Source organism: Ruegeria haliotis (assembly GCF_013377785.1).
Lineage (GTDB): Bacteria > Pseudomonadota > Alphaproteobacteria > Rhodobacterales > Rhodobacteraceae > Ruegeria > Ruegeria haliotis.
Window position 1 is genome coordinate 115,343 of record NZ_JABXWT010000006.1, and the last position, 53,848, is coordinate 169,190.

Annotated in this window: 59 protein-coding genes (1 of these 59 only partly in view); 35 read left to right on the forward strand and 24 right to left on the reverse strand. The window is 57.0% G+C overall.

Translation table 11 applies throughout. From position 1 onward, the window contains the following. The 11 genes from HW561_RS12905 to HW561_RS12955 form a co-directional block, all read left to right on the forward strand. On the forward strand, nucleotides 1-586 hold the 3' portion of the coding sequence (locus HW561_RS12905; RefSeq protein ID WP_176865369.1) for a DUF58 domain-containing protein. 392 nt of this gene lie to the left of the window's left edge; the window shows 586 of its 978 coding nt (coding positions 393-978); its start codon lies beyond the left edge, outside the window; the stop codon is at nucleotides 584-586. Next, on the forward strand, nucleotides 583-930 hold the full coding sequence (locus tag HW561_RS12910) for a hypothetical protein (protein WP_176865371.1): 348 nt from the start codon (nucleotides 583-585) through the stop codon (nucleotides 928-930). The genes HW561_RS12905 and HW561_RS12910 overlap by 4 nt, the downstream gene beginning before the upstream one ends. After that, entirely contained in the window at nucleotides 923-1,885 is a 963-nt protein-coding gene (locus HW561_RS12915; RefSeq protein WP_176865373.1) for a VWA domain-containing protein, read from the forward strand. Before HW561_RS12910 ends, HW561_RS12915 begins: the two co-directional genes overlap by 8 nt. After that, entirely contained in the window at nucleotides 1,882-2,781 is a 900-nt protein-coding gene (locus HW561_RS12920; RefSeq protein ID WP_176865376.1) for a vWA domain-containing protein, read from the forward strand. The genes HW561_RS12915 and HW561_RS12920 overlap by 4 nt, the downstream gene beginning before the upstream one ends. Next, complete coding sequence (locus HW561_RS12925) at nucleotides 2,778-3,452, forward strand: tetratricopeptide repeat protein (protein ID WP_176865378.1); 675 nt, start codon at nucleotides 2,778-2,780, stop codon at nucleotides 3,450-3,452. The genes HW561_RS12920 and HW561_RS12925 overlap by 4 nt, the downstream gene beginning before the upstream one ends. Beyond that, nucleotides 3,449-4,654 (forward strand): BatD family protein, encoded by a 1,206-nt coding sequence (locus tag HW561_RS12930; RefSeq protein ID WP_176865380.1) that lies wholly within the window; start codon nucleotides 3,449-3,451, stop codon nucleotides 4,652-4,654. The genes HW561_RS12925 and HW561_RS12930 overlap by 4 nt, the downstream gene beginning before the upstream one ends. Before the next feature lie 91 nt (nucleotides 4,655-4,745). After that, entirely contained in the window at nucleotides 4,746-5,465 is a 720-nt protein-coding gene (locus HW561_RS12935; protein ID WP_176865382.1) for a response regulator, read from the forward strand. Nucleotides 5,466-5,510: 45 nt separating this feature from the next. Then, the gene (locus tag HW561_RS12940; RefSeq protein WP_235962890.1) at nucleotides 5,511-6,632 is read left to right on the forward strand and encodes an FIST N-terminal domain-containing protein; all 1,122 of its coding nucleotides are present in this window, start codon (nucleotides 5,511-5,513) and stop codon (nucleotides 6,630-6,632) included. 2 nt (nucleotides 6,633-6,634) lie between these two features. Then, nucleotides 6,635-8,890 (forward strand): hybrid sensor histidine kinase/response regulator, encoded by a 2,256-nt coding sequence (locus HW561_RS12945; protein ID WP_176865386.1) that lies wholly within the window; start codon nucleotides 6,635-6,637, stop codon nucleotides 8,888-8,890. A 47-nt stretch (nucleotides 8,891-8,937) separates the two neighbouring features. Next, complete coding sequence (locus tag HW561_RS12950; RefSeq protein ID WP_176865388.1) at nucleotides 8,938-9,612, forward strand: hypothetical protein; 675 nt, start codon at nucleotides 8,938-8,940, stop codon at nucleotides 9,610-9,612. Further along, on the forward strand, nucleotides 9,609-10,022 hold the full coding sequence (locus HW561_RS12955) for a hypothetical protein (protein ID WP_235962891.1): 414 nt from the start codon (nucleotides 9,609-9,611) through the stop codon (nucleotides 10,020-10,022). Before HW561_RS12950 ends, HW561_RS12955 begins: the two co-directional genes overlap by 4 nt. A 19-nt stretch (nucleotides 10,023-10,041) precedes the next feature. Here HW561_RS12955 and HW561_RS12960 read toward each other — a convergent pair whose 3' ends face one another. Continuing rightward, nucleotides 10,042-10,854, reverse strand: a complete 813-nt coding sequence (locus HW561_RS12960; RefSeq protein ID WP_176865390.1) for a quinoprotein dehydrogenase-associated SoxYZ-like carrier — start codon at nucleotides 10,852-10,854, stop codon at nucleotides 10,042-10,044. Between the two features lie 123 nt (nucleotides 10,855-10,977). Here HW561_RS12960 and HW561_RS12965 point away from each other — a divergent pair, with 123 nt between their 5' ends. Further along, nucleotides 10,978-12,012, forward strand: a complete 1,035-nt coding sequence (locus tag HW561_RS12965; RefSeq protein WP_176865392.1) for a quinoprotein relay system zinc metallohydrolase 2 — start codon at nucleotides 10,978-10,980, stop codon at nucleotides 12,010-12,012. Between the two features lie 4 nt (nucleotides 12,013-12,016). Here HW561_RS12965 and HW561_RS12970 read toward each other — a convergent pair whose 3' ends face one another. Both HW561_RS12970 and HW561_RS12975 read right to left on the reverse strand, forming a co-directional pair. Next, on the reverse strand, nucleotides 12,017-12,808 hold the full coding sequence (locus tag HW561_RS12970) for a pentapeptide repeat-containing protein (protein ID WP_176865394.1): 792 nt from the start codon (nucleotides 12,806-12,808) through the stop codon (nucleotides 12,017-12,019). 29 nt (nucleotides 12,809-12,837) lie between these two features. Then, the gene (locus HW561_RS12975) at nucleotides 12,838-13,461 is read right to left on the reverse strand and encodes a hypothetical protein (protein ID WP_176865396.1); all 624 of its coding nucleotides are present in this window, start codon (nucleotides 13,459-13,461) and stop codon (nucleotides 12,838-12,840) included. A gap of 152 nt (nucleotides 13,462-13,613) precedes the next feature. On the opposite strand from HW561_RS12975, the gene HW561_RS12980 reads away from it, so the two are divergent. The 7 genes from HW561_RS12980 to HW561_RS13010 all read left to right on the forward strand — a co-directional run bounded on the left by HW561_RS12980 (nucleotide 13,614) and on the right by HW561_RS13010 (nucleotide 19,855). Beyond that, on the forward strand, nucleotides 13,614-14,726 hold the full coding sequence (locus tag HW561_RS12980; RefSeq protein WP_176865398.1) for an S-(hydroxymethyl)glutathione dehydrogenase/class III alcohol dehydrogenase: 1,113 nt from the start codon (nucleotides 13,614-13,616) through the stop codon (nucleotides 14,724-14,726). A 1-nt stretch (nucleotide 14,727) separates the two neighbouring features. Next, nucleotides 14,728-15,558, forward strand: a complete 831-nt coding sequence (fghA, locus tag HW561_RS12985) for an S-formylglutathione hydrolase (RefSeq protein WP_211198627.1) — start codon at nucleotides 14,728-14,730, stop codon at nucleotides 15,556-15,558. A 58-nt stretch (nucleotides 15,559-15,616) separates the two neighbouring features. Next, nucleotides 15,617-15,973 (forward strand): c-type cytochrome, encoded by a 357-nt coding sequence (locus HW561_RS12990; protein WP_176865400.1) that lies wholly within the window; start codon nucleotides 15,617-15,619, stop codon nucleotides 15,971-15,973. Between the two features lie 130 nt (nucleotides 15,974-16,103). After that, entirely contained in the window at nucleotides 16,104-17,906 is a 1,803-nt protein-coding gene (locus HW561_RS12995) for a methanol/ethanol family PQQ-dependent dehydrogenase (RefSeq protein ID WP_176865402.1), read from the forward strand. A 68-nt stretch (nucleotides 17,907-17,974) separates the two neighbouring features. Then, nucleotides 17,975-18,478 (forward strand): c-type cytochrome, methanol metabolism-related, encoded by a 504-nt coding sequence (locus tag HW561_RS13000; RefSeq protein WP_176865404.1) that lies wholly within the window; start codon nucleotides 17,975-17,977, stop codon nucleotides 18,476-18,478. Further along, complete coding sequence (locus HW561_RS13005; protein WP_176865406.1) at nucleotides 18,462-19,304, forward strand: substrate-binding domain-containing protein; 843 nt, start codon at nucleotides 18,462-18,464, stop codon at nucleotides 19,302-19,304. Before HW561_RS13000 ends, HW561_RS13005 begins: the two co-directional genes overlap by 17 nt. Further along, entirely contained in the window at nucleotides 19,301-19,855 is a 555-nt protein-coding gene (locus HW561_RS13010) for a PQQ-dependent catabolism-associated CXXCW motif protein (protein WP_176865408.1), read from the forward strand. The genes HW561_RS13005 and HW561_RS13010 overlap by 4 nt, the downstream gene beginning before the upstream one ends. Before the next feature lies 1 nt (nucleotide 19,856). Here HW561_RS13010 and HW561_RS13015 read toward each other — a convergent pair whose 3' ends face one another. From HW561_RS13015 to HW561_RS13025, 3 genes are read right to left on the reverse strand one after another with little or no spacing between them, the layout of a single operon-like run. Then, nucleotides 19,857-20,675, reverse strand: a complete 819-nt coding sequence (locus HW561_RS13015) for a quinoprotein dehydrogenase-associated SoxYZ-like carrier (protein WP_176865410.1) — start codon at nucleotides 20,673-20,675, stop codon at nucleotides 19,857-19,859. Continuing rightward, nucleotides 20,672-21,637 carry a beta-propeller fold lactonase family protein gene (locus HW561_RS13020; protein ID WP_176865412.1) on the reverse strand — a complete coding sequence of 322 codons (966 nt, stop codon included), beginning with the start codon at nucleotides 21,635-21,637 and terminating at the stop codon, nucleotides 20,672-20,674. The genes HW561_RS13015 and HW561_RS13020 overlap by 4 nt, the downstream gene beginning before the upstream one ends. Then, nucleotides 21,603-22,142, reverse strand: a complete 540-nt coding sequence (locus HW561_RS13025) for an SRPBCC family protein (protein ID WP_176865413.1) — start codon at nucleotides 22,140-22,142, stop codon at nucleotides 21,603-21,605. The genes HW561_RS13020 and HW561_RS13025 overlap by 35 nt, the downstream gene beginning before the upstream one ends. Nucleotides 22,143-22,447: 305 nt before the next feature. On the opposite strand from HW561_RS13025, the gene HW561_RS13030 reads away from it, so the two are divergent. Genes HW561_RS13030 through HW561_RS13060 form a run of 7 tightly spaced genes read left to right on the forward strand, consistent with a single transcriptional unit; the run spans nucleotide 22,448 to nucleotide 27,677 of the window. After that, nucleotides 22,448-23,635 (forward strand): ABC transporter substrate-binding protein, encoded by a 1,188-nt coding sequence (locus tag HW561_RS13030; protein WP_408015384.1) that lies wholly within the window; start codon nucleotides 22,448-22,450, stop codon nucleotides 23,633-23,635. 12 nt (nucleotides 23,636-23,647) lie between these two features. After that, entirely contained in the window at nucleotides 23,648-24,619 is a 972-nt protein-coding gene (locus tag HW561_RS13035; protein WP_176865415.1) for a YVTN family beta-propeller repeat protein, read from the forward strand. An 18-nt stretch (nucleotides 24,620-24,637) separates the two neighbouring features. Next, the gene (locus HW561_RS13040; protein ID WP_176865417.1) at nucleotides 24,638-25,075 is read left to right on the forward strand and encodes a cupredoxin domain-containing protein; all 438 of its coding nucleotides are present in this window, start codon (nucleotides 24,638-24,640) and stop codon (nucleotides 25,073-25,075) included. Between the two features lie 14 nt (nucleotides 25,076-25,089). Continuing rightward, complete coding sequence (locus HW561_RS13045) at nucleotides 25,090-25,338, forward strand: PepSY domain-containing protein (RefSeq protein ID WP_176865418.1); 249 nt, start codon at nucleotides 25,090-25,092, stop codon at nucleotides 25,336-25,338. 24 nt (nucleotides 25,339-25,362) lie between these two features. Continuing rightward, nucleotides 25,363-26,328 (forward strand): ABC transporter substrate-binding protein, encoded by a 966-nt coding sequence (locus tag HW561_RS13050; RefSeq protein WP_176865420.1) that lies wholly within the window; start codon nucleotides 25,363-25,365, stop codon nucleotides 26,326-26,328. Nucleotides 26,329-26,334: 6 nt separating this feature from the next. Continuing rightward, a complete protein-coding gene (locus tag HW561_RS13055; RefSeq protein ID WP_176865422.1) occupies nucleotides 26,335-27,084 on the forward strand; it encodes an ABC transporter permease in 750 nt (249 codons plus the stop codon). Continuing rightward, nucleotides 27,081-27,677: an ABC transporter ATP-binding protein gene (locus HW561_RS13060; RefSeq protein ID WP_176865424.1), complete on the forward strand. Its 597-nt coding sequence runs from the start codon at nucleotides 27,081-27,083 to the stop codon at nucleotides 27,675-27,677. Before HW561_RS13055 ends, HW561_RS13060 begins: the two co-directional genes overlap by 4 nt. A gap of 10 nt (nucleotides 27,678-27,687) precedes the next feature. Here the strand turns inward: HW561_RS13060 and pqqE are convergent, their stop codons facing one another. The 9 genes from pqqE to HW561_RS13105 all read right to left on the reverse strand — a co-directional run bounded on the left by pqqE (nucleotide 27,688) and on the right by HW561_RS13105 (nucleotide 34,769). Beyond that, nucleotides 27,688-28,800 carry a pyrroloquinoline quinone biosynthesis protein PqqE gene (pqqE, locus tag HW561_RS13065; RefSeq protein ID WP_176865426.1) on the reverse strand — a complete coding sequence of 371 codons (1,113 nt, stop codon included), beginning with the start codon at nucleotides 28,798-28,800 and terminating at the stop codon, nucleotides 27,688-27,690. Further along, nucleotides 28,800-29,072: a pyrroloquinoline quinone biosynthesis peptide chaperone PqqD gene (pqqD, locus tag HW561_RS13070; RefSeq protein WP_176865428.1), complete on the reverse strand. Its 273-nt coding sequence runs from the start codon at nucleotides 29,070-29,072 to the stop codon at nucleotides 28,800-28,802. The genes pqqE and pqqD overlap by 1 nt, the downstream gene beginning before the upstream one ends. After that, nucleotides 29,072-29,821, reverse strand: a complete 750-nt coding sequence (gene pqqC / locus HW561_RS13075) for a pyrroloquinoline-quinone synthase PqqC (RefSeq protein WP_176865430.1) — start codon at nucleotides 29,819-29,821, stop codon at nucleotides 29,072-29,074. Before pqqC ends, pqqD begins: the two co-directional genes overlap by 1 nt. Next, complete coding sequence (gene pqqB, locus HW561_RS13080; protein ID WP_176865432.1) at nucleotides 29,818-30,714, reverse strand: pyrroloquinoline quinone biosynthesis protein PqqB; 897 nt, start codon at nucleotides 30,712-30,714, stop codon at nucleotides 29,818-29,820. The genes pqqC and pqqB overlap by 4 nt, the downstream gene beginning before the upstream one ends. A gap of 25 nt (nucleotides 30,715-30,739) precedes the next feature. Beyond that, nucleotides 30,740-30,841 (reverse strand): pyrroloquinoline quinone precursor peptide PqqA, encoded by a 102-nt coding sequence (pqqA, locus tag HW561_RS13085; protein WP_120634970.1) that lies wholly within the window; start codon nucleotides 30,839-30,841, stop codon nucleotides 30,740-30,742. Between the two features lie 102 nt (nucleotides 30,842-30,943). Next, on the reverse strand, nucleotides 30,944-31,627 hold the full coding sequence (locus HW561_RS13090; protein WP_176865433.1) for a response regulator transcription factor: 684 nt from the start codon (nucleotides 31,625-31,627) through the stop codon (nucleotides 30,944-30,946). Between the two features lie 9 nt (nucleotides 31,628-31,636). Further along, nucleotides 31,637-33,238 (reverse strand): sensor histidine kinase, encoded by a 1,602-nt coding sequence (locus tag HW561_RS13095; protein ID WP_176865435.1) that lies wholly within the window; start codon nucleotides 33,236-33,238, stop codon nucleotides 31,637-31,639. After that, nucleotides 33,235-34,026, reverse strand: a complete 792-nt coding sequence (locus HW561_RS13100) for an ABC transporter permease (RefSeq protein WP_176865437.1) — start codon at nucleotides 34,024-34,026, stop codon at nucleotides 33,235-33,237. The genes HW561_RS13095 and HW561_RS13100 overlap by 4 nt, the downstream gene beginning before the upstream one ends. After that, a complete protein-coding gene (locus tag HW561_RS13105; protein ID WP_176865439.1) occupies nucleotides 34,023-34,769 on the reverse strand; it encodes an ABC transporter ATP-binding protein in 747 nt (248 codons plus the stop codon). Before HW561_RS13105 ends, HW561_RS13100 begins: the two co-directional genes overlap by 4 nt. A gap of 181 nt (nucleotides 34,770-34,950) precedes the next feature. Between HW561_RS13105 and HW561_RS13110 the strand changes: the two genes are divergently transcribed. From HW561_RS13110 to HW561_RS13125, 4 genes are read left to right on the forward strand one after another with little or no spacing between them, the layout of a single operon-like run. Continuing rightward, nucleotides 34,951-35,388 (forward strand): thiosulfate oxidation carrier protein SoxY, encoded by a 438-nt coding sequence (locus HW561_RS13110; protein ID WP_176865441.1) that lies wholly within the window; start codon nucleotides 34,951-34,953, stop codon nucleotides 35,386-35,388. Nucleotides 35,389-35,403: 15 nt separating this feature from the next. Continuing rightward, nucleotides 35,404-35,733, forward strand: coding sequence for a thiosulfate oxidation carrier complex protein SoxZ (gene soxZ, locus HW561_RS13115; protein ID WP_176865443.1), 330 nt, complete (start codon nucleotides 35,404-35,406; stop codon nucleotides 35,731-35,733). A gap of 3 nt (nucleotides 35,734-35,736) precedes the next feature. After that, nucleotides 35,737-36,153 (forward strand): c-type cytochrome, encoded by a 417-nt coding sequence (locus HW561_RS13120; RefSeq protein ID WP_176865445.1) that lies wholly within the window; start codon nucleotides 35,737-35,739, stop codon nucleotides 36,151-36,153. 24 nt (nucleotides 36,154-36,177) lie between these two features. Further along, a complete protein-coding gene (locus HW561_RS13125) occupies nucleotides 36,178-37,446 on the forward strand; it encodes an NAD(P)/FAD-dependent oxidoreductase (RefSeq protein ID WP_176865447.1) in 1,269 nt (422 codons plus the stop codon). A gap of 89 nt (nucleotides 37,447-37,535) precedes the next feature. On the opposite strand, the gene HW561_RS13130 is transcribed toward HW561_RS13125, so the two are convergent. Then, nucleotides 37,536-40,589 (reverse strand): efflux RND transporter permease subunit, encoded by a 3,054-nt coding sequence (locus tag HW561_RS13130; protein WP_176865449.1) that lies wholly within the window; start codon nucleotides 40,587-40,589, stop codon nucleotides 37,536-37,538. Beyond that, nucleotides 40,582-41,664 (reverse strand): efflux RND transporter periplasmic adaptor subunit, encoded by a 1,083-nt coding sequence (locus HW561_RS13135; RefSeq protein ID WP_176865451.1) that lies wholly within the window; start codon nucleotides 41,662-41,664, stop codon nucleotides 40,582-40,584. Before HW561_RS13135 ends, HW561_RS13130 begins: the two co-directional genes overlap by 8 nt. A 201-nt stretch (nucleotides 41,665-41,865) precedes the next feature. Between HW561_RS13135 and HW561_RS13140 the strand changes: the two genes are divergently transcribed. The 5 genes from HW561_RS13140 (at nucleotide 41,866) to HW561_RS13160 (ending at nucleotide 47,087) form a co-directional block, all read left to right on the forward strand. After that, nucleotides 41,866-42,903 carry a sensor histidine kinase gene (locus HW561_RS13140; RefSeq protein ID WP_176865453.1) on the forward strand — a complete coding sequence of 346 codons (1,038 nt, stop codon included), beginning with the start codon at nucleotides 41,866-41,868 and terminating at the stop codon, nucleotides 42,901-42,903. Further along, entirely contained in the window at nucleotides 42,900-43,562 is a 663-nt protein-coding gene (locus HW561_RS13145) for a LytR/AlgR family response regulator transcription factor (RefSeq protein ID WP_176865455.1), read from the forward strand. Before HW561_RS13140 ends, HW561_RS13145 begins: the two co-directional genes overlap by 4 nt. 417 nt (nucleotides 43,563-43,979) lie before the next feature. Beyond that, nucleotides 43,980-45,500: a Fic family protein gene (locus HW561_RS13150; protein ID WP_176865457.1), complete on the forward strand. Its 1,521-nt coding sequence runs from the start codon at nucleotides 43,980-43,982 to the stop codon at nucleotides 45,498-45,500. Between the two features lie 560 nt (nucleotides 45,501-46,060). Continuing rightward, the gene (locus tag HW561_RS13155) at nucleotides 46,061-46,417 is read left to right on the forward strand and encodes a hypothetical protein (protein ID WP_176865459.1); all 357 of its coding nucleotides are present in this window, start codon (nucleotides 46,061-46,063) and stop codon (nucleotides 46,415-46,417) included. 190 nt (nucleotides 46,418-46,607) lie between these two features. Beyond that, a complete protein-coding gene (locus tag HW561_RS13160; RefSeq protein ID WP_408015386.1) occupies nucleotides 46,608-47,087 on the forward strand; it encodes a MarR family winged helix-turn-helix transcriptional regulator in 480 nt (159 codons plus the stop codon). A gap of 35 nt (nucleotides 47,088-47,122) precedes the next feature. Here HW561_RS13160 and HW561_RS13165 read toward each other — a convergent pair whose 3' ends face one another. From HW561_RS13165 to HW561_RS13195, 7 genes are all read right to left on the reverse strand, one after another. Next, nucleotides 47,123-49,150 carry a TonB-dependent receptor plug domain-containing protein gene (locus HW561_RS13165; protein WP_176865461.1) on the reverse strand — a complete coding sequence of 676 codons (2,028 nt, stop codon included), beginning with the start codon at nucleotides 49,148-49,150 and terminating at the stop codon, nucleotides 47,123-47,125. 133 nt (nucleotides 49,151-49,283) lie between these two features. Continuing rightward, the gene (locus HW561_RS13170; RefSeq protein ID WP_176865463.1) at nucleotides 49,284-50,036 is read right to left on the reverse strand and encodes an iron ABC transporter ATP-binding protein; all 753 of its coding nucleotides are present in this window, start codon (nucleotides 50,034-50,036) and stop codon (nucleotides 49,284-49,286) included. Then, the gene (locus tag HW561_RS13175; protein WP_176865465.1) at nucleotides 50,033-50,971 is read right to left on the reverse strand and encodes an iron chelate uptake ABC transporter family permease subunit; all 939 of its coding nucleotides are present in this window, start codon (nucleotides 50,969-50,971) and stop codon (nucleotides 50,033-50,035) included. Before HW561_RS13175 ends, HW561_RS13170 begins: the two co-directional genes overlap by 4 nt. Next, complete coding sequence (locus tag HW561_RS13180) at nucleotides 50,961-51,902, reverse strand: ABC transporter permease (RefSeq protein ID WP_176865468.1); 942 nt, start codon at nucleotides 51,900-51,902, stop codon at nucleotides 50,961-50,963. The genes HW561_RS13175 and HW561_RS13180 overlap by 11 nt, the downstream gene beginning before the upstream one ends. A 6-nt stretch (nucleotides 51,903-51,908) precedes the next feature. After that, nucleotides 51,909-52,805: a siderophore ABC transporter substrate-binding protein gene (locus HW561_RS13185; RefSeq protein WP_176865470.1), complete on the reverse strand. Its 897-nt coding sequence runs from the start codon at nucleotides 52,803-52,805 to the stop codon at nucleotides 51,909-51,911. 101 nt (nucleotides 52,806-52,906) lie between these two features. Continuing rightward, nucleotides 52,907-53,191, reverse strand: coding sequence for a DUF2218 domain-containing protein (locus HW561_RS13190; protein ID WP_176865471.1), 285 nt, complete (start codon nucleotides 53,189-53,191; stop codon nucleotides 52,907-52,909). Between the two features lie 47 nt (nucleotides 53,192-53,238). Next, on the reverse strand, nucleotides 53,239-53,721 hold the full coding sequence (locus tag HW561_RS13195; RefSeq protein WP_176865474.1) for a TonB-dependent receptor domain-containing protein: 483 nt from the start codon (nucleotides 53,719-53,721) through the stop codon (nucleotides 53,239-53,241). Nucleotides 53,722-53,848: the final 127 nt, after the last annotated feature.

Here is a 53,848-nt window from a genome sequence, read left to right on the forward strand (position 1 = left end):
GTTTTTATCGGTCGCAGCCGCCGAAGCCTTGGTTCTGATCGGATGGCATCTGGTGCAGAACGGCGGACGGGTTGGGCTTTTGGCGATCACGGCAGATGCACCGGTGATCATTCCGCCACGCGGTCGGACCCGGGGCATGCTGGACGTGATTGGCGGATTGGTGCAGGCGCATTCACATAGTTTGTCGGCCCTTCAATCGGGACAGGATGACGGGCTGACTTTAGAACAGGCCCTGACGAGCACTGAACGTCTGACGCCGCCCGGGTCAGAAGTAATCATCGCCTCGGGTTTTGATCAGCCCGGAGACGATCTGGGGGACCGATTGAGCAGGCTTGCGCATCGCCGAACCCCGCGCCTTGTTCTGATCACCGAAAGCAAAACACACGAAATGCCCAGCGGTTGGTACCCGATCCGCCTATCGGATGGCCGTCAAAAGCGTGTGTATTTGTCCGGCTCAGGCTCAGCGACTGACACCATTTACCGACAGGTCGCCAGACACCCTGCGCTGGTCCTGAACGCCAGTGATCCGGTCGAGGATACGGGCCGGCGTATTTCTGTGGCGCTTGCGGAACGGTATGTCGCATGAGCGAGACCGCCCTGTCCGAAGCCGCGATGCTGACCAGCCTGAGGGATATCCGCCTGCCCGTCGAGGCACCCGGAGGGCTGCTGGCCGAGCTTGTGTTGACAGCAGGTATGGCGGCACTGGCTGCAGTATGTGTTGTTGCGGTTCTGCGTTTGCTCAGCACGAAACGCAGCGAGGCGCAAAGTGACAGGCCCGACTGGTCTGATGACCGACGCCGGATCGCCCTGCTACATCTTCTTCGCAAACAGGATGCCAAGCGGTACGCGGCGCTCAAGGGTGATCTGTACCGCCCCGGTGGCGGGCCGGATCTGGCCGAGCTAGAGGAGGAGGTTGCGCGCCGTGTTTGAGCTGGCCGATCCTGCGGTACTGGTTTTGTTGCCTCTGCCCTTGTTGATCGCACGTGTTCTTGTTTCCCGACCTGTGCTGGAACGCGGTTTGCCCGTTCCCGACCATATCGGCGACATATTGATCGCAGCCGAGCCAAAACGCAGTGCGCGTCGTCGTGTTTTCGCAGACAGGGTGTTGCTTTGGGCGATGTGGGGGCTGACTCTGTTCGCGCTGTCCGGCCCGCGTGAGTTGACGCCGGTCAGCGCCCTCAAGGTGTCAGGCCGTGATCTGGCCATTGTGCTGGATTTGTCCGGGTCGATGGTGCGAGATGATTTTTTTCTGGATAACCGCCAGATTACCCGGTTGGAGGCCGTCACCACTGTGGGTGCGGACTTTGCCCGACGCAGGGGCGGGGACCGGGTGGCATTGATCGTGTTCGGGTCCGAGGCGTATTATGCGACCCCCTTCACCTTTGACACCGAGGCGGTCGCCCTCCGGATCGAAGAGGCGAACATTGGCATCTCGGGACGGGCAACAAACATCTCGGACGGTCTTGGTCTTGCGTTGAAACGTATGGCTGACAGTCAGGCGGCGTCGCGCGTCGTGATCCTGCTGTCTGATGGTGTAAACAATGCTGGCGCCACCAATCCGCGCGGCGTTGCCGAGCTTGCCAATGGAATGGGAGTTCGCGTGCACACCATTGCGCTGGGGCCGAAGGACCTGGAAAGCGCAAATTTTGGTGAACGCGGTGTGGTGGATGCGGCCACGCTACGCGCAATTTCCGAGATTTCTGGTGGCGAGAGTTTTCGGGTCAAGACGACCGATGATCTGATCAGCGTGACACAGGCACTGGACCGACTAGAGGCGACAGACAGCGCCGGTCTTTCAGCCGAGATTTATCGCGACTACTGGACCTGGCCTGCCGCGCTTGCCGCTGCGCTGGCCCTCTTCGCGGTCTGGAGGCGGGAGGGATGAGCGAACTGGACTTCACCCTCCTCCGACCCGGTTGGCTGATATTGCTGCCAGGGTTGGCGCTTGCAGGCTGGTGGGTTCTGTCACGCGCCGGGGGTTTTGGTGATTGGGACAGGGTCGCGGACCCGCAACTGATGCGCGCCATGGCGGTCATCAGTCGGATTGAGGCAGCCGCCACACCGCTGCCTCTGATCGCGTTGCTTTCTGTTGTAGGGATATGTGTCATCGCCCTGTCGGGACCGGCGGTCGAGCGGCGGGATGCACAGACCTATCGCAATCTGGATGGAGTTTTCTTTGTCGTTGATGTCTCGGCCAGCGTGACGGAAGACGCACGGTGGCCGCAGATGCTGACGATGGGCCGCTTTGGGGTAGGAGCTTTGGGCTCGCGGCCGGGTGGGATAATCGTCTATGCCGGTGATGCCTATGTCGCCACGGACATGACGACGGATCACAGGCAGTTGGGTCAGACCTTTTCGCTGATCGATGCCGATACGGTGCCGGACAAAGGCTCGCGGCCCGAACGGGCACTGGCCCTTGCCGGGCAGCGGATTCAAGATGCGGGTGTCTTGGCGGGTGATATCGTTCTGTTTTCAGACGGCGCGGGGTTGGGGCCTGCGTCGCTGCAACAGATCGCAGCGCTTGTCGATCACGGTGTGCGGGTTTCTCTGGTGGTTTCGGACGAGACGTCCGCACAGGCGCAGACCCATGCCAGCGTCGGGGGCGGGACGATTTTCACGCTGGATCAGACGGATGATCTGGGCCGATGGCTGTCCGATGATGTCTCGACACGGCTTGAGAAAGCCGAGTACTCGGTTCTGTTCTGGCACGATCTGGGACGATACGTGTTGGTGCTGTCGCTGTTTCCTCTCTTGTTTCTGTTCTGGAGGGGGCAGGCATGAAGTGGCTCGCCATATTGGGCACTGCCCTTGTTATGCTTGCGTTTGCGTTGGGCGGGACTGCACCCTTCGGCCGGGTCGGGCTTGCGCTGGGGTTGAATGCTGTCGCGGCCCGCGCCTTTCAGGATCCTGCGTGGCAGGGTGTGGCACTGTATCGGGCGGGTGATTTCGACGCTGCGGCACAGGCATTCGACGCAGCGGACGATTTCTATAATCTGGGCAATGCCAAAGCGCATAGCGGACGCATCGCCGCCGCGCTTGAGGCCTACGATCAGGCGATCAAGCGCGGCGATCCGGATGCGCAGGCGAATTTTGACGTTGTGGCGGCCTATTATGCCGGTCTGCAGATCGACCCGGCGGCGCTTGGCTTGTTTCCAGAGCGCAAATTCGGACCAAAGGCGGACAGTTTCATTGCGCGCGGCGATGCGCGCGCGGCCGGAACAGGCAGCGAGGTTACCAATTCCAACACCATGCTGGGTCTGGCCGAGCTGGACAGCCGGGGGCGCTTGGGCGTTCGGCGTATCTTTGATGACAAGTTCATGGTGGCGGATGGGCGTTGGCTGAATCAACTGTCGGATGTACCGGGTGAATTCATGGCCGCGCGCATCGCGCAGGAGCATACACGTCGTGCAAAGCTGGGCTTATCTCCGCCAGAGCCGGAGGACCCGCGATGAAATGGTTGATCCTGATCGGTCTGCTGATCCCTGTTCAGGTGATGGCACAATCGAAAACGGTACTGCCGTCCGAGCTGTCGATTGAAGTGTCGATCGACGATAACAGTGTAACGCCGTTCACGCATGAAATGATCCTTGTCACAATCAGGGGCATCTACGGGCGTCACGTTACGCGAGAACAGCTGATACAGCCTGATTTCGACGGTTTCAGCTGGGCGCAACTGGGACCGGACAGTTGGTCGGAAGAACGGATCGATGGTCGGAACTTCAAAGTGTTTACCCGAAGCATGGCGATTTATCCGGTGCGCCCGGGCAAGCTGACGATTGGAAGGTTCACACACAATCTGACCCTGACGGATGAGAACGATAATTGGTTCGGACACGCAATCCAGTCAGAGCCGCTGACCATCGAGGTGGCCGAGGCGCCTGCAACGGCGGGCTGGTGGTTTCCTGTGCGAAATCTGAAAATCTCGGATCAGTGGTCGAATGCTCCGGATCAGCTGTCGCCGGGCGAAGGTGTTTTGCGGATGATCCGGATTGAAGCACTGGGTGCAACGCCGGAAATGATTCCGCCCATGCCAGAGCTGCGCTCACCCTCGGCCATGATCTTCGCCCATCCTGAAAAACGACTGGTTGAGCTGACCCCTGAAGGCCCTGTAACCTATGCGTTCTGGCGGTGGACGATCCGCCCGACCAATGACACGTCAGGCATCGTGGAGCCCTTGCAGTTCAGCTATTTCGACACAATTGAACGCGAGGACAGAGAGGTCACCATTTCCGCACAACGCATTGCCTATGGAACTGTGTCAGGTCAGGATGCTTCACCGCAGACAACACCTCGCCCCCCTGAAGCACTGTTGCCCGGCTGGCCCGCTGCCATGCTGGCCGTTGCAGTGTTTCTGATCGGTGTAGGAGCAGGCATGTCGAAACATCGGCTTATAGGTTGGCGTGCACCGGCGCGTTTCAGCTTTTTTGACCCGCTTGCCTGGCAGTTGCGGCGCTTTGCAAGAACCGGCCAGGTTGCAAGGCTGCGCCAGACCGCAGCGGCGATGGTTCTGCGCGATGTTGTGTCAGAAACGCGTCGTGAACTGATCATGGAATTTGACCGTCGCTACTTTGATCCCAAAGCATCTGGGCTTGATCTGATGGATTTCGCCAGACGGTTTTTGCGGGCTGGTGGATACAGGGCTTCAGGGCGGTGACATTATTTTGAACAAACGCTCCCCCGTCATTTTCAGGTATCAACTTGAAACAATTCGGATTTGCTGTACCTTCCCCCTCGGAGGAGAACTAATGAATACGGTGGGGTACCCCAAAGCGGTGGGCCAGGTTTCCAACGTTTTGATTGTGGATGATCATCCACTCTATAGCGATGCATTGGCCGCTGCGCTGGAGCTGAGTTTTGAGGAATGCCGTATCAAAAAAGCCAAGACGCTCAAGCAGACCTTTGAGGTGCTGAGCGGAGGATTCAGACCAGATTTGATCATGTTTGACCTGAAGCTGCCCGATGTGACCGGCATTTCCGGATTCCAACAACTTCGGGAACGATGGCCCTCGGTGCCCGTTTTGGTGATTTCGTCGCTTGCATCGAGCGAACTGGTGCGATCGCTGATCGAGCATGGCGCGATGGGCTTCCTGCCCAAGGATGCCTCGGCGCAGACGCTGAAACGGGTCATTGGCGAGATTGCAGCCGGACGCAGGTATGTCCCTCCGGAATACAGCCAGGTAGAGGAAACAAAATCGGCTAAAGCCGATGTGTATGAGTCCAGCCCGGAACTTTCGACTCTGACGCCACAGCAGGTTCGTATTCTCAAACTCATTTGCGTCGGCAAATCGAACAAACAGATCGCTTATGAGCTTTCTTTGGCTGAAGCGACGGTCAAGGCACATATCACCGCGCTGTTGCGTCGACTTGGCGTTCGAAACCGGACCCAGGCCGCCGTTCTGGTCGACTCGGTACTGGCACGGCGGGCGCGACATGAACCGGAGGTTAAGTCCTTTCTGCAGCACTGAAGGTCACATATGCAAGAACTGGAGCAAGGACCAAAGTTTATTGGCATGGGACGTTCCCAGGCGTTGGACCCCTACGTCGCTGTCAATGAGGCCTGTGCGGAAATCGACTGCGCCTTATCCTGCTTTGTGCTGGCGTTTATTCCCAACGAACTTGACCCCGCCGAGGTAACGCGTGCTTTGAACTATAAACTGGCCGGTGTGCCGGTGTTCGGGTGCACAACGGCCGGGCAGATAACGGTAAAAGGGTATGAATCGGATGCCCTGCTGTTGTTGGCTTTTCCGAAGGCGAACTTCCGCTGTTCTTCAATACTGTTCGAAAACATCAGGCCGCTGAATTCCACTGAAGTTGCGGCCAAGGCGCAGCGGCAGGTGGAAAAGTTCCGTCATACCGCAGGGTGGAACCGGTTGGCATTGATGTTTTCCGACGGTCTTTCAAAGCAAGAGGATTTGCTTGTTTCCACACTCGAGACCGTTCTTGACGGTTTGCCGATTTTTGGCGGTTCCGCCGGCGACGGTCTGCAATATGAAGAGACATTTGTTCTGCACAATGGTGAAATACACTGCAATGCCTCGGTGCTTCTTCAGATCGAAACCAACCTGCAATTTCAGGGTATCGGGTTCGATCATTTTTTACCCATAGGATCTGAGATCATCATCACGGATGCCGATCCCGAAGAGCGGATGGTGTATGAAATCAATGGGGCGCCTGCGGCATTGGAATATGCGCGGTTGGTCGGATGCGCAGCCGAAGATCTTTCTCCGCAGGTCTTTGCGGAAAACCCGATGTTGTTGCGGCAAAACCTGAATTACTATGTGCGTGCAATCCGCGAAGTGACCGACGGCCAGGCGCTGTCTTTTCTGGCTGCGATTGATGATGGTCTGATCATGACGCTCGGCCGCGGCAAGGAAATCATCGAAACGCTGGAGGCGGGGCTGGATATTCACGACAGTGCCGGGAAATCACCCGACTTCATCCTGGGATTCGATTGCGTTCTGCGCAAACTGGAAATCGAACAAAAGCAGCTTAGCAGGCAAGTCTCGGACGTTTTGCAGACCCGACGTGTGATCGGTTTCAACACATATGGCGAACAGCAATCCGGCGTTCACATGAATCAGACCTTTGTTGGCGTAGCCTTCTTCGAACCTGTCGTGCGAGATTTGAGCTAACCATGCTGGACCCGGATGATCCCCCGGAACTTCAGGTTGCAAAACAGGCAAAGATCATTGACGCGCTTGTGCGTCGGGCCAATCGTCAAAAGGATGTGGGCCCCTCTGCGTTCCGTGCCTTTCAGTCGGCGATTGAACTACGACAGCGGGTCATGGAACAAAGCCGCGATCTGGAGCGGGCAACAACCGAACTGGAAAGCGCCCGGTACGAGCGGGAGCAAACACGCAAAAGTCTGGTCAAGGCCCTGTCTTCCATGGAAGAAGGCTTTGCACTTTTTACTGATGGTCAGTTGAACCTGTGCAACGATCTGTTTCAGGCCATTTTTCCTGATGACGCGGAACTTGTGATGCCCGGGCTTGATCTGGCGCGGTTCTTTACGCTGATCCAGAACAGCAGACAGTTTGTGTCGTCGGATCGGGGTGTATCGAACATGCTCGATACGCTTGAACGTAATTGCTATTCGGGGATGGTGTCCAGCGAGGTTATCGAGCTGGTCGGCGATTGCTGGTACAAGCTGAGCGCCCAGTACACGTCGTCCGAAAATGTCGTCATTTTGCTGACCGATATCACGTCCGTCGTGCGCCGTAATCGCGACGAAAAAGAGACATTGATCGACCGGCAGGAGGATTATCTGCAGGCGGTGTTTCAGAATATGAGTTCGGGCCTTTGCACGTTTTCCGCAAAAGCCGAGATCATGATGCACAACGCGCGTTTTCGCGAAATTCTTGATCTGCCACATCCAATGTTGCACGCGCGTATGCCAGTGCAAGGCCTTCTGGACCTGATGCGCGCGCGTGGGCTGATCAAAGCGGATGATGAGTTGAAGGTTGGCAAATGGCAACATGAGCTGAAAAACAGAGGCTGGTTGCGAAAGCGCGTCCGCGACGGTGCGGATCGCGTACTGGACGTGCAGGCAAACCAGTTGCCGGACGGTGGTTTCCTTGTCGAGCTCAAGGACGTGACGCTTGAGGCACGTGCGACCGAGACACTGGAAAACCGCGTGATGGAACGGACCGCAGAACTGACCCGCGCCAATGAAAAACTGATCCAAGAGTACGAAGAAAAAGCGCGTGTCGAAGAGGCGTTGCGTGTTGCGAAGGAACGCGCCGAAGCAGCGGTTTCATCCAAAACCCGTTTTCTCGCCGCAGCCAGTCATGATCTTTTGCAGCCGATCAATGCGGCGAAACTGATGATCTCTACCTTGATAGAGATTACGCGTGACACTGAACTGCATGTCATGATGGATCGGCTGGATGGCGCCTTTGGCTCGGCCGAACAGTTGTTGCATTCACTGCTTGATATCTCGCGGCTGGAAACGGCCGACCCCGATACTGTTTCCCCGACCAATGTCAGCCTGGCGTCGGTGATCGCGGGCATTCATGGCGATCAAGCGCTGGTTGCCGAGAAAAAGAACGTACGGCTTGACGTTGTGTCCTGCTCTGGATTTGTCCACTCCGATCCGGTCTATCTTTTGCGGTCCATTCAGAATCTCGTTGTGAACGCTATTCAATACACTGATCCCGGCGGCAGGGTGTTGGTGGGCTGCCGTCGGCTCGGTGACAAGGTTGTTGTACAGGTATGGGACACCGGCATCGGCATCGCGCGAAAGGATCAGGCACGCGTGTTCGAGGAGTTTACCCGCGCGGAAAACGTGCCTTTTGGGTCCGGCATGGGGCTGGGCCTGTCTGTTGTGGACAGGGCGTGTCGTTTGCTGGGTCACAAACTGTCCCTGCGGTCCAAACCTGGCGTCGGTTCGGTTTTCAGCATCGAAATGGACCGGGTTGAAGCAGATCGTGGTGCGATGGAACCCCTTGATCTGTTACCGCATTCAGATGACGTACCGATGGACCACATCGTTCTGGTTATCGAAAACGACAAAGATGTGCTGTTCGGGACGACGCTTTGGCTTGAGCAAAACGGGGCGAGTGTTCTGCCTGCACACTCAACCAAGGAAGCAATGCAGTTTGTGACCGATATGGGGATGCCACCGGATATTATTCTGGCGGACTATCAGCTTGATGACGGGGATACCGGGGTCAATGCCATCCGCCAGATACGGGAGATGACTCAAACCCATGTTGCGGCCATTCTGATCACGGCGGATCGCAGCGAAAGCCTGCGTTCTGCCGGGCTGAGGCACGACATTTCGGTAATGACAAAGCCTGTAAAACTATCCCGCCTAAGGCCCTTGATCGTTTGGAAAGTGCGCCGCGGCATGACTGGTCAGAGCATCGACATAGACAAAAGTCGGCGGTGACACAGTCGAATGAAACCATACTCTCTGCTCAGGGAGGGTGATGGCCGATGAGGACGTTAGTATTTGGATTGATCACATCTGTCCTGTTTTTCATCCCGGCTTTTGCAGCGCCGGTTGATGGAGAAGAAACCTATGACCTGTTGTTTCGGGGCGATGTTCTTGACGCAATAGCACGGGAAAAGGAGCTGGTGTATCAGCGCACAGTCACAAATCACCTGAAACCGGAGGCCGCCGCGCGTGACACCGGGGACATCGCGCTGAGCTTTGCTAACGATGGCAGCGGGATGGCGCATCTTGAGTTTCGTCAGGATGAAAAGCACCGGGCCATGGGCAATTTCCCAGCCAGTGTCGGAAACCCCATGATCATGGTGTTTTATGAAAGCACGATCCGCGACATGGCGGAATCCGCCGGAGGCAGCCCGTTTTACATTCGCAACCGCGTTAAGGACGCGTTGATCCAGCCGGCCGAGGTGGAAACGGGTGACGCGGTGGTCAATGGGAAAACTGTTTCCGTAAAGACCATCCGAATGCGCCCATTCGCACAGGACCCGAACCGGGACCGTATGCAGGGCTTTGGCGGTCTGATGCTGAGTGTAACGGTGTCGGAAGATGTGCCGGGCTGGTATCTGCGCCTTGTTGCGGAAACTGTTCCTAACGGTGAAGGTAATTCAATCTATCGGTCGGAAATGCGATTTGAGGGCGTGCAAGAGGGCAAGGAATGACAGGCTTACCCCATTTCGGAAAGGACAAAGGCAGACTGCATTGCGCCGTGCGCCGTGCCTCAGCGACAAGTGCTATTACCGTGCTGTGTCTGGGACTGGCGGGCGTTGGTCACGCGCACAGCGTTGCGGACCGGTTGAACGACTATCCGACTGCGACCCGCGCGGATTATGTGTTTGCTTGTATGGTCACCAATGGGCAATCCCGCGAAATGCTGGATCGGTGTAGTTGTTCCATTGATCTGATTGCTTCGATCCTGCCTTATGAACGATACGAACAGGCGGAAACGGTTCTTTCGATGCGCCGGGTCGGCGGTGAACGCATGGCATTTTTCAAAAGTGCTGTTCTGGCCGAAAATATGGTGGCCGATCTGCGCAGAGCCCAGGCCGAGGCCGAGGTTGTCTGTTTCTGATCCAGTCGGTTACCGATTGTCAGCTGGAAGTCGACTTGGGCAGATCGGTTTGGAACGTGTTACCTTCCGTATCCGTCGCTTTCACTGTCAACGTTGTTGTCCCGTTGTCATTGTACGCAAAGCGGAAAGCCGGGTTTTCAGAGATCGAGATTCCGCCATCCATGGTGAACAGCAATTCTTCGCCCTGCCACACTTCGAGATGGTCGATGAAATGTGCCGGAATGAACAGCTGGGTCACCTGATTGCGCTGAAGGCCTGAGTAGTTGGGGTGCCGGATCATGATCTGTGCCTCACGGCGGGGCGTTGAGACCTGTTCCGTGTCTCCGAAACTGCGCAATTTCATCTTACCCATCGACGCCAGTGCCGCTTCGGGGTTCTTGCTGGCCGGGGCGGAACATCCGCCGGATGCTTTGACAAAACGGCCAGTCATATGCAGCCCGTCGGGCGTTTCGGCAATAACCCGCACGTTAGAATACTGGTTCACTCGCACCCGCATCTCGAAATCCAGCTCGCCCATAGCAGGCGAAAAGGTAAACACACCGGCAATCGGTGCCGGATTTTCATCAATCACAACTGTTGCCGCAGTGATCTGGATATCTGGATCAAGCTGTTTCAGAACAACAGGAACAGTCGCGGCGTCATGCGCACGATACGGCGCGTCCAGCGACAAAAGCGTGTCAGCCTCCCCGATTTCTGTATCCCCCACAACGTCATATTGCAGGTCCTGCCAAGTCTCACTTTCCGTCATCGGGTTGTTGACCGGCTGGTCTGCCCAAACGGGCAGTGACAGCATCAAACAAAGTACGGCGGCAGGTGCAAAAATTCTGTCCATGTTGTCTCCTCCGGCAACCGGCTTTGTGGAACATGCCACAAAACCCCAATAAAATATACGCCGACCAAAGGCTGTGTGGCGTTCACAAACGAGTGTGCGACAGTCCGGATCGGAGGATATGGCATGTTTGAAGCCGTCATCATGATGTGTCTTGAGGTTGCCGAAGGACCGTGTCGCAAGCAGCTTTTGCCGGGGTACGAAGCTGAGACCCACGCGCTGTGCGAGCAGCAGCTTGGAGCAAACCCCCCGGTGGTCGAGCGTGAACGCGCAAAAGGTCCGGCATATTGTCAACCTGTTGGTTCGGTTCTGGATTTTCAGCAAGCAGCGCCGGGTGTTTTTATTCATCGTGGGCGCGTTGCAGAGCCGGATAAGACCAATCTGGGAGATGTCTCGAACATCGGATTTGTCATTGGCGATGACAGTGTGGCGGTGATCGACACTGGCTCAGCGCCGTGGATGGGTGAGGCCATCTGGCGGGCCATTCGCGCAAGGACAGAAAAACCCGTCAGCCATGTGATTTTGACCCATATACACCCCGATCACGTATTGGGAACGACACCGCTGAGGCAGGCAGGTGCACAGGTGGTAGCCCATAGCGGGCTGGAACGGGCGCTGCTTGACCGGCAAGGCAACTACATCGAAAGCCTGAGCACCCTGATCGGGCTGGATGCGGTCGTCGGCGTTGGACCAATACCGGTCGACCACCCGGTTGAAGCGGCGGATGAGATCGATCTGGGAAACCGCCTGCTCACCTTGCGTGCGTGGCCCACGGCGCATACCGGGACTGACCTGACAATCCTGGATCAGACATCAGGGATCCTCTTCACCGGTGATCTGGTTTTTCATCAGCACACACCGGCACTGGATGGCCGGCTACTGGGTTGGCAAGAGGTACTGACCGAGATGTCCGGGATGGATGTAACCCAGATCGTTCCCGGTCACGGCGGACCGGTATTGAGCTGGCCTGATGGAGCGGCGGACATGCTGCGCTATCTCGACGTACTTGAAACGGACACGAGGGCCGCAGTGGAAAGCGGGCAGCGGCTGGGTGACGCAGTGGAAACCATCGCGCAAAGCGAGGCGGATCATTGGGATCTGTTCGAAGCATACAACCCGCGCAACGCAACCGTCGCATTCACCGAGCTGGAATGGGAGTAGCCTGTCAGCGAAGGGCGCGATCCAGATTCTTGGCGGCGTCCAGATTGGTTTCGTTCATGCCTTGCACATTCGTCAACCGCGTGGCGGTCAGATCGGCATCCGTGAAATCCGCTCCGGAAATTGTGGCGCCGGACAGATCTGCGCCGCCCAGTGTGGCCATCGACATGTCGGCGTTGGTAAAGTTTGCGCCGGGCAGTTTTGCGAATTCCAGATCTGCGCGTGACATGCGGGCCCCCGTGAAATCGACATCGGTTCCGTGTGCCGATGTCAGAACACCACGCATTAGCCCCATGGATTGGTTGCGCATATCGGCCGAAAAATCAGCCCCTTTGAACACCGCCCGGGACAGGTCGGCCCTGGTGAAATCGGCGGCGGTTCTGGCATTAGTGAAATTGGCGTCGCTCAGATCAGCCTTACCCAACTGCGTCTGGAAAAGCTCTGCCCCGATCAGGGAAGCACCTGACAGGTTGGCCCCGATCATCCAGGCCTGGCTCAGAATCGCACCGTCCAATTTGGAGCCGGAAAGGTTCGTCCCGTTCAGCGACGACGCACGTAGGACTGAATTGCTGAAATCCAACCCGGACAGGTCCAGATTATTCAGCCAAACTCGCGTGAAATCTGCAGGGTTTTCCGCAGTTGCAGCATCCAGCCTTGCGACAACCTCGGCCCGGGTCAATTGGGCCTGAGTCATTTTGGGCAAGGCCATGTCCACGCCGCTCAACGCGGTCTGGGACAGGGCCCAAGCAGGCATGACAGCCATGGACAGAGCTTGAAGTGCAATCAGTAAGGGTTTCATAACAGCCCCTTCGGTTTTGGCCTGAAGGATCAGCCCTGATCCGACGCAAGTTGCTGCAACATTTGCGAAATAGCGAACAAGCGGCGTTCGATGATTTGCGGTGTCTCGCACAGGTAGGTGATCGAGCGCTGGCGGTCGGAATAGATCAACTGATCCCAATCCAACTGCTCTTCCAGCGCATCGACCTTGTCGTAGTCTGGTTGCTCGGTGGTCAACGCCTGATCCATTTCGGCCCGGGCCAGATCGATTTTTTCGGCCAGATCGATCTGCTTTAGTGAGAATTCTCCGATCCCGCTGAGGATACGCTTACGTCGTTTTGCCAGCGTATCGAATGTGCGCTGAAACACCAGACCGAGCACTGCGGGATCACCACCATGGCGCGTCGCGAAGGCGGCAAGCTGGGGTTGCAATTCGTCCAGCTCGATCCGACGCAAGGCCAGCAAACCCGCAATCTCGTTGATCTCGGACTGAAGGGTGGGGGTCTCGGCGACTGGAGTGTCGTCTATCTGGTGTGGCCACATAAGACCCAGGGACAGATCTTCGACCTTGCGTTGCACGCAGGGCCATGTGGGATCGGAAAAATCCGCAGCGTAGCTGGGCACACTCGCGCTGAACCAAGCCAGCGCCATGACAATATGCTTCGCGGTCGACATCGCAGGTCTCCTCTACGGTGACAGTATGCACGAAGCCCGCGCGAACCCGATACACACCATTGTCTTAATTGTTTGAACAAGGTTCCGGCCCGCATACTCGGTTCAAATTCCCGGATTCTGTTTAAGACCGGGGCATGGGAGGACAGCAAAACATGAGAACACGCGCGGCAGTTGCTGTGGCGGCAGGTCAGCCTCTGGAAATCATGGAGGTTGAACTGGAAGGCCCGAAGGCAGGAGAGGTCCTGATTGAGGTCAAAGCGACCGGGCTTTGTCATACAGACGAGTTCACCCGATCCGGAGATGACCCCGAAGGCATTTTTCCGGCCATCCTGGGCCATGAAGGCGCAGGCATTGTTCTTGAGGTTGGGGACGGTGTCACCAGCTTGGAGGTCGGTGATCACGTTATTCCGCTGTATACCCCCGAATGTCGGGAATGCGAATATTGTCTGAACCCCAAGACAAACCTGTGTCAAAAAGTTAGGGCTACGCAGGGCGCGGGCCTGCTGCCGGATGGAACCACCCGGTTCAGCATGTTGGACGGTACGCCGATCCACCATTACATGGGCTGCTCGACCTTCGCCAATCACACCGTGGTGCCCGAGATTGCGTTGGCCAAGGTGCGCAAGGACGCGCCGTTTGACAAAATCTGCTACATCGGGTGTGGCGTCACAACCGGCATCGGTGCGGTGATCAACACAGCCAAAGTTGAGATCGGTTCGCGCTGCGTGATCTTTGGGCTTGGCGGGATTGGCCTGAACGTCATTCAAGGCTGTCGGATGGCAGGCTGCGATCAGGTTGTTGGTGTCGATCTGAATGATGGAAAAGCGGAGATGGCAACACGTTTCGGCATGACCGATTTCGTGAATCCATCGCATGTGGATGGAGATCTGGTTGCTCATCTGGTGGAACTGACGGGTGGCGGCGCGGACTATACGTTTGACGCGACAGGAAATGTCGGAGTGATGCGCACAGCGCTGGAATGCGCCCATAAAGGGTGGGGTGAAAGCATCATCATCGGGGTTGCACCGGCAGGTGCCGAAATCTCGACCCGCCCATTCCAGCTGGTCACCGGGCGGTCGTGGCGCGGAACCGCCTTTGGCGGTGCGAAGGGCCGGACCGATGTGCCGAAAATCGTGGATTGGTACATGGACGGCAAGATCGAGATCGATCCGATGATCACCCACAAGCTGCATCTTGATGAGATCAACCACGGGTTCGATCTGATGCATCAAGGTAAATCGATCCGCGCGGTCGTGGAGTACTGACATGGATTTGCAGGTCGTCTCACAAAATCGGAGTTTCGGGGGGGAACAGACAGTCTATTCCCACCAGTCGGAAACCTGTGGTTGCGAGATGACCTTTGCGGTCTATCTGCCACCGCAAGCGCACAATGGCCCCGTTCCGGTATTGTGGTATTTGTCCGGTCTGACCTGCACCCACGAAAACGCCATGACCAAAGGTGGGTTTCAGGAAGCAGCGGCGGATTTTGGAGTGGCGGTGATCTTCCCGGACACGTCACCACGCGGCACGGATGTCGCCGATGACGATGCCTATGATCTTGGGCAGGGTGCCGGGTTTTATGTCAATGCAACACGCGACCCGTGGCGGGCTCATTTCCGGATGTACGACTATATCGTCAATGAGCTGCGCGATATCGCCCTGAAGAACATGCCTGTCCAAGATTGCCACGGCATTACCGGTCATTCAATGGGTGGGCACGGGGCCCTGACCATCGCCATCCGGAATGCGGATATGTTCGGATCCCTGTCGGCATTTGCCCCGATCGCACATCCCACGCAATCAGATTGGGGACGCAAACAACTCAGCAGTTATCTTGGCGATGATGAAAGCTCATGGGCCGAGCATGACTCGACGCTGTTGTTGGAAGAATACGGGTGGAAGGGCGATCTGCTGATCGATCAGGGTGCGAACGACCAGTTCCTTGATCTGCTTAAACCCGAAGCGTTGGCCAACATGATGGCCAAGCGTCGCCAACCCGGACAGATCAGAATTCAACAGGGGTATGATCACTCGTACTTCTTCGTGAACAGCTTTGCGCGAGATCACGTCGCATGGCACGCCGAGCGTCTCAGCTAACCAAAACAGCAAGGAATGATTGATAGTGTTCAGAACCGTAATATCAGCAGCATGCTTCATGTTGGCACCGATAACAGTTGCCGCCGAAGGGGATGCTGAGGCGGGCGAAAAAGTGTTTCGCAAATGCAAAGCCTGCCATGCGGTGGGGGAAGGTGCCGAAAACAAAGTCGGGCCGATGCTGAACGGAATTGTCGGCCGTCAGGCCGCAAGCATCGAAGGATTTGGTTACTCGCCGGTGCTGATCGGCCTGTCCGAAGATGGGTTGGTCTGGACGCCCGAGGAACTGGACGTGTTTCTGACCAAACCTCGGGACTACGCAAAAGGCATCAAGATGACTTTTGCTGGCCTGCGTAAGGAAGAGGATCGGGTCAACATAATCGCTTACCTTGCGACCTTTGAAGACCAAGGGTCGTAAGAGACGAATGGTTCGCCCATTGCTCGGTCAGAGGAGAGGCTGATTGGGCGAACAACAAAAGACACCGCAATCCGACCTGGGTGAGGTGTTTCAATGCGGCGACAACGCTGCACAATAGGGAGGAGATTGAATGAAGACGTTATCGCTTTGGACCTCCGGGATTGCCATTGTCATGGCCAGCACGGCCTTTGCCAATGACGACCTGATTGCCCAGATGGACAACCCGCAACAATGGGCGATCCAGACGGGTGACTACAAAAACCAGCGTTATTCCCAGCTGGATCAGATTACGGCGGACAATGTCGGTGATCTGCAGGTTGCATGGACATTCTCGACCGGCGTTCTGCGCGGGCACGAAGGTTCGCCCCTGGTGATCGGCGACATGATGTATGTCCATACGCCGTTCCCGAACATCGTTTACGCACTGGATCTGGCCAATGATGGTAAGATCGTCTGGAAATACGAACCCAAACAGGACCCGGATGTTATTCCGGTGATGTGCTGTGACACCGTGAACCGCGGTGTGGCCTATGCGGATGGCAAGATCTTCCTGCATCAGGCAGATACCAAGGTCGTGGCACTGGACGCAAAATCCGGTGATGTCGTCTGGGAAGTACAGAATGGCGACCCCGCCATTGGTGAGACCAACACAGCCACGGTTCTGCCGATAAAGGACAAGGTCATTGTCGGTATTTCCGGTGGCGAGTTTGGTGTTCAGGGTCATGTGACTGCTTACAACATGGAAACCGGTGAGCAGGAATGGCGCGCCTATTCCGTGGGCACGGATGATCAATTGCTGGTTGATCCTGAAGCAACGACACACTTGGGTAAACCGATTGGCAAAGACAGCTCGATCAGCACCTGGGAAGGCGACCAGTGGAAGATTGGTGGCGCTACGACGTGGGGTTGGTATTCGGCCGATATGGACGAAAACCTGATGTACTATGGAACCGCCAACCCTTCGACCTGGAACCCTGCCCAGCGTCCAGGTGACAACCGCTGGTCCATGACCATCATGGCCCGCGATATCGACACCGGTATGGCGCGTTGGTTCTACCAGATGACTCCACACGATGAGTGGGATTATGACGGTATCAACGAGATGATCCTGACGGAACAGGATATCGACGGTGAATCGCGCAAACTGTTGACCCACTTTGACCGGAATGGTCTTGGTTACACGCTTGATCGTGTCACGGGTGAACTGTTGGTGGCTGAGAAGTTCGATCCGGCGGTCAACTGGACCACAGGTGTCGACATGGACGCCAACAGCGAGAACTATGGTCGTCCGGCGGTTGTCGCGCAGTACTCGACCGAGCAGAACGGTGAAGACGTGAATTCTACCGGTATCTGTCCGGCGGCACTGGGATCCAAGGACCAACAGCCTGCGGCGTACTCGCCGAAGACTGAGCTGATGTATGTGCCGACAAACCACGTCTGCATGGACTATGAGCCGTTCCGAGTGTCCTACACTGCTGGTCAACCCTACGTGGGTGCGACGCTGGCGATGTATCCGGCACCGGACAGCCATGGCGGTATGGGCAACTTCATCGCCTGGGACAACACGGATGGGTCCATCAAGTGGTCGCTCCCCGAGCAATTCTCGGTCTGGTCAGGCGCTTTGGCCACCGCGGGTGACATCGTGTTCTACGGCACGCTCGAAGGGTATCTGAAGGCTGTTCATGCCGAAACCGGTGAGGAACTGTACAAGTTCAAGACACCATCAGGCATCATCGGCAACGTGATGACCTATGAACATGGCGGCAAGCAATACATCGGTATCCTGTCAGGTGTCGGCGGCTGGGCCGGGATCGGTCTGGCGGCTGGTTTGACCAATCCAAATGACGGTCTGGGCGCCGTGGGTGGATATGCCGCTCTCAGCGACTACACCGCGTTGGGTGGTCAACTGACCGTGTTCGCACTGCCGAACTAAGCCAAAAAATGTCTGGTGCGGTCCGAACGGATCGCGCCAGATTTTCAGCTACAGCAAACGAGAATTTCATGTTCCCAGTAGTACGTCTTTTGGCCCCCTTTGCGATTTTTTGCCTTCCTCTGGCCGTGGCCGCCGACAATCTGGCAGTCGCGTATTCCGAGGACGGTCGGTCCTACACGGATGACGATGTTCCGACCTTCAACGTTGCCGAAGACGGAACCGTGGACTGGCCAACGTTTTCCGGGTTTCGCCGGTATCATGCGGAATGCCATGTGTGCCATGGCCCTGATGGCGAGGGCTCAACTTATGCTCCGGCGCTGAAAGACTCTGCGGTGGACATGGATTATTATGATTTTCTCGACGTCGTTACCAATGGACGCCAGGTGGTCAATGCGGCCGAAAACTCGGTCATGCCCGGCTTTGGCAACAATCCGAACGTGATGTGCTTTCTGGACGATATTTATGTTTATCTGAAGGCCCATGGCTCAGGCGCGATCCCGCGTGGACGCCCGCCAAAGAAAGAAACGAAATCGGACGTAATCCGCGAGGACGAAGATGCGTGCATGGGCTAATGCCTGTCTTGTAATTCTTGGGCTTGCAGCTTGGATCTGCCAGGTGCAGCCCGGGTTGGCGCAAACGTCCGACTTGGTTTCGAAGAGTGCTTTTCGGGTGTGCGCAGATCCGGCAAACTACCCTGTCTCGACCAGGGATGGGGCGGGATATGAAAACAAACTGGCCGAACTGTTTGCGTCCAGGTTGGAGTTGCCGGTTCAGTATACTTGGTTCCCTCAGGCCACCGGTTTCATCCGCAATACCCTGACTGCCAAGCAGTGTGACGTTGTCATAGGCTATGCGCAGGGGCACGAGCTGGTGCAGAATACCAACCACTACTACACCTCGGCCTATGCGCTGATTGTTCCCGAAGACGGTGAACTGGCGCACGTTGATACGCTGAATGACCCCGCCCTCAAAGAACGGCGGATCGGGATTGTTGCAGGTACCCCTCCGGCGGCGCATATGGCCCGCAACGGGCTGATCGGAACGGCCAAGCCTTATAACCTGTTCGTTGATCGCCGGGTTGAAAGCCCTGCAATCGACATGCTGGACGATCTGAAATCAGGTGAGATTGACGCTGCAATTCTTTGGGGGCCATTGGGCGGCCCATTGGTCAAAGCGGACTATCCCGATTTCAAAGTGATCCCTCTGATCAAGGAAGAGCTGCCGCCACGCCTGTTTTATCGCATCACCATGGGTGTGCGTCAGGGCGAGAAAGTATGGCAACGGCAGCTGAACTCGCTGATCCGCCGCAATGCGGACGAAATCAATGGGGTGCTTGCAGAAGCTGGCGTACCTTTGGTTAACGATCTGGGCACCGAGGTGCTGGAGCTGTCGCAGTGATCCGGACCCTTGCGGCTCTGACAGTCATAGCTACAGCCAGCATGGCCCAAACTGTCCCTGAACCGTCCGATTATCGAACCGATCACTACCGCGCGCCGGTGCCGGATGGCATTAACGGCGGTACAACCGTCGGGCCGGAGGAGGCGCATGCGTTGTGGCAAGATAACGGCGCAGGGTTCATCGACGTTCTGCCGCAAGCCCCAAAGCCTGCCAATCTGCCCAAAGGCACGATCTGGCGCGACAAGCCACGTAACAGCATTCCCGGCGCGATATGGTTACCGAACGTGGGTTATGGCGCCATTGCCGAGGTTACAGCGGATTACTTCCGCACAGGGTTGGATACCGCGACGAGGGGCGACCCTGGCGCGGCCATCGTTTTCTTTTGTCTCGAAGATTGCTGGATGAGCTGGAATGCCGCCCGTCGCGCCATCGAATGGGGATATACGGATGTCTACTGGTTCCCCGAAGGCACGGATGGCTGGGCTTTGTGGGACTATCCACTTGAACGGATCGAACCCGAGCCGGGCCAGCCCATCGCCCAGGGTGGCTGACCTAGAAGCCAGCCAGTTTCTTGTGCAGGTGACTGACCGATCCATCCGTGTCGGTCATGGTCACATCCACCGCCTGCGCCTGACTGGGTACCGAGATGCCGACACGTGGGTTCTCGGACAGGGAAATAGAGCCGGTCATTTCGATATACCCTGCGCCATCAAGGTCGATATCCACGGACTCGACATAGCGCATGGGAATGAACAACAGCGAAATCTGGTCCATCTGCATACCGGAATGCGACGGATGATCGATATTCAGATCCATCTTGTTTGCACGATTGGCCCCCAGATTTGACAGGCGCGCCCGCGTATCCAACGCAGGAACACGACCGACCAGTTCGGCCTCCATCGTTCCCAAATTTGCCAGGGCAATCTCCGGGTCAGTTCCCGGAGGGGCAGAACATGCCCCGAGACCTGAGGTTTTGACATATGTTTCCGACACCCAAATCCGTCCGTCGGTGGTTTCCGCAATCACGTGCATCGGCGTTGGCCCATTCACCCGCATGGTCACGTCGAAGTAAAAACTGGGCAGCGGCTCTTCCAGCTCGAACACCGCAGACACGGGCATCGGGTTTTCGTCCAATACCAGCGTCACCTTGGCTACATTTGTACCCTTCGGGGCCACGACCTGAGCAGCCAGTTCAGCCCGCGCGTCGTCCGGCGTGCGGTACGGGGCATCAATAGCGATCAGGTCATCCCCGTTCAGCATAGGGCGTTCACCATAAAGCAGTGTTCGCACATTCTCCCATGCTTCGTTCGATGCCCAGGCTGGCAATGCCAGCACGCAAAACAGCGATGCGATCAGGTGAGAAGCCTTCATTGCCTTCCTCCTCCCAGAAACCGGCCAAAAGCGCGTGGCCCGTCACAGGTTTCCAATGTTTCTACCACGGACAGCGTGTTCGGGTCTACGATGCTGACGGTGTTGTCGAACCAGTTGGCTATGACCAACAGCTCTTCGTTTTCAGTCGCATCGATGCCTTCAGGATACTCGCCAACTTCGACCAAAGCCTCAGGTTCGAGTGTCTCCAGCGAGATCACGCTAAGCGAATTGGCGTATTGGTTGCTGACAAAGGCGCGATCTTTGGCAAAGGCAATCCCATAGGGCCGTTCGCCCACGGGGATGGTGGCAAGAACGTTGCCGGTGCTGGCGTCCAGAACGCTGACATCGTTACTGCCGACATTGCCAACAAACAGTCGTCCGTCCGGGGCAAAGCGCAGCCCAAACGGGCGGATGCCAACGGGTACTTGGCGCAGAGGTTGCAAGGTTTCTGCATCGAATACTGAAACCTGATTATCATCCTTGTCTGCAGAGGCCAGAATGCGCCCGTCATTGGATATCGCGATCCCCGCCGGGGCCAACCCCGTGGGCAACTCCGCCTCAACCCGCAATGTCACACTGTCCAGAACCCACAGCCGTTTGTTGTACCAATTGGATACGAACAGCCGTTCACGCCGAGGATCAAACGCGATCCCGATTGGACCGCCTTCCAGAGTGATCTGTGACAGGGTTTCACCTGTTTCCATAGACAGTCGCCGGACCACTTTACTGCCGGCTGATACCGTAAAAAGGTCATTGTCGGTTCCTGTAGCGACACCTGCGGGTTTTCCGGGCAGAGGCCAGCGGGCCGTTTCACGCATCGCGGCGAGGTCGATGCGGCTCAGCTCCTCACCATTTTGGCAGGTGATATAGGCAATATCCGCCAGCGCTACATTGGCGGTAAAGCCCAATCCCAGCGCCAGCATATACCTAACTTGCTGCGCCAAAACGTTCGACCAACGCATCCAGACCAGCCTGATACACGCCGGTTATCGCTGCGATGGCGGCTTCGTCATTCAGTTCGGCTGGCGGGTCGTTGTTGGGGTACCCGCGATAGAATGCGCCGCGCCATTCGACAATCGAACCGCCGCCATCACGCGGTTTGACCGTCAGGTGGGATGAGTAATTCGTCACCGGCAGAACTTCGACTGCGACTTCGGTGATCCGGTAGGAATAGCTCATCTTTTCGGCGCTATATTTATAGAGGATTTCTGCGATGGTCGGTCCTCCTTCCTGTCCAAGTGTCAGCAAGCGTGTAGCGTCAATCTCGTTTCCGCCGTTGCCTTGGGTCGAGAACACGGCCGGATGCCAGGACATGTCATCAAAGTTGCCAATTGCAGCCCAGACCTCTTCCGGTGGGGCGGCGACTTCGGTCGTCAGGGTGACTTTCTGCCGCGTCGGACCATGGGCCCGAGTGATGGTCGGGACCAAGGCTGCGGCAGTGGTTGCAAGAAATCTTCGTCGATTCATGCTGTTTCCTCCCAGAAAGTGCTGAACCTGACCCTGTCATACCACGGATGTTCGATCAGCCGGTCTCGACAAACCGGGTGGTCCGTGCAGCTTTTTCTGCCCGCTCGAAAATGGGCGGCGGACGCCAGAAACAGAAACAAGATCAACTGTATAGGCACATTCTTAAAAAATAAGAATCGAGCTTGATGATGAAGCTGCTAGGCTTGGATTTACAACATGGCCAAAAGTATCGGTTCCGTTTTGCAGAACGTTCCGCTCAAGAATAAGAGCTTGCAGGTTTCAGCAGCAGGCAACGGGAGGAAGCATTGGACAATCGCCTGATACCGCTGTTTGCGGTGCTGATCTGGTGCGTATCCGCGCTCGCGGCTGCGGCGATTGATGTGAGAGCGGCGGTTCTGAGGGTCGATTATCCGACGCTCCTTCCGATTTCGCGCTATGATCTGAAACCCGATGACCTGGGCTTTGCCGGTGCTGTTCTGGGTGATGAAGACAATGGAACCACCGGCGGCTTTCTGGGTCACACATACGAGACGCTTCAGGTCGCGGTACCCCCGGAACAGGCCGATGCGGCCATGGATCAGATCTTGGCCGATGGACTTCGCCTGATCATCATTCTGGCCGATGCTGCGGACGTTTTGCGCCTGACAGACAAAGCGGCCGAGGGCGGGGCGCTTGTGTTTAATGCGACGGCGCCTGACGTTGATCTGCGGGACGCGAATTGCCGGGGAAACCTGCTGCATATTGCACCGTCGCGGTCGATGAACGCAGATGCGGTCGCGCAATTCGCGGTCTGGAAGAAATGGGGCGAGTGGTTTCTGCTGGCCGGATCGAACCCCGAGGATACCAGGCTGGCGGATGCTTATCGGCGCGCGGCGGCCAAGTTCGGCGCCAAAGTGGTCGAAGATCGTACCTTTGAGGACACCGGCGGATCGCGGCGGACGGATTCCGGGCATGTGCTGGTACAGCGCCAGTTGCCGCTTGATACACAGGACGTGCGTGATCATGACGTGGTGATTGCAGCCGATGAAAACGACTATTTTGCGCGGTATCTGTCCTATCACCTCTGGACACCGCGCCCTGTGATGGGATCGGGCGGTCTGCGTCCTGTGACATTTCACGGCGCGCATGAGGCCTGGGGCGCAACCCAATACCAAACCCGCTTCGAAGCTTTGACGGGTCGGTACGCGCGACCCGAGGATTACAATGTCTGGCTGGCTCTGCGCGTGATCGGTGAGGCGGTGACACGCGCCCAAACGGCCGAGCCTGATGGGGTGCGCGACTATGCCTTGTCGGATGAGTTCGAACTGGCCGCGTTCAAGGGACAGAAGGTGACCTTCCGCGATTGGAACGGTCAGTTGCGCCAGCCGATCCTGCTGTATGACGGGTCTATCACGGTCAGTGTCAGCCCGCAGGATGGATTCCTGCATCAGGTTTCACCGCTCGACACGATGGGTCTGGACCGGGCGGAATCCAGCTGTACGGCCTTTGAATAACCGGAGGATTTGATGAAACGCGTATTATTGTCCGCGGCTCTTGCTGCATTGATCGCAGGTCCTGCGCTTGCGGGGAAAGCTTTTGTTTCGAATGAACGTGGCAACACCATCACGGTGGTTGATACTGAGACTTGGGAAGTCATTACCGAATTCCCGGGCGGAAACCGCCCACGCGGCATTACCGTCAGCCCGGATGGAACCAAGCTCTATGTCTGCGCATCGGACGATAACATCGTCCGGGTTTTTGACACTTCGACATACGAAGAATTGCCCAGCCTGCCGTCCGGCCCCGACCCCGAGCTGTTCATCCTCGAACCGTCGGGCAAACGTCTGTACATCGCGAATGAGGACGACAATCTGGTGACGGTGACCGATACCGAGACCCGGACGGTTCTGGCGGAAATTCCGGTCGGGGTCGAACCCGAAGGTATGGGCATGAGCCCGGACGCGAAATTCGTGGTCAACACGTCCGAGACCACCAATATGGCGCATTTCATCTCGACCGAGGATTACACGATCAAACATAACATACTGGTCGATCAGCGCCCGCGTTACGCCCAATACACGGCGGATGGTTCGCGCCTGTTTGTCACGTCGGAAATCGGCGGCACTGTAACCGCGATGGATATCGCCGAAGATGGCACCCCCACAGTTGTTGGCAAGATCAGTTTTGATGTCCCCGGTGTTCAGCCTGAATGGTTGCAACCCGTTGGTGCCAAGATCACATCGGATGGCAGCCGCCTGTTCGTGGCGCTGGGGCCGGCAAACCGCGTGGCAGTCGTGGATGCACAAAGCCTTGAGGTGCTGGATTACATTCTGGTGGGACAGCGTGTCTGGCAGCTTAGCTTTACGCCTGACGAAAAGTACTTGCTGACGACCAACGGCAATTCAAACGACATCACCGTAATCGACGTGGCAGCGGAAAAGGCCATCAAGTCGGTTCAGGTCGGTCAACAGCCCTGGGGCGTGGTGACTATTGATTAAGGTTCTGGAGGGATAGGAATGAAGAAGCTTTTGATTGCGACGCTGGTTGTTGTTTTTGGTGGGCCTGTAACGGCGGCCCCGCTCTGCGACGATTTGGGGTTTGCAGGGCTTTTGGCCAAGTGCAATCGCGGCGAAACCATCAAGCTGACGTTGGCCTCGGGGCAACCCCTTGGTGACAACGTGGTGCTGCAGTCGGGTGCTTACTACAAGCTTGAGATTACGGCGGACGGGTCGGCGGAGCTGGCCATAGAAGGCCCCTCATTCTTTCGGGCAATCTGGATGAATGAAATTGTCATCAACAAAATCGAAATTCGTCCGATGGCTGTGGACAGTATCGAGTTTGACAAGGCCGGTGTGGCCGAGCTGTCGTTTATTGCGATCAAACCCGGCAGCCATGACATTCGCATTCCCGGATCAACTGGCGAGTCTCAGAAAGTGACCATCAGTATTCAATGATGAAAGGACGTGACATGAAAAAACTCGCTGCATTGGCTCTCGCTTCACTTATTTCCTCGCCCGCTCTGGCGGATGGGGTGGACGCGGAAACCGTTGGCAAGATCGAGGCGTATCTGGCCTCGATCGAGTGCCAGATGGACCCGGATGATATCGAAGTCGAAGAAGATGGCTATGACCTCGACGACGTCATCTGCAAGGGCGGCGATCAGTTCGATATCAAATTGGATAAGGACCTCAACGAAGTAAGCCGCAAGGCGGAATAACCAAGCCTGTATCAGGATGAGGCAATGAAAAACCTATATGCCTTCTGTGCAGCACTTGCCTTTGTGGCTGGCGTTGCCTCTGCCGAAACCCTCCCGACACTGCGCGCGGCTGTGCTGAAGATCGGCACAGTGAACTGGGAGCTGGAGACCATTCGGCAAAACGGCCTGGACAAGAAGCATGGCTTTATTCTGAACGTTCAGCCCTTTGCCGACAACGGAGCAACGCGTATCGCTGTTGAAGGGGATGCGGCTGATATGGCCGTGGCGGACTGGGTCTGGATCGCACGCCAAAGGGCGGCGGGAAAGGATTATGTTTTCATCCCGTATTCCAAAGCCGTGGGTGGTGTCGTGGTGCCTGCTGACAGCCCGGCGCGTAGCTTGCAAGACCTGGCCGGGGGCAAGATCGGAATAGCCGGAGGACCGGTGGACAAATCCTGGCTGATCCTGCGCGCCTATGCGGCGCAGGAATATGGCATGGATTTGAAGGCAGAGACCGAACAGGTCTTTGGTGCACCGCCGCTGATCTTCAAATCGGCGCTTGGCGGCGATTACGCAGGCGCGATCAACTTCTGGCATTTTTTGGCAAAGATGAAGGCGTCCGGGATGAAAGAACTGATCTCGGTCGAGCAGGCAGCGCAGGCCCTGGGCCTGGACCCTGATACGCCGTTGTTGGGGTACTATCTGAAAGAGAGCTTCCTAGAGGCGCATCCCGATCTGGCACAGAGTCTTTTCGCGGCAAGCCGTGACGCCAAGGATCTGCTGGCGACTTCACCAGAAGCGTGGGAGGGGATCCGACCGCAGATGAATGCAAAAACCGATATGCAGTTCGAACAGCTTAAGTCCGATTGGATCGCGGGCATTCCGGACAGAGGTCCGGTCGATCAGGTTGCGGCGAACAGGATGCTTGCGTTGATGGCTGAGTTGGGCGGCGCTGAACTGGTTGGAGAGGCCACAAGTGTTCCGCAAGGCCTGTTTGCGGATGTGGAATAGATCTGAATGCAAGACACCCGCCTCACGCCCGTTCTTTCCATCGTGGGTCTTTTGCTGTTGTGGGTTGTTGCTGCCTTTCTGACCAATGATCCGCAGATCCTTCCGCAGCCTTGGGATCTGATACCTCCGTTGCAACAGGAAATGGCCTCGGGCGCGTTGTTGCGAAACTTGGGGGCAACATTGCTGCGCGTTGTCTGGGCCTTCGCGCTGGCCATGACGCTGGGTACGATCATAGGATTGTCCATGGGTCGTTTTCCGGTGGTCAATCGCTGGCTGGACCCGTGGCTGGTGATTTTCCTGAATCTGCCTGCGTTGGTCCTGATTGTGCTGTGTTACCTGTGGATTGGGTTGACCGAAGCAGCAGCGATTATCGCTGTGACGCTGAACAAAATCCCGAATGTGGCGACGATACTGCGCGAAGGGGGCAGGGCTTTAAATACCGAGCTGGACGCTATGGCGCAGGTGTACCGACTGTCATGGCGCACGCGCATGCGTCACGTGATCCTGCCTCAACTTGCCCCATTCATCGCTGCGGCTGCGCGGTCCGGTTTGTCGCTGATATGGAAGATTGTACTGGTGGTTGAATTTCTTGGGCGCTCGTCTGGTGTCGGGTTTCAGATACACTTGTATTTTCAGCTTTTTGACGTGGCGATGGTGCTGGTTTACGCCTTTTCCTTCATCGCAGTGATGCTGGTGATCGAATGGCTGGTGCTGCAGCCGTGGGAACGCCGGGTCCGGCGATGGAGAGTCGTATGATCCGGGTAGAGATCCAGGAAAAACGCTTTGGGTCAGTGGCTGTTCTGGGGCCAATCGCGTTCAGTATTGGTGAAGGCGAGACGGTAGCCCTGACCGGTTTGTCGGGTGTCGGTAAGACGACGCTGTTGCGTCTGGTGGCGGGCATTGATTGCGCCTTCAGAGGTCAGATTGCGCGCCCCGATCGGCAGGCGATTGTTTTTCAAGAGCCGACGTTGTTACCTTGGCGTAGTACGCTTGACAATCTGACGCTGATCCATCCGAGCCTGTCCGGAACCGACGCCGAAGAAGCGTTGGGTGCGGTCGGGCTGGCAGGCAAGGGGAGTTTGTTTCCGGGGCAGCTGTCGTTAGGACAGCAGCGGCGCCTGTCTTTAGCGCGTGCTTTTGCTGGTCGACCGGAATTCCTGATCATGGATGAGCCATTTGCCTCGCTGGACAAGGATACGTCTGAAACCATGTTGACCTTGACCGAAAACCTGATCGCAAAGCACCGACCAGCGACGCTTTTTGTGACACATTCGATGACCGAGGCGGAAAGGTTGGCGGATCGCATCCTGAATTTGCATGCCGGTCCGGATGGGGCGGTTGTGGACTAAGCCACAGTTGTCATTCTGCCGGTTCGCGCGCTGTTCCGGGGGCTGTACGGTAAACGAACGGCGCATCAACGCGTGCGGCATGTTGGTTCGCTTGCGCCTGCAACTGCTTATGATGAGGTGACTTGATGCAAACCGGATCCGTTGCGCTGGCATCACCGATAATGGCCATCGCCTGACAGCGGCACCCGCCGAAATCAACCGTTTTACGCTCGCAGCTTTGACACGGTTCAGACATCCAGCCGGTGCCACGATAGGCGTTAAAGGCGGCGTTATGATGCCAGATCTCCGCCAATGATTTGTCCTGCACCCGGTCGAACCTCAGATGGGGAATGGATTGCGCTGCGTGACAGGGAAGGACTTGCCCATCCGGGGTCACGTTCAAACCAGTTGTACCCCAGCCCCCCATGCACCGCTTGGGATAATCGCTATGATAATCCGCCGGAACATAATCGATGACCAACGTCCCTTTCAGAGCCTTGCGTGCTTCGGTGACATGTTGCGTGACCTGCTGCGCCTGTTCACGCGTCGGCATCAGTGCGTCGCGGTTTTGCAGCGCCCAGCCATGGAACTGCACGGTCGCCACTTCGATCCGCCGTGCACCCATATCCTGCGCCAGTTCCAGCGCCCGTGGCAGCTGATGAGCATTGTGGCGGTGCAGTACAAAGTTGAGCGTCAAGGGAAAGCCGATCTGTTTGATCCATTCAACGGCCTTCATCTTGCGGTCGAACCCGCCCCGATAGCCGCCCACCTTGTCGGCCATCACTGCATCCGTTCCTTGCAAGGAAAGCTGGACATGATCCAACCCGGCCGCGTCCAGCTCGTGCAGGCGCTGCTCGGTTAGTCCGATGGCCGAAGTGATGAGGTTGGTATACAGCCCGGCTTGCCGCGCAGCCTGCACCAGCGTGACCAGATCCCGCCGCGATGCCGGTTCGCCGCCGGACAGATGCAGTTGCAGGACACCCAGCGCCGCCGCTTCATCAAAAACACGCACCCATGTGTCTGTGTCCATCTCGCTGTCTCGTCTGGTCATTTCCACTGGATTTGAACAGTAAGGGCAGGACAGAGGGCAACGATGCGTCAACTCGGCCAGCATGGCGATTGGGGGTGGAGCGGTTTGGGCCATCAATTCACATCCAAAAAACGCCGGGTCCGCAAGGCATCCAGAAACCCCGAGCTGTCCTCGGTAATCTGATCGACCGGAGCGTTGTATTTCTCGGAAAGGGCGCTGGTGATCTGGCCAAAACTTCGCTGACCGTCCACTTCGTTCAGGATCGCATAGCCGATCTGGTCGAGTGTGACTGCGCGTTCGGGTGCGAGCAGCACCCAGTTTTCGCGCACCTTGTCATAATGCAGGCGAACCCCGCGAGGCAGTGTAGGGATGTCCTGTGCCAACATCACGAAACCTGCTGCAACAAAAGGCCGGTGCCCGGTTGCCAGGCGCCGGGCGGAATACGGGCGGGTTCCACATATGCGCCCCAAAGGGCATCCAGCTGCGACCACAGGATATCCGTCTTGAAAATCAGCGCTTTGGCTGCCGCCTCCTGTTTCTCGGCGGTGTCCGCATTATCCAAAACCCATGCCAGACCAAAAGCGACGTCCTTCGGTGCCTCTTTCAGCCGGTTGCGAAAATATGACAGGGAACTGTCATCGGCAAAATCATAATGCTTCAGCAACCCCTCGATCCGGTTCGCATGAATCTTTGGTGCAAAAAGTTCGGTCAGCGACGCCGCCACCGCTTCGAGCAGGGTCTTTTCCCGCACGAAACGCACATAGGCATCCACCGCGAATTTCGTGGCGGGTAACACACCGTCACACGACGCCACATAGTCAGGATCAAGCCCCACTGCCTCGGCCAGGCGCAGCCAGCGCCGAATGCCGCCTTCGTTGTCATCCGTGCCGTCATGATCTTCGATCCGCGACCGCCATTGGCGACGCAGCGCCGGATCTTCGACGCGGGACATGAACGCGGCATCCTTCATGGGAATGGAATGTTGATAATAGTAGCGATTGATAACCCAGGCGCGAACTTCATCCGGTGTACATTCTCCACCATGCAGCCGGTGATGGAACGGGTGCAGGTCGTGGTAGCGTTCGGCGCCGATCCGGCGCAGGCGGGCTTCGAAGGCATCGCGGCTTTGGGTCATAGCGTGATCTCCATTCCGTCTTGTCCGATCGTCCATCCAGAGGCCTCGGCTTGGGCCCGTTCAACACTGTCGGGGCGCAGAGCCGGATTTGTGTTGTTCATATGAACATATATCTTCCGTCCAATCTGCATGTCGGCAAAGCTGGTGATGGACCCGTCCGGCCCATCCATGGACATATGCCCCATCCGCTTGCCGGTTTTCTGACCAAGCCCGGCACGTACCATTTCGTCGTCCCGCCAGAGCGTGCCATCAAAAAACAGCAAATCCGCGCCGTCTAGTTGCGCCTTCAACTCTGGCGTAAGGGCAGCACAGCCGGGAATGTAATACGCCGTCCTGCCTTGCGAGGTCAGCGCAACACCCACTGTCTGTTCGCCGATTAGGTCAGTTTGCACGTGCTCATCTTCAAGGTACAGGGGCACCTTTCCGGGCACTGGGAACAGCGTGGCCTGCAAGTCCGGGACCAGCTCAAACGGCGTATCCAGGGATATGGATGACCGGGTGACAACCTCAGCGTTCAACGCGTCGAATATCGGGTTCTGTGCGATGACATCCTGAATGCTTTGCGTCGCAAACAGCGAGAACGGCTGCATTTCCCTGAGCGTCAGCAGCCCCGCCACATGGTCAATATCGCCGTTCGTCACCAACACTGACTGCACGGGCATTTGACGTAACCCCGTCGGAAACAGAGCTGGTGTGTTCGACAGTTGCGATCGTATGTCCGGAGATGCGTTCAGGACGGCCCAGTTGAGGCCATCCGGTGACACCGTAAGCGAAGACTGGGTTTGAGGGGGTATGTCCCCGCGCCGCGCCAGGTTACAATTTTCGCAACCACAATTCCATTGTGGCAGGCCGCCGCCAGCAGCGGCCCCAAGTATTATTGCGCGCAACGTCATGAATGGGTTGGCGCCACAGGCATTATCAGATCAGGCCGCCGCCACGCTCATCATCATGATCAGGGCCGTACATGTTGATTTCCATGCCGCACTCGATTTCGCGAATAACCGGTTTGTTCCATGCCATTTCGGGATCCTCCTGCTAAGATTTCTTGATCCTCAATCTGGCAGGTATCCAGTATCAGAGCGAATCTTAATTTATAAGAGAACACTAGACTTTGGTCGGTAGTCAGCTGTTATCCGTTAGCGGCGCACGGCCTTGCAGACAGAAACCCTGATTGCGCAGTGTTTTGATTTCAAATCCAAAATCAGCGTCCCCAAGTTTTTTGCGCAAGTAGCCGATATAGACATCGACCACGTTTTCGTTACTCGAGCCTTCCTGAGACCAGAGCGTGTCAAACAGGTCGCCGCGCGAGATCGGTGAACCGGCCTTGCTGATGAGCAGGGCTAGCAGATCAAATTCGCGTTCGGTCAGCGTCACGCTAGAAGTGCTGATACTGATGGTTCTGTTCTGGTGCGACAGGCGCGCCGGTTCGGGGTGTTGGGACAACGCGCGCTGCTCCTGTACCTGCAACCGAGCAACGAGTTCATCAAAGCTGAAGGGTTTGACAACGTAATCATCTGCTCCGGCCTCAAGCCCGGCGGCGCGGTGGTCGACGTCAGACAGGGCCGACAGCATCAGGATGGGGATCGACACCCCAAGCGCGCGGGCCGACCTGACCAGTTCGACCCCGCTGTCTGTGCCCAGCATGACGTCGACGATCGCACCTGAAAATGCACCGCTTTGCAGGCGCTCAAGGCCTCTGTTGGCCTGATTTTCAGCCTCGGCCGTGTATCCATGCAGTGACAACCCCCGCACAAGGGCTGAGGCGATCTTCGGATCGTCGTCTATGATCAGTAATCTGGATGCCATGCCTGTATCCTATGCCCCGGCAACAGGTAACCGAATGCAGACATTTGTACCGGGCGACGACCCGAGGGCTCGGTCCTGCGGCACCGGACTGGTCAGCGAGACAGTGCCCTCATGCGCTTCGATCACCCAGCGCGCCAGTGCAAGGCCAACGCCAAAGCCCTGACTGTTGGCTGTGCCGCCCTGAACAAACCGTTCAAAGATACGGCCCTGACTATCATCGGGGATGCCGGGGCCATTATCCGTCAGCGAAATCGCGACGACCTGCTCCTCCAAAACGGTCGAGACAGCGACCTTCTGTCCGTCGCGGGCATACCGGATTGCGTTACGGATCAGGCTCAGCAGCACCTGCCTGATCCAATTCGGATCACAGTTCACCCTACAGTCCAGCGCCTTATCCACAGTCAATTGCATGTTGGCACTGTTAATCTCAGGTTGGATATCCTGCGCGATTATCTGCAGCAGGTCGGTCAGGGCGACCAATCGCGGTTCCAGCGCCAATTCACCAGTCTCTGACCGTGCTACGCGCAGCAGATCATCAATGCGCTGGTTCAGTTTCGCGGCGCTGGCTTCTATTGTCGATAAGGCATCCGGCGCACTTTGACTGTCTTGCTGTCCGATCTGAGATTCCATGGTGATGATCGTAAGCGGTGTGCGCAGTTCATGGCTGATGTCAGCGAAGAAGCGGCGGCGATTTTTGTCAATCTCGGACAGGCTTTTGTTGGCTGCGCGCAGCTCTTCGGTGCGTTTGGCAATCGTGTCGTTCAGTCGCGCCCATTCAGCTTCAACTTTTGCTTGGCGTTGGTTCAGCGCCGTCGCCATGCGGTTGGTTTCGCGATAAAGCTGACCAATCTCGTCATTGCGGGTCACGGGTAGCAGGACCGAAAACTGGGCTTGCCCGATCTGCAAAGCCGCCGCCCTCAGGCGATCGAGACGCGCAAACTGGGGGCGGACCAGCCCATAGTAAAACCAGGTCGTGCTGAGAACTGCGATAAGGGCAAGTCCCAGTGCAATCCACGTCAGGATACGGCGTGTCTGTTCGATCCCCGCCAGAATGGAATTGCGAAACAGAATTTCGGTATTCACGGCCTGACTGAGCAACGGATCGAACCCTGAGGCGAAGGAGTCGATGTAGGCGCGCAATCGGGCTTGATCGGCATTGGTGTCGGCCAGGCCGTCCAGAGTGTTTCCCAGCAACGCTTCCATTCGTGCAAGGCCCAGGGATTGGGTTCCATATCGGGACTGCTCATCCAGCCCGAACTTTTGAGCGGCCGTGACTGCATCCTCGACATCTGCGTGAAGCTGGCTGAACGTTGCGCCGATCTGAGCCTGAACGGGCTCCAAACGTTCGGCTCGTATTTCCGCAGGCTGTCCGGTCTGCACGGATTCTGTTGCAATCACCAAAAACGTGGCAGCTTGTGTAGACAGGGCTGCGTATCGCGCCATACGCGTTTCTGATGCCAGCGCCGTTTCCAACCGGGTGGCAACGGTTTGCATGCCCAGATACAGGATCGCCGCTGTCAGCAATGTTCCTGACCCCAGCACAACGGCCCCCAATCCAAGTCGGGTTTTTAGCAGCAAAGTGCGTTTGGATGTCTCGGGGCCAGCACTCATGTCTTTCTTTTCATCAACCCGCGCGCCGGGTCATATCCCCAGACCGCAATGAGACACAGCACAGCAGTCGAGGCCAGCACCCACAACAACGCACCCCAGTTGATCTGGAGGTACATTAGAAACCGGATCAGCTCGACCACGTGGGTGAACGGATTCAGAGCACAGATATCGCGTAGCAATGGCGAGCTCTCCGCCATTTTCCACAACGGATATAAAGCCGAGGACAGAAAGAACATTGGAAAGATGACGAAGTTCATCACACCGGCAAAGTTCTCCAGTTGTTTAATGAAACTGGACAACACCAGCCCCAGCGCGCCCAGCATCAGCCCGCCCAAAACGAGGCCAGGTAATACGGCGACATAGCCGGGCAGGGGCAGGACGATCCCGAACAGCGCCGCCAGTGCCAGAAAGGTATAGACCTGTAGAATGGATATGGCTGTTGACCCCATCAAGCGGCAGAACAACAACCACCAACGCGGGAAAGAACTGGTCAGCAGCAGGCGCATCGAGCCCATCTCGCGGTCATACACAAGGCTGAGCGAGCTTTGCATACCGTTGAACAGCAGCACCATCGCGCACAAGCCAGGGACGATATAGGTCTCGTAGGTGATATAGGTCTGATAGGGTGGGATGATGGACAGGCCAAGTGTCGCGCGAAATCCCGCGGCAAAAATAGACAGCCAGACCATTGGCCGGACAAGTGCAGCCAGAAACCGTCCGCGTTGATGAATGAACCGCAGAAATTCACGCCCGATAATGGCCCGTGCCACGCCCCAGAAACCGCTCATGCCGGGACCTCGGTTTGGGATAGGAACCAGTTGGACAGTGTATCTGCGCTGCGCAGTTCGCCGGCCTGTCCTCTGGCCAGAATCTGCCCTTGATGCAGAACCAGCAGCTGATCCGTGTCTCGTACTTCATCTGTCAAATGCGTGGCCCACAAGACGCACAGCCCTTGCTGCGCCAGATCGTGGACATGATCGGTGATCGACTGCCGGGCCGCGGCATCCAACCCGACGGTTGGCTCATCCAGCAGCAGCACCTTGGGGTCATGCAGCAGGGCGCGGGCCAGCTCCATCCGCCGACGATGTCCGCCGTTCAGTGCCCGAACCTTTTCACCTGCGCGGTCGCGCATGCCCAGACGGTCGAGTGCGGCATCGATGCGCGCCGGAACAGCACGCCGTGATACCCCGTGCAGGGCAGCAAAATAGGCCATATTCTGTCGGACAGTCAGGCCAAGATCCAAAGTGGGTTGTTGAAACACGACACCCAGATCGCCAAGGGCTTTGCCCGGCGATTGGAGAAGGTTGTGCCCTGCTACGCTGATCACACCCTCCGGGGCTACCAGAAGGCGCGTCAAAAGGGATACCAATGTGGATTTACCAGCCCCGTTTGGCCCCAGAAGTGCGCAGAATGTGCCCGGCGCCACATCAAACGACACAGCGTCCAGTGCGGTCTTGGGACCGTAGTGAAAGCTCAGGTCGCGGACGATGAGGCCCTGTCTGGTCTCTTCCAGCGACTGTGCGTCTGGCATCTTGTCCTCCGCCTGGATGTCGTTTTGCAAGGATCAGCTTGCCCGTTCAGCGCATGTTTCTCAACCGTGCAGTAAAGTGGCGGACCACGACTTAAGTATGCGGCGGCTCACGGGTTTGTTATGCTAGGTAGAGGGTCGAACGGGATTAACATCCCCGACGTGAAAGATGGAAAGGGCCGCCATGACTGTGACCCGGCGCGACGCGATGCAAGTCAGCATATGGGCTATGCTGTGTCTGGCAACACCCGTTCGCGCCCAAGAGATATCGGCCGTACCAGTCAACGCAAAGCTGGAAGAGGTCATTGCCGCATTCACCGAAGGTGACGCAATCAGCAACGAAGGTGTAATCCTGACCGTGCCCGAACTGGCCGAAGATGGCTATCGCGTGCCGGTCGAGATCGACGCACCAGAGGCGCAAGAGATTTTGCTGATCGCACCGGGAAACCCGGTTCTGCCGGTCTTGAAGGCCCGGTTTGGGCCGTTGGCGGGATCGCAGAAAATCGCAACTCGTATGCGTTTAGCCGAAACTCAGGACGTTCTGGCGCTGGCACGTCTGCCAGAAGGCAGTCTCCGCAGCGACCGTCAGCCCGTTTCGGTCGTCGTCGGCGGCTGCGCCTGATCAGAGGAGGGGACGGTGGCAACAGGTGTAAAGACCCGCGTCAAGCTGCCCAAAGAAGTCAGGGCTGGCGACGTGATCACCATCAAAACCCTGATCACGCATCAGATGGAATCCGGGCAGCGGTCAGATGCGCAGGGCGTACCAATTCCACGGTCTATCATACACCGGTTCCTGTGTACGTTCGATGGTGAGACCGTAGTCGACCTCGACATCGGGCCGGGTATTTCGACGAACCCGTTTTTCGAGTTTCAGGCGTTCATCCCCGGATCCGGGGTCTTTACTTTCGCGTGGTTTGACGATGACGGTTCGATTTACACCGACAGCCGGGCAATCTCGGTTGTTTAACGGATGCAGACCAAAGTGTTGGTTCTGGCGACGGATCGAATTTGCGAGCGTTGGATGTTGCAGAACAGTGGGATGGAGATGCCGAGCCGCAGCTTGACTATGATTGCAAGCGTTGGATGCCTGATCGCTGGTGCTGCCTGCGCAGGTGATACCCCTGACCTTGAGCCGGATGTGCTGGAGCTACAGGGTGACGTTGAGTTGGGGGCATATTTGTCGGCGGAATGCGTCACCTGTCATCAGTCGCGCACATCGGCAGAGGGCATTCCGCAGATTGCGGGCCTTGCCCCTCAAGAGTTTGTGCTGGCCATGCACGCGTACAAACAAAACCTGCGCCAGCATCCGATCATGCAGATGATGGCGGCGCGGCTGAATGACGAAGATATCGCGGCTCTGGCAGCTTATTTCAGCGCATTGGAATGAGAAAACGTTTCGGGAGGGAAGAGGATGGCATTGAATCGGCGTGAATTTCTGGGGGCAAGCGTCGCGGCGACCGGCGCGCTGTCAACACCGGCGGTCCTGGCAGAAGGCCGCGGCAAGCCCCGTGTTGTTATCATTGGCGGCGGTGCGGGCGGCGCAACGGCGGCGCGCTACATTGCGAAAGATAGCAACGGCGCGATTGACGTCACGCTGATTGAACCGTCCAGGGTCTATTTCAGCTGTTTCTTTTCAAACCTGTATCTGGGTGGTTTAAAGGCAATCGATGAAATCGGGCACACCTACGGGGACCTTGCGGCCAATTACGGCATCAACGTCATCCATGACTGGGCAATCGGCGTCGACAGGGCAGACAAGACGGTGACTTTAGCCGGTGGATCTGTTCTGCCCTATGACAAGCTGATCCTGGCCCCCGGTATTGATTTCGTCGAAGGATCGGTTGCGGGCTGGGATATCTCGGCCCAGAATAGAATGCCACACGCCTACAAGGCAGGATCGCAGTCCGAGCTGTTGCGGGCGCAGATCGAGGCCATGCCGCAAGGGGGCGTATATGCCATGGTTGCGCCTCCCAACCCATTTCGCTGTCCGCCGGGGCCTTATGAGCGGATCTCGATGGTTGCGCATGTGTTGAAGACCACGAACCCGGCAGCCAAAATCATCATCGCTGATCCCAAGCCCAAATTCTCAAAAATGGCGCTGTTCGAGGAAGGCTGGGCACATCACTATCCGGGAATGATCGATTGGATCGGAGAGGAATTTGGTGGGGGTCTGGTGTCGGTCGATCCGGATCGGATGACATTGACGATCGACGGGGATGAGCTGGACGTGGACGCATGCAATGTCATCCCGGCGATGAAGGCCGGGCGCATTGCAGAGCTGGCCGGGGTAACAGATGGCAACTGGGCGCCGGTCAATGCGATCGATATGTCGTCGAAGGTCGATCCGGATGTATATGTGTTGGGTGACGCAAGTCAGCAGGGTGATATGCCGAAGTCAGGATTTTCTGCAAATTCTCAGGCCAAGGTTTGCGCAAATGCAGTGCGCGGTGCGTTGACCGGATCCAGAGTGTTCCCGCCTAGATATGCCAACACCTGCTGGTCACTGATCGCTGTCAATGATGGCGTCAAGGTTGGTGCAACCTATGAGGCGACCGAAGAAAAAATCGCGCGTGTTGACGGATTTATCAGTCAGACAGGGGAATCCGGTGAAACGCGCCAGACAACATATGAAGAATCCGAAAGCTGGTACGCCGCGATTTCTGCGGACATGTTCCACTAGGACCGAGCCTGTTGTCGAGAGGATGATCGAGGAGAGCCGTTACCGAAGTCCGGAGCCTGAACTCCAACAATTTACGGGCGCCACTGATGTCATTGCGATGTTTGGGGCAGAGCCTCTTGTGTGCGTGTTCCGGTGATCAGAACATACAGTGCTGGTGTCAGGAACAGAGCGAACAGGCTGGATAGCCCGAGGCCGCTGAAGATTGCCCAACCGATTGCGGCCCGCGCCTCGGCTCCTGCTCCGGTGGACAGGATCAGCGGCAAAGAACCGATCATTGTCGAAATCAGCGTCATGGAAATAGGGCGGAGACGGGTTTTGGCCGCGTTGACAATGGCATCATGACGGTTCTGCCCTTCGTGCTGCGCCTGATCGGCAAACTCGACCAGAAGCACGCCGTTCTTGGCCATCAATCCGATCAACAGCACCAGCCCGATCTGGGAAAACAGGCTGAGCGTTGCCCCGGACAGGATCATCGCCGCCAATGTCGCACATAAACCAAAGGGGATAACCGCCATCACGACCAGCGGGCTTGTCAGGCTTTCGAATTGTGCGACCAACACGAGGAAGACGATCACGATGGCAAAGCCATAGGTCATGATCAGATCACGGTTGGTTTCCTGAAACGTGTTGGCCGTGCCGCTCAGGACATAGCCGATACCAGAAGGCAGAACCGTTTCGGCGATGGCTTCAAACTCGCTCAGCCCCGCACCAAGGGTCAGGTCGCCAATGTCGGCGGACATCTCGATTGCGCGGCGCTGTGCTGTTCTGTTCAGTTCGGCGGCAACGCCGACCTGCGTGACCGTCGTCAACCCTGACAGGGGAACAGAATTGCCCGTGGACGACCGTATGTTGATGCCTCGCAGATCAGAGACATCCTGAATCAATCCGGTCGGTGCAGACAAGACCACGGGAACCGCACGCCCATCCACGTTCAGATCAACCAGCTCGGCCCCGCCGACCATCACCTTGAGCGTCTCAGACAGTTCCGTCAGCGAGACGTCAAGACTGGCGACGCTTTGCCGGTCTATGCCGATCGACAATTGCGGCTGGGTCGGGTTGTAAGAAATATCCACATTCGAGAACGGACCAGCCTCCATGGCTTCGGACAGCAAAAGTGAGGCGTTGTAGATGTCTGCATAGTTGCCACCGGTGAGAAAAAACTCCAGCCCCGAGCCGCTGCTGCCCGGCCCGGTGTCCAGGCTGCCGCGCCCGCGGGCCCTCATGCGAGACCCCGCAATTCCCGCAAGGTGGTCCTTCACCTCGGCGATGATCTCGGCCTGAGACCGCTCGCGTTCATCCCAAGGTGCCAGCGCAACTTTGGAAATCACCCGGTTAATATCCCATTGCCCGACCACCGAATACAGCGCCCGCACATCGCCTTGTTCAAGCAACGGCAGAATGGCGGCGTCAACCTCGTCAGCCTGACCTTGCATATACTCGACGCCAACCCCGTCAGGCCCCATGGCGAAGGTCTCGAACTCGCCGCGATCTTCGGCCGGGGTCAGTTCCACATTCAGCAGCGGCAAATGATAGATCACCGCCCCCGCAAAGCCGAGGCTCAGCAGAACCACCAATGCCGGGGCCGCAATGACCCGGCGCACCATTGCCACATAGGCCTGAACGATCCGTGCGCCGAACCTATCCAGCCAGCCAGAGCGCGACGTTCTGTCAGACAGGCTCATCCGTGCGCCCAATGCCGGTACTAGTGTCAGAGCCGCAAAGGATGACAACACCACCGCTGCCGCCAGAACCACTCCGAATTCGCGAAACAACCGGCCGGTGGCAGACGGCAGGAACGAGATCGGAATGAACACCGCCACCAACACCGCCGTTGTGGCGATCACTGCAAAGAACACCTGCTTTGTGCCCCGTATGGCTGCGGTTTGGCGGTCCTCGCCAAGCACCTGACGACGCTGTATATTCTCAAGTACGACAATCGCGTCATCAACAATCAGACCAGTCGCCAGCACCAGCGCCAGCAAGGTGATCAGGTTAACGGAAAATCCAAACAGCCAAAATGCCGTGAAGCTGCCGATCAGGGCAGTGGGGATCACCAGCGCAGGCACCAAAGTTGCCTGCAGCTTTCTGAAAAACAGCAAAATCGACAGGATCACCACCAATGTGGTCAGCCCCAGCGTACGCAGAACCTCGGCAGTGGCGCTTTCGATGAACACGGCCTTGTTCGAGATGGTCACAAAACTCAGATCTTCGTGCTGCGCCTCAAGGCGGCTGACGATGTCGCGCACCCGGTTCGAGATGTCCATGGTGTTGGAATTGGCCTGTCGCACGATCCCCAACCCGATGGCGGGTTCACCATTCAAGCGCACGAAATTCGACGCATCCTCGGGCGCGAAGTAGGCCTCGGCCACATTGCCGATACGGATGTCGTCGCGAATGACGATATCCTCGATCATGTCGGCGGTCACCGCCGAGGCATCAACCCGCACCAGCAATTGCTGCACTTTCGAGGTATAACTGCCCACCGGTATATCATAAGACGCGTCTTCCAGCGCATCTGCGATGTCGCTGACCTGAATGTTATAGCGGCTCAGTTGCAGCGGGTCGAACACCACCCGCATCTGCAACCCCCGTACGCCATACGTATCAACACTGGCGACCCCCGGAACGGCATAGAAATACGGCACGATATCGTTTTCGATGCGGTCGCCAAGGGTCAGGTAATCAAACTGGTCCGGCAACACCGCGATCTGAATGATCGCCCGCGCATCCGGATCGGATTTGGTGACGGTCAGCTGTTCGACAGCATCGGGCAGGCTACGCTGTACACGGCTGGCCGCCTCACGCAAATCCGAAGCGGCTGCATCGATATCGACCCCAGTGTCGAACTCTACCCGGATGCGGGTTTCGCCTTCTTCGCTGGCTGCCTCGATGTTGGTCACCCCCGACACGCGTGCTGTCGCGCTTTCCAGAGGCGCGGTCAGTTCGGCATCCACAGTTTCCGGTGATGCCCCAGCCAATTCCGCCCGCAGCATAAGCACCGGCTGATCTACATTGGGCATTTCGCGCACTTCCAGCGCGACCAGCGCTGCCAGCCCTCCGATCACCAGCAAGAGGTTCAGCACAGCCGCCAGATAAGGGCGGCGCACGGCGACCGAGGCAATGCCCTTTCCGAAATCATCCATCTGCTGCGACTCCGAGGGGCTCGTTGTCGGACCTGGGCGGTTGCGACAGCGTGATCGGATCGCCTTCGCGGACCTTATGCACACCTTCGGTGACGACAAATGCACCTTTTGCGAGGTCGGCATCAATCCAGACCTGCCCATCGCGGCGGCGCAAGACAGTAATCGGCAAGCGTTGCGCCTTGCCGGCGTTGACCTGCCAGACATAAGCCCCCTCACTGCCCCAGAACACTGCTGCTTCGGGGATCACCGGATGGCTGTCGCCCGGCGTCTCGATCAGGATCTTGAGGCTCATGCCCGGTAACAGGCTGCCATCCGCTGTTTCCAGCCGGGCCCGAACGTCAAAAGTCCGGGATTCCGGGTCTACGTAAGGCGCAAAGGTTTCTATCCGTGCGCGCCGCGTTTCCAAACCCGAGATGACCGCTATCTCATCCCCAACCGATACCGATGTCACGGCCTCTTCGGGCATGGCAAAATCGACCAACAGGTCAGAGCTGTCATTCAATTGCACGATGTCGGTGGTCGAGGTGACATGCGCGCCGGGATGCAGATCAATCATGCCCAAACGACCGTTGAAAGGGGCGATCACAAAGCGCCGCTTTAACGCTAGATCGGCCTCTTGCAGGGCAATAGTGGCGGTTTTGAACTCGATCTCGGCGGTTTCGTGGGTCGTCGCCGCAACCGCTCCGCGTTGGTTCAGCACTTCATATCGGTTATAGGCAATCTCAGCCGCCTCAAGACGCACTTTCGCTTGCTCAACGGCAAGCTCTTCTTGCCCACTGTCCAGTTTGAGAAGACGCTGGCCTTGCGCAACATCCTGACCTGATGAAACGAACACGTCGACGATACGCCCCTCGGCATCGGGCCGCAGCTCGGCAGTCTGCACCGCCCGCACCGTTCCGATCGCCGTAAAGCGCTGAACCATGGGTTGGGTCGAGATCTGTTGGGTTGTCACCACTGGCCCCTGACCGCTGTCTTTGCCTTGTCCCAGGGCGACGCTTGCACAGAACAACACTGCCACAACCATCATACCCGTCAGCAGGGTGGAACGAAACAGAACTGCCTGTTGATATGCCACTTCGATCACTCCAATGCGGCGTCAGAATCCGCCGATCAGGGCAGAACGTAACCTCGCCCATGTTTTGTTCACCTCCGACTATCACGCGGGCGATTTCAGTTCACACGCGTTCACCGGTAGATACGGGCAGTTCACCGAAAAACGGTGGGACTCACGGGGTCATAGCTTGTGGCGCCCCGGAAAATTGCCGAAGACAGGATCATGCAGACACTGGAAAGCAAGCCTCGCGATCACCGCGGCATCCGACTGGGATCGAACATGATGTTCGCGCTTGCGTCATTGATGTTCTTTCTGGCCTATTCCGTCCCCCGCGTGCAGGATGACTGGTCCTTTGCCCCGATGATATCCGGCCTGGTCTATGTCGTGCTTGCTGCCATCGTCATGTTCGTCTGGCGCCCACTGCTTTTGCAAAGAAACAGGGCGCTTGGTTTTATCATCGTGACCGGCGTGACCATTGTGGTATTTGCCGTCATTGACGAGTCACTGGACCTCTTTCTGTACCCCCCTGATTCAGGACGGCACAGCTTTGACCTGAGGGGGCTGATCTTTGCCGTTGTCAATGGCTGGACAATTGTCATTACCGTTATGGCGCTGGTCCTGTTTGCCGATATCATCGAAGAACGCAGGCGAGTTGCGCAGCTTGAACAGTTGCGGAAATCGGCGCAACTCACCGCACTTCGACAACAACTCAATCCGCATATCCTGCTGAACGGGCTGAACAACATTTATTCGCTTGCCGCCCGCAACAGCCCCGATGCTGCCCCCGCCATTCTGGAGCTGACAGACATCCTGCGCTATGCGCTGTATGAGGCCGATGATCGCGCCGTGCCGCTGGATCGCGAGGTTGAATTGCTGCACAACTTCATCGCAATGCAAAAATTGGGACTAGAAGATCGGGTGTCTGTCACCTTTGAAATCTGCGGGGACACGGCAAATATTCCGGTTGCCCCGCTGATTTTTCTGCCCATTGTCGAAAATGCCTTTAAACATGGGGCGGATACGGATCAGTCAGACCCTGCGCAGTTGGCCTTCAGGCTGAACGCGCGCCCTGGCCACATCACCTTTGAAAGTAAAAACCCCCTGATCGAGAACACCTCACCGACCGAGGTTCTGGGCGTCGGGTTGAACAACGTGCGTGCGCGCTTGGATCTGGCTTATGAGGACCGCTACAGCCTGACAACACAATCCGGGGACAGTACGTTCCGCGTCGCCGTGACCATGGACGGCGCTCCGAAATGAGTACCACGTGCATCATCCTCGAAGATCAGGCCCCGGCCCGGCATTTGTTGGAAGACTACGTAAAACGGCATGCAGGCCTTGAACTGGTCGGTGCCACCGCCCTACCTTCGGTCGCGCGTGAGATGTTCCGGGAAACGCCGGCAGATCTGTTGTTTCTTGATCTGAAGCTGCCTCAGACCGACGGCTTCGCTTTTCTGCGCGATCTGCCCAAAAAACCCGTTACAATCGTCACCACGGCCTTTCCAAACCGGGCGCTGGAAGGGTTCGACATGGGCGTGGCCGACTATCTGGTCAAACCCATTGCGTACCCTCGGTTCTGCACTGCCATAGATCGGGTGCAACTTCTTTTGGCTGCAAGAGAAGACAACTCTACCATCGCAATTCCACTTGGGCGAAACAGCTACAGGAATGTACCGTCAAATGACATTTACTGGCTGAGTGCCGATGATGACTATGTACTGATCCACACCGGTCAGGGGGATATTCATGTGCCCGGCCCGCTGTCCGATTGGGAAGGTCGATTGTCGGAGAACAAATTCAGGCGCATTCATCGCAGCCACATTGTCAATACGGACCATATAACCGAACGCAACGGCAACAAGGTTACAATTGAGGGTAAAGAATTCTCAATCGGAGCTAAGTTCCGCAATGATACATGAGGTTCATTGAAAGCGGATGACCTTACTTTTCTGAGTTGGTGGCAATCGTATCCAGAATCCCTTTCTCAGGATCGACAGCGCTCCCAAACGGTAAAGATAGCAGGTCTTTCTGCTCCGTCTGGTCTTTGAGGCAGTTGTGATCCGTTGTATTTCCAAAGGCCTTATCGGCGGTCATCCGATGCGATAGGGCTGGCAGACAAACTTCCCTTGAACATAGTGTACAAAGGCGCTCTGAACGTTGATTGACGTTCTGGAACCGTCACGTCGGTGGGTGAGGGGCGGACGTGCCATCATATCATCACGGATAGCGTAAAAACCTAAAGTTTGAGCATCGTAAAAATCTAAGATTTGCTCGACACATAAACCTACACGGTGTACGACATAAAAACCTAAGAAATGATCGGCTCATAGAACGTCATGGCAAGTGCAGCAGAAAAACTCGCAAGTTCACTGGAAGAGTTGAAGGCCCTGCAATCGAAGGGTGCGGTCGCAATCAGGTCCAGCAACCTCTCGCGCACTCATCGCGAGCGTCTGCTGAAATCCGGCTTTCTAAAGGAAGTCATGAAAGGATGGTACGTTCCATCCAGACCCGGGGAGGGCACTGGTGAAAGTACGGCATGGTACACATCCTTCTGGGATTTCTGCGCGCAATACTTGAGCGAGCGCTTCGGGGACGACTGGTCCCTTTCACCCGAACAGAGTCTGATCCTGCATGCGGGTGACACCACGGTACCGCAACAGCTCCTGGTGCGTGCGCCCAAAGCCGGTAACTCCAGAACTGACCTCCCGCACAACACATCGCTCTTTGAAACCAAGGCGGTGATCGCTCATGGGCAAGGGCTGAAGATCAGGAACGGGCTGCGGCTGTTTGGAGCAGAGGACGCTTTGATCTTGGTGCCCGAAGCATTCTTTCAAAATCATCCAACAGAGGCACGTACCGTTTTGGCGATCATGCCCGACGCATCCCAGCTTCTCGGCAAATTGTTGGATGGTGGACATACGCGTGCCGCGGGCAGATTGGCAGGGGCCTTTCGCAGTATCGGGTCTGAAAAAATCGCCGATGAAATTCTGTCCGCCATGAGGGCAGCGTCCCATGATGTACGCGAGATCAACCCGTTTGAGCAGTCTATCGCGATGCCCAACGCCGGGCGGGTAACGTCCCCACACGTCCACCGCATTCGGTTGAAATGGGACAGCATGCGAGGCGACGTGATCGCGCTATTCCCAAAGGCTCAGCCGATTGCAAACGATGTCGAGGCTTATCTCCAACAGATGGACGACATCTACGTCACCGACGCCTACCACTCTTTGTCGATTGAAGGATATCGGGTTTCACCCGAACTTATTGAGAAGGTCAGATCGGGGACTTGGAACCCGGAAGATGATGCCGAAGACCGTGTGCTGAAAGACGCCCTCGCTGCGCGTGGGTATTGGGAAGCGTTCCAACGCGTAAAGGAAAGTGTCCGGGCTGTCCTGCAAGGGGCCGACGCCGGTGAAGTTGCGGAAAGAGATCTGAGCGATTGGTATCGCAGTCTTTTTGCGCCTTCCGTCACCGCCGGTATCTTGAAGGCGTCACAGCTTGCTGGTTACAGGACATCGCCCGTCTACATTCGTCAGTCCCAACATGTGCCGATGAGTGTTGAAGCGGTTCGGGATTGCATGCCGGTGTTCTTCGATCTTTTGAAGGCAGAGCAAAATCCGGCAGTGCGGATCGTGCTTGGACACTTCATCTTCGTGTTCATCCACCCGTTTTTGGACGGCAACGGTCGCATCGCGCGTTTCTTGATGAACGTTATGATGGCGGCGGCGGGTCATCCATGGACGGTTGTCAGGGTCGAGCAGCGCGCTGACTACATGCGTGCACTGGAAACGGCGAGCGTTCAGGGGGACATCCGTCCCTTTGCAACCTTTTTGGCTGAGACGCGGGCCGCACAGTGACCCATCGGCATCGAACAGAACGGCTAGGTCGTGAACGTTGTCAGGCAGACTTTCTGATAGATGAACCGGGGGTTCTGGGAACAGCCGATCAGTGATTTTCGCATTGATGCTCACTCCGGGTCCATAGGCAGAAGACCGACCGACAGGTTTCTAACATCCAGAGTCGTTTCCTTGGTCGAACCAGCGTCGGCCATGATAATTTCCCCGCTTGGTTAACTGTCCGAGTTGGGAAGGCATGGTTGTCTGTACTCGGACAAGCAGCAAATCAGGAATGGCCCAAGTGTTTGCTTGACAAAGTCGAGTAATAAAGTCAGGAAAACGTGCCCAGCCTTCCCTCGGTTTCTTCGCCAGGCAAAAATCCCTCTTGTCAGGAAGGAATGGGAAATGCGCCCTGTCTCGCAACCGCCCTACCGGTCGGTGAAAGGTCAACTCTCGGATCACGACGGTGAGCATCTTCTTGCAGATTGCCGCTTCGATGTGTTTGAACTGAGTGTTCTCGAAATTGCGCAAGTCCGACTTTGGTTCAAACCGTTTACGAATACCCTCCAAGGAGTTGAAGCATGCTAAAAACCGTCCTGATCATCCTGACTATCGGCCCGACCGGTCAGACCCATATGGCGATGATGGATGCCAACTCGGTCGGAGAGTGTCGGCGGTCGGCGGAAACAATCGGCAATATTCTGGGCAAAAACGATATACAAATCGCTGCGATGCGCTGTGGGCAGACCGAACTGGAACTGACCGAATTTGCGCATGGCTACACCGAAGAGGAAATGCGCTGGCATTATCGTGTGGCCGTGAAGGGTATCGAACTGGAGGATGGTTTTGCAATCCAGCACATAACGTCCGGGACATGTGAGGGGTCTGATGCGGTCACGTATTGCACAATCTCGGCACAACATCCGATAGATCAATAGAGGCATAGCTTTGGTATCAAGCCAAGCCTCTGGGCGAGCGCAATGATGTCTCGGGTATCCTCACGGTACACTGGGCTCATCAATACACGAAAATTGCCTTAATCAATTGTATTACAATGCTTTTACGGGACATCTTTCTAATGTAAGCTGAATTGAACTCGGCCTAAGGACATTCAAGACAGGAACCTCCGTGGACCCCATCAAACCCCTTTCGGACGACGCGCTGTTCTTTGGCGATGATCAGGAGTGTATCAGTTACAACCGTGTCTGGTTCAATCTGATCCGAGCGCATCGCAAGTTTTATCCACGTATCACCAAAACGCTGAAGGCAATCGGAATCAGCGACCCGATCTGGTATGAAATCCTGCTTGAGGTCGAGCGCGCCGGGCCCGATGGTCAGCCGATGAGCGCGCTTGAGGAGCGGTTGTTTGTTCCGCAATATGCCCTGTCACGCCACGTTGCTCGGCTGGAGAAAGAAGGGTTGATCCGCCGCACATATATTGCCGATGTGCGGCGCAAACAGATACTGTTCCTGACTGAGAAGGGACAGGGTATGCATGCGCGTATCTGGCCCATCTATTGGGACGCCATGCAAGACGAAATCGGGCCACATATGAGCGTCGATGACGCCTATAAACTGGCCCGACTTCTTATCAAGTTGCTCCCCTGAGGCCAGCGACGCATGGCCCGCAGGGGAACGCAGAGTCAGAACCTTGCAACAGCTTCAACGACCACGGTCCGGCCCGGTTCTTTCAGGGGTACCAGTTCAGTTGTGTAATCGGCGCCGTAGGTCGCGCGGTCAGAATAGTCCTCGTCAAACAGATTGTTCACCGACAGCCGTACCGTCAGGTTCGAAAATGACGGCGGTGTGTACTCACCGAAGATGTTGACCACTGTGTAACCGTCCAGTCCGGAACAGGTGTCACAGACAGCTGTGGCATCGTTGTCAAAGGCCATATCCACGGTGGCACCGAACAGAGTGTTCAGTTGCGGGACGAAGTGCTGCGCTTGCAGGGCGATGCGCTGTCCGATTGGTGTTCCGAATCCGAATGCCTGCGCCTCGTAGGTGCCGGGATCCGCGCCATTGATGGTCAGGTCTGCGTTCGTATAGGTCACACGCATTGAGCCATTGTACCACGCATAGCTGGCATCCAGATTGAAGCCCTGACTTCTTACATCTGCTGCGCTGTGCAGGTTCATGTCGGTCATCCGGTCATAGGCCATCATCCGTGCATCATCAATAGATGTGCGGAACAGTTCGGCCGACACATGCAGGTTACCTGCGTCCCAGCCAACACCAAGATTTATGTTTTCGCCACGGGACGATTCAAAGCCTGAATAGTCGGTGGTCCAGAACTTGTAATTGTCTTCGATCTGGTAGCCCCCGAACACGTTCGAATAACTTGCGCGCAGTGACAGAGCGTCATTCACAAAGTAGGTCGCAGACATATTGTAACTGCCGCCGGAATCGCTCAGGTCGGTTCCGTCCACACCGGTAAAGTCCTGGGTGTCATATCGCGCGCCGGTTGAGATGCTCCAGCGCTCGGACGGATCGAAACGGGCCTGGGCAAATGCGCCAATATTTTTGACCCGTTCCTTTAGGCTGTATGTCGGATCGGTAAATGTGGAATCCTTATCGTAGAAATCCAGTCCCGCCACGACCGAGCCGCCGTTCATGAAACCGCTGCCAATGTTGAAAGTGTTCTGAATTTTTCCCGAGAACGTGCTTGAGACACCCTCATAGCTGGTGTCGGTTCGGGTGACGTCGGCGTCCGAGTAACCGATCACAACCTGCGGGTCCCACATGCCCTCTGCCTGAGTGTTGGAATATTGGAACGAATAGCTGGAACGCTCTGTATCGTAAGGCACCAGATCCATCTCGAACGGCGGGGCCCAATTGCCGAAATTAGGCTTTTCGTTGCGTTCCTCCGAATCCTTGATGCGCTGGCCAGACAGCTCGAACCGGTTGCCCTGATCGCTTTCATAGGCGAATTTCAGAAGGCCGGTTTGCATGTCGGCAGCCGTTCCCTGGGTCAGGGTTCCGGCACCGTCTTCATAAGGGTTGCCGGTGGTTGAACGTCCGTACCCGAGAGCCTCGAAGCCATTGCTGCGACCGGCCAGAACCAAAGATCGGGCGAAGGTGTCTCCGTTGTTGCCATAGCTCAGCCGTACAGTGCCCGCCGCGTTTCGTCCGTCTGCGATGATGTCGCCCGCATCGATGGTTTTCATGATAACCGCACCTGCGGTTGCATTCGGTCCGGTATCTGCAGCCGCAACGCCCGGATCAACCCGGACGAATTTCAGCATTCCGGGATCGAAGACTGTCGCGCTGGTGTGGTGGAACACCCGGTTGTTTTGCAGGGCCCCATCAATCTGAGTGGTCAGGTTGATCAGGTCGATCCCGTTGACGTAGATTTTTTGGGTCAGCGGAATGGCACCACCAACGGATACGTTCGCGATCCCGTCAAACAGGTCTTTGGCGTTGCCCAGGCGGGCGTTTTCCAGTTCGGCATCGGACAGATAGATGGATGAGGCCCTGTCTGCGTCCTGACCCAACGGATCCCGGTCTCTGACGATAATCGGATCCAGAGAAAAAACCTCGCCATCGGTATTTTCCTGTGATGCCGTGCTGGTCGCTTCGGCGTCTTGCGCCAGTGCCGCTGCACCGTACAGCATTGAAAGAGCCGACCCGCACAGCAACGCTGTGCGTATCGTGTTGTGTTTATCAAGCATGAGTTCTGCCCCCGATGATTGCATTCAACCTGGCGGGCCCTGAGTCAGAGCTGGCGGGGATTTCGGCGAACCAGTAGGTCGCCACTTATTGACATGCAAGTGCATGTTATGGTGTTCGAGGTATAGTGTGGCGTTAAACCAACACCACCTGACGCCTTGCTACGGTGGTGACATTGGCTGGAGTTTCAAACACATCTCTAAGCAATGCAGCGGTCACAACTGCGTCGGGCGCTCCATCCGCCACAACGCGACCCGCCTTCAGGGCGATGATGCGGTCGGCATACGCCGCTGCATAGTTTATGTCATGTAAAACAATAACGACTGTGCGTTTGCGCCCGGCAGTCAGATCGCGCAGCAATGTCATCAATGCGCGCGACGCCGCGATGTCGAGGTTGTTTAGCGGTTCATCCAGCAACAGGTAATCGGTGTCCTGTACATAAGCCATTGCGACGAAAGCGCGTTGGCGTTGTCCGCCAGACAGGGTTTCCAATTGCCGTTCAGCAAGATCGGACAGATCGAACAGGTGCAGGGCGGTATCGACGCGATCATGGTCGTCGGCACTGGGCCGGCCCTTGTGATACGGGTAGCGGCCAAAGCCAACCAGATCGCGGATTGTGAGACGGCTGGCGACTGTCAGTTCCTGCGGCAATATCCCAAGCTTTTTGGCCAACACAGTATCGACGGTCTGACCAATCTGCAGGTCATCCACCCGGATCGTTCCTGTCTGCAGAGGCAACAGGCGCGCGACCAGAGACAGCAACGTCGATTTCCCGGCCCCATTCGGCCCGATCAGGGCGATAATCCCGCCCTTGTCCAATTGCAGCGATACATCCTGAAGGATGGGTTGCCCAGCAATCTTGTAGGTTACGTCTTGAATGTCGATCATCTGAGGCTCCGAAGCAGCAGGAACAGGAAAATCAGGCCGCCGATGAACTCGACCACAACGCTGAGGGGGGTGCTGAGGTCCAAAACCCGCTCCATCAGTGTCTGGCCCCCGACAAGGATGATCCCGGCGATCAGCGCGGCGGTGGGCAGTATCTCACTGTGTCGGCATGACGGTGTGACCAAATAGGTCAAGCTTGTGACAAGCAGCCCGAAAAAGGCGACTGGTCCAACCAGTGCGGTGGATATGGACACCAGGACCGAGATCAGGATCAATACCTGCCACTGCACCCGGCGCGGCGGCTCTCCCAAAGATGCGGACAGAACGGGCCCAAGCGATGTGACATCCAGCCGGTGCCGTATACGCCAAACAGCAAGCCCGGCCCCCAGCGACAGGACAGCAGCCAGCAACAGCAGGCTCGTATCAACATTTGAGAACCGCGCGAATGAGGCCGCCTGAACGACCGCGTATTCATTCGGGTCGATTACGCGTTGAAAATAGGCGGTCAGGGATCGGAACAGGACTGACAAAACCACCCCGGTCAGGATCATTTGCATCAGGTTGCCCCGTCCGGCCCGCAGCACCGTCTTGAACAGGATCAGCGCCGCTCCACACAGCAGCGCTGCACTGGCCGTCATCAACACTTGCGCGGACAGCGCCTGATAGGCTTGCGCCCCGATGCTCCAGACCAAGGCACTGAGCAACAGTAAGTACAGCGCGTCGAAGCCCATGATTGATGGGGTCAGGATACGGTTTCCGGTGATGGTCTGAAACACCACGGTCGCCCAGGAAAGGGAAAACCCCACCAACAAGAGCGCCGCCAGTTTCTGTGCGCGAAAGGACAGCACAAAACCCCAGTCGCCGCGCGCGCCGATGCTCAGGTAAGCGGCACAACACAGGCTCAGCGCGATAGTCAGAAGGATGAACCTAACGCGCAAGGCGTGATCCCCCGTATAGCAACCACAAAAACGCGACCGCGCCGACAATACCTATGACGGTGCCAACGGGCATTTCGAACGGGTAAATCACCAGCCGCCCGGCCAGATCAGCAGCCAGCACCAAACCAGCCCCGGCCATGGCGGTTATCGGCAAGGTGCGGCGCAGGTTGTCGCCTGCCAACAGGCTGACCAGATTGGGCACGACAAGACCCACAAACGGGATCATCCCGACTGTGACCACAGTCAGCCCCGCAACGACCGAGATCATCACCAGTCCCAGCATCACAACCTGCCGGTAGTTCAGGCCAAGATTCAGACTGACCACCTCGCCCAGCCCAATGATCGAGAACTGATCAGCCACCAGATAGGTCAATGCTGCCGCCAGCCCGGCCAGCCACAGCAGTTCGTAACGACCCCGCAAGGTGCCTGAGAACTCTCCATTCATCCATATTTCGATGAATTGAAGCATGTCCGCCTGATAGGCCACATAGGTCACACCCGCACCTACGATACCGCCATAGATCAGCCCGACGAGTGGTACCAGCAATGGCTGGGTTGGCGGCAGGCGGCGTATGATGGCAAAAAACAGAACGGATCCCGCCAGAGCCGCACCCGAGGCCAAACCCATCTTGATGCCAATCGGGGCAGTTGGGAAGAATACCGCCGTCATTAGAATGCCAAGCGCCGCACTTTGACCGGTTCCGGATGTCATCGGCTCGACAAAACGATTGCGGGCGATCTGTTGCATGATTTGCCCGGCGATGGCCAGCGAGGCCCCCGTCAGCAACGTGGCCACCGTCCTCGGAAAGCGGCTGTCGCGGATCAGCGGCCAGACCTCGTCCGGGGCGACCTGCCGCAGATCAATCACTCCGACAAACAATGAGGCACTGGCGAGAAAAGCCAGTGCGATCAGGCATAGCCACTTTGCCATGGAGGTCTAGCTGGCAGCGAAACCGGCGATCAGCCGGTCCAGTGTGCGCATCATCGACTGGATGCCACCACCGGCAACATAGATGTCGGCGGCGTTCAGATAGATCACTTGTCCGGTTTGCCATGCCTTTGTTTGCTGAACCAACGCATTGTCGAGCGTTGCCTTGGCGTTATCGCCCGGCTGCCCGATCGCGGCGAGACGGTCGACGACGATCAGCCAATCCGGATCGGTGTCGCGCACGAACTCGAACGAGATTGCCTCGCCATGAATGGCGGCGCTGATCTCCGGCGCGGCTTCGGGCAGGCCGACATCCTTATGCAACCAACCAAAACGACCTCCACCGCCATAAGCACTGATCTTCGGGCCGTTTGTCATCACGATCAGCACGTCCCCTCTGCCTTGCGCGGCAGAGATGGCTTGTTCAAGCCTGTCCTGAAACGCCTGTTCAAGCGCGGCAGCCTCATCGGATTTACCAAAAATCCGACCATAGTCACGTAAACGCGCCATTGCGTCGCCAACAAGGTCAGCATCAATGGTCATATCGATACTCGGCGCGATTTTGGCCATGTTGTCCAACTGATCCGAACTGCGGCTGCCCACAACGATCAAATCCGGGGCCAGCGCATGTACGCCTTCAAAATCGGGTTCCCAGAAAGTGCCGAGATCAACCGCATTCCGGGCTACATCGTCGAGGTATTCGACATAAAGCCCGTCCACCGTCCCTGCGATGGGGACACCAAGCGCATTGATCGTGTCGGCGGCGGCCACGTCGAAAACGGCGATTGTGCCGGGTTGCCCCGAGACGTTGGCCGGGCCGCGATAGGTATCTATTTCCAGTGTCTCTGCCAAACCCGCGCTGGCTGTCAGAGCGGTCATGGCAAGGGCGGTCAAACGGCCAAGCATCTCGAATCCTCAGGTTTTTTCGGTTACGGATCGTGAAGGTGCTGGCGAGATGCAATTGCATGTGACTGGCTGGCGGACATTTACATATCCTGTAGGCAAACTCAATCCGACCAGCTCAGCCCGCTCAGATTTTCTCGAAAAGCGAAGCGGATGATGTGATCCTCCAGCACGGATTTCGTCCTTTGCAGCCCATCGGGATCGTCAGAGCGCGCAACGAATTCCAGCCGATCCGGGAAGGCGGCAAGTTGTGCTTGTCCGATCTCGAAATCTACACGTCCGGCTGTGTCATCATATTGAGCATCGACCTTGTGGGAGAAGTGTTTGCAAAGCTGCTGCAAATACCGGCTGGCATTTTTGGTTTGAAATGAAGATTGCGCCGTATGCATGGCATTCCTTTCTGGGAACTTTGGCTGTGTGATCCGGCGGGACCGAATTAGAAATTCGCGTTCAATGCAACCGTGAAACGACGCGGTGTGCCATAGAAGTTGCCTCGGGTGGCCTGGTTGACGCGCGTATAGTAGGTCTTGTCGAAGATATTCTCGATTGACAGCTGCGCCGACACCGCGTCCGAGATCGGATACCGCACCATCGCATCGGCCACGACATAGCCTGCGGCACTGATGGTTACACCATCACCGGAGCTTGATTCAAAGCGGCTTGCGGCCCGTACACCCAGACCCAGATCAGTGCCTTCGAACCGGCCTTGTGGAATAGTATAGCGGCCCCAAAGCACCAGGTTATGCGGCGAGGTCGGGTTGTCCAGGCGACCCGTGTCGACATAGGTGCAACCGTGATTGAACACCATCACCGGCTGTTGCTGGAACAGGCGATGGAAGCTCTGCGCTCCGGCAGTGCGACGGTATCGCAGGCATCGCGCTGCGCCGGGTATAGCAACCCGACCAACTTCCATCTGCATTCGCTAAGCAGTTCGGCATTCTGCCATCACGTGTCCGGTCCTGACGCGGGGGCTTTGTCGCGAACTTTGGCGGTCATGTTGCACCTTGGCGTAGTTTGATCCAACTGGTGGATTGAACGCGACAACG

Excerpts from the sequence above, each read along its gene's own strand:
- HW561_RS12910 (WP_176865371.1), top strand. The coding sequence starts at position 583 with ATGAGCGAGACCGCCCTGTCCGAAGCCGCGATGCTGACCAGCCTGAGG.
- HW561_RS13100 (WP_176865437.1), bottom strand. The coding sequence starts at position 34,026 with ATGAGCGGTTTCTGGGGCGTGGCACGGGCCATTATCGGGCGTGAATTT.
- HW561_RS13110 (WP_176865441.1), top strand. The coding sequence starts at position 34,951 with ATGACTGTGACCCGGCGCGACGCGATGCAAGTCAGCATATGGGCTATG.
- HW561_RS12940 (WP_235962890.1), top strand. The coding sequence starts at position 5,511 with ATGGGACGTTCCCAGGCGTTGGACCCCTACGTCGCTGTCAATGAGGCC.
- HW561_RS13120 (WP_176865445.1), top strand. The coding sequence starts at position 35,737 with ATGCAGACCAAAGTGTTGGTTCTGGCGACGGATCGAATTTGCGAGCGT.
- HW561_RS12920 (WP_176865376.1), top strand. The coding sequence starts at position 1,882 with ATGAGCGAACTGGACTTCACCCTCCTCCGACCCGGTTGGCTGATATTG.
- HW561_RS12990 (WP_176865400.1), top strand. The coding sequence starts at position 15,617 with ATGTTGGCACCGATAACAGTTGCCGCCGAAGGGGATGCTGAGGCGGGC.
- HW561_RS13125 (WP_176865447.1), top strand. The coding sequence starts at position 36,178 with ATGGCATTGAATCGGCGTGAATTTCTGGGGGCAAGCGTCGCGGCGACC.
- HW561_RS13050 (WP_176865420.1), top strand. The coding sequence starts at position 25,363 with ATGAAAAACCTATATGCCTTCTGTGCAGCACTTGCCTTTGTGGCTGGC.
- HW561_RS12945 (WP_176865386.1), top strand. The coding sequence starts at position 6,635 with ATGCTGGACCCGGATGATCCCCCGGAACTTCAGGTTGCAAAACAGGCA.
- HW561_RS13150 (WP_176865457.1), top strand. The coding sequence starts at position 43,980 with ATGGCAAGTGCAGCAGAAAAACTCGCAAGTTCACTGGAAGAGTTGAAG.
- HW561_RS13025 (WP_176865413.1), bottom strand. The coding sequence starts at position 22,142 with ATGAATCGACGAAGATTTCTTGCAACCACTGCCGCAGCCTTGGTCCCG.
- HW561_RS13185 (WP_176865470.1), bottom strand. The coding sequence starts at position 52,805 with ATGCTTGGCCGTTTGACCGCCCTTGCCATGACCGCTCTGACAGCCAGC.
- HW561_RS12960 (WP_176865390.1), bottom strand. The coding sequence starts at position 10,854 with ATGGACAGAATTTTTGCACCTGCCGCCGTACTTTGTTTGATGCTGTCA.
- HW561_RS13190 (WP_176865471.1), bottom strand. The coding sequence starts at position 53,191 with ATGCATACGGCGCAATCTTCATTTCAAACCAAAAATGCCAGCCGGTAT.
- HW561_RS13055 (WP_176865422.1), top strand. The coding sequence starts at position 26,335 with ATGCAAGACACCCGCCTCACGCCCGTTCTTTCCATCGTGGGTCTTTTG.
- HW561_RS13130 (WP_176865449.1), bottom strand. The coding sequence starts at position 40,589 with ATGGATGATTTCGGAAAGGGCATTGCCTCGGTCGCCGTGCGCCGCCCT.
- HW561_RS12930 (WP_176865380.1), top strand. The coding sequence starts at position 3,449 with ATGAAATGGTTGATCCTGATCGGTCTGCTGATCCCTGTTCAGGTGATG.
- HW561_RS12965 (WP_176865392.1), top strand. The coding sequence starts at position 10,978 with ATGTTTGAAGCCGTCATCATGATGTGTCTTGAGGTTGCCGAAGGACCG.
- pqqA (WP_120634970.1), bottom strand. The coding sequence starts at position 30,841 with ATGGCATGGAACAAACCGGTTATTCGCGAAATCGAGTGCGGCATGGAA.
- pqqC (WP_176865430.1), bottom strand. The coding sequence starts at position 29,821 with ATGACCCAAAGCCGCGATGCCTTCGAAGCCCGCCTGCGCCGGATCGGC.
- HW561_RS12975 (WP_176865396.1), bottom strand. The coding sequence starts at position 13,461 with ATGTCGACCGCGAAGCATATTGTCATGGCGCTGGCTTGGTTCAGCGCG.
- HW561_RS13005 (WP_176865406.1), top strand. The coding sequence starts at position 18,462 with ATGCGTGCATGGGCTAATGCCTGTCTTGTAATTCTTGGGCTTGCAGCT.
- HW561_RS12935 (WP_176865382.1), top strand. The coding sequence starts at position 4,746 with ATGAATACGGTGGGGTACCCCAAAGCGGTGGGCCAGGTTTCCAACGTT.
- HW561_RS12980 (WP_176865398.1), top strand. The coding sequence starts at position 13,614 with ATGAGAACACGCGCGGCAGTTGCTGTGGCGGCAGGTCAGCCTCTGGAA.
- pqqE (WP_176865426.1), bottom strand. The coding sequence starts at position 28,800 with ATGGCCCAAACCGCTCCACCCCCAATCGCCATGCTGGCCGAGTTGACG.
- HW561_RS13145 (WP_176865455.1), top strand. The coding sequence starts at position 42,900 with ATGAGTACCACGTGCATCATCCTCGAAGATCAGGCCCCGGCCCGGCAT.
- HW561_RS12995 (WP_176865402.1), top strand. The coding sequence starts at position 16,104 with ATGAAGACGTTATCGCTTTGGACCTCCGGGATTGCCATTGTCATGGCC.
- HW561_RS13155 (WP_176865459.1), top strand. The coding sequence starts at position 46,061 with ATGCTAAAAACCGTCCTGATCATCCTGACTATCGGCCCGACCGGTCAG.
- HW561_RS13140 (WP_176865453.1), top strand. The coding sequence starts at position 41,866 with ATGCAGACACTGGAAAGCAAGCCTCGCGATCACCGCGGCATCCGACTG.
- HW561_RS13000 (WP_176865404.1), top strand. The coding sequence starts at position 17,975 with ATGTTCCCAGTAGTACGTCTTTTGGCCCCCTTTGCGATTTTTTGCCTT.
- HW561_RS13105 (WP_176865439.1), bottom strand. The coding sequence starts at position 34,769 with ATGCCAGACGCACAGTCGCTGGAAGAGACCAGACAGGGCCTCATCGTC.
- HW561_RS13165 (WP_176865461.1), bottom strand. The coding sequence starts at position 49,150 with ATGCTTGATAAACACAACACGATACGCACAGCGTTGCTGTGCGGGTCG.
- HW561_RS12950 (WP_176865388.1), top strand. The coding sequence starts at position 8,938 with ATGAGGACGTTAGTATTTGGATTGATCACATCTGTCCTGTTTTTCATC.
- HW561_RS13045 (WP_176865418.1), top strand. The coding sequence starts at position 25,090 with ATGAAAAAACTCGCTGCATTGGCTCTCGCTTCACTTATTTCCTCGCCC.
- HW561_RS13020 (WP_176865412.1), bottom strand. The coding sequence starts at position 21,637 with ATGCGTTGGTCGAACGTTTTGGCGCAGCAAGTTAGGTATATGCTGGCG.
- HW561_RS13180 (WP_176865468.1), bottom strand. The coding sequence starts at position 51,902 with ATGGCAAAGTGGCTATGCCTGATCGCACTGGCTTTTCTCGCCAGTGCC.
- HW561_RS13090 (WP_176865433.1), bottom strand. The coding sequence starts at position 31,627 with ATGGCATCCAGATTACTGATCATAGACGACGATCCGAAGATCGCCTCA.
- HW561_RS13060 (WP_176865424.1), top strand. The coding sequence starts at position 27,081 with ATGATCCGGGTAGAGATCCAGGAAAAACGCTTTGGGTCAGTGGCTGTT.
- HW561_RS13040 (WP_176865417.1), top strand. The coding sequence starts at position 24,638 with ATGAAGAAGCTTTTGATTGCGACGCTGGTTGTTGTTTTTGGTGGGCCT.
- HW561_RS13015 (WP_176865410.1), bottom strand. The coding sequence starts at position 20,675 with ATGAAGGCTTCTCACCTGATCGCATCGCTGTTTTGCGTGCTGGCATTG.
- pqqB (WP_176865432.1), bottom strand. The coding sequence starts at position 30,714 with ATGACGTTGCGCGCAATAATACTTGGGGCCGCTGCTGGCGGCGGCCTG.
- HW561_RS12970 (WP_176865394.1), bottom strand. The coding sequence starts at position 12,808 with ATGAAACCCTTACTGATTGCACTTCAAGCTCTGTCCATGGCTGTCATG.
- HW561_RS12955 (WP_235962891.1), top strand. The coding sequence starts at position 9,609 with ATGACAGGCTTACCCCATTTCGGAAAGGACAAAGGCAGACTGCATTGC.
- HW561_RS13195 (WP_176865474.1), bottom strand. The coding sequence starts at position 53,721 with ATGCAGATGGAAGTTGGTCGGGTTGCTATACCCGGCGCAGCGCGATGC.
- HW561_RS13170 (WP_176865463.1), bottom strand. The coding sequence starts at position 50,036 with ATGATCGACATTCAAGACGTAACCTACAAGATTGCTGGGCAACCCATC.
- HW561_RS12925 (WP_176865378.1), top strand. The coding sequence starts at position 2,778 with ATGAAGTGGCTCGCCATATTGGGCACTGCCCTTGTTATGCTTGCGTTT.
- HW561_RS13035 (WP_176865415.1), top strand. The coding sequence starts at position 23,648 with ATGAAACGCGTATTATTGTCCGCGGCTCTTGCTGCATTGATCGCAGGT.
- fghA (WP_211198627.1), top strand. The coding sequence starts at position 14,728 with ATGGATTTGCAGGTCGTCTCACAAAATCGGAGTTTCGGGGGGGAACAG.
- HW561_RS13095 (WP_176865435.1), bottom strand. The coding sequence starts at position 33,238 with ATGAGTGCTGGCCCCGAGACATCCAAACGCACTTTGCTGCTAAAAACC.
- pqqD (WP_176865428.1), bottom strand. The coding sequence starts at position 29,072 with ATGTTGGCACAGGACATCCCTACACTGCCTCGCGGGGTTCGCCTGCAT.